At 73.2% G+C, this 57,671-nt stretch carries 47 protein-coding genes and 1 pseudogene (2 of these 48 only partly in view); 23 read left to right on the top strand and 25 right to left on the bottom strand.

Annotation, left to right across the window (positions count from 1 at the left end):
* Positions 1-810, bottom strand: partial view of a family 43 glycosylhydrolase gene (locus D7223_RS13640; RefSeq protein ID WP_120728745.1) — the beginning only. The gene continues 1,299 nt to the left of window position 1, outside the view; 810 of the gene's 2,109 nt are visible here — the first part of the coding sequence; it begins with the start codon at positions 808-810; the stop codon falls past the left edge of the window.
* A gap of 342 nt (positions 811-1,152) precedes the next feature.
* Between D7223_RS13640 and D7223_RS13635 the strand changes: the two are divergent.
* Together D7223_RS13635 and D7223_RS13630 are read left to right on the top strand one after the other, a co-directional pair.
* Positions 1,153-1,284: pseudogene (locus D7223_RS13635) on the top strand (DNA-binding protein); the annotation flags it as partial.
* Positions 1,271-1,462 carry a DUF397 domain-containing protein gene (locus D7223_RS13630; RefSeq protein ID WP_120728744.1) on the top strand — a complete coding sequence of 64 codons (192 nt, stop codon included), beginning with the start codon at positions 1,271-1,273 and terminating at the stop codon, positions 1,460-1,462. The pseudogene D7223_RS13635 and the gene D7223_RS13630, both read left to right, overlap by 14 nt.
* An 82-nt stretch (positions 1,463-1,544) precedes the next feature.
* Here D7223_RS13630 and araA read toward each other — a convergent pair whose 3' ends face one another.
* The 7 genes from araA to araB form a co-directional block, all read right to left on the bottom strand.
* Positions 1,545-3,047: an L-arabinose isomerase gene (araA, locus tag D7223_RS13625; RefSeq protein ID WP_120728743.1), complete on the bottom strand. Its 1,503-nt coding sequence runs from the start codon at positions 3,045-3,047 to the stop codon at positions 1,545-1,547.
* 28 nt (positions 3,048-3,075) lie between these two features.
* Positions 3,076-4,065, bottom strand: a complete 990-nt coding sequence (yjfF, locus tag D7223_RS13620) for a galactofuranose ABC transporter, permease protein YjfF (protein ID WP_120728742.1) — start codon at positions 4,063-4,065, stop codon at positions 3,076-3,078.
* Positions 4,062-5,141 carry an ABC transporter permease gene (locus D7223_RS13615; RefSeq protein WP_120728741.1) on the bottom strand — a complete coding sequence of 360 codons (1,080 nt, stop codon included), beginning with the start codon at positions 5,139-5,141 and terminating at the stop codon, positions 4,062-4,064. Before D7223_RS13615 ends, yjfF begins: the two co-directional genes overlap by 4 nt.
* A complete protein-coding gene (locus D7223_RS13610; protein ID WP_120728740.1) occupies positions 5,138-6,679 on the bottom strand; it encodes a sugar ABC transporter ATP-binding protein in 1,542 nt (513 codons plus the stop codon). The genes D7223_RS13615 and D7223_RS13610 overlap by 4 nt, the downstream gene beginning before the upstream one ends.
* Before the next feature lie 68 nt (positions 6,680-6,747).
* On the bottom strand, positions 6,748-7,755 hold the full coding sequence (locus D7223_RS13605; protein WP_186832209.1) for an ABC transporter substrate-binding protein: 1,008 nt from the start codon (positions 7,753-7,755) through the stop codon (positions 6,748-6,750).
* Between the two features lie 92 nt (positions 7,756-7,847).
* Positions 7,848-8,537, bottom strand: coding sequence for an L-ribulose-5-phosphate 4-epimerase (locus D7223_RS13600; protein WP_120728739.1), 690 nt, complete (start codon positions 8,535-8,537; stop codon positions 7,848-7,850).
* The gene (gene araB, locus D7223_RS13595; RefSeq protein WP_120728738.1) at positions 8,534-10,213 is read right to left on the bottom strand and encodes a ribulokinase; all 1,680 of its coding nucleotides are present in this window, start codon (positions 10,211-10,213) and stop codon (positions 8,534-8,536) included. Before araB ends, D7223_RS13600 begins: the two co-directional genes overlap by 4 nt.
* 477 nt (positions 10,214-10,690) lie before the next feature.
* Between araB and D7223_RS13590 the strand changes: the two genes are divergently transcribed.
* Both D7223_RS13590 and D7223_RS13585 read left to right on the top strand, forming a co-directional pair.
* Positions 10,691-13,066 carry a glycoside hydrolase family 99 protein gene (locus D7223_RS13590; RefSeq protein ID WP_120728737.1) on the top strand — a complete coding sequence of 792 codons (2,376 nt, stop codon included), beginning with the start codon at positions 10,691-10,693 and terminating at the stop codon, positions 13,064-13,066.
* A 39-nt stretch (positions 13,067-13,105) separates the two neighbouring features.
* Complete coding sequence (locus tag D7223_RS13585) at positions 13,106-15,151, top strand: glycosyl hydrolase family 28-related protein (protein WP_120728736.1); 2,046 nt, start codon at positions 13,106-13,108, stop codon at positions 15,149-15,151.
* A 70-nt stretch (positions 15,152-15,221) separates the two neighbouring features.
* Here D7223_RS13585 and D7223_RS13580 read toward each other — a convergent pair whose 3' ends face one another.
* Complete coding sequence (locus D7223_RS13580) at positions 15,222-16,274, bottom strand: S1 family peptidase (protein ID WP_120728735.1); 1,053 nt, start codon at positions 16,272-16,274, stop codon at positions 15,222-15,224.
* A 491-nt stretch (positions 16,275-16,765) separates the two neighbouring features.
* Between D7223_RS13580 and D7223_RS13575 the strand changes: the two genes are divergently transcribed.
* The 4 genes from D7223_RS13575 (at position 16,766) to D7223_RS13560 (ending at position 22,242) form a co-directional block, all read left to right on the top strand.
* The gene (locus tag D7223_RS13575) at positions 16,766-17,965 is read left to right on the top strand and encodes an ROK family protein (RefSeq protein ID WP_238161908.1); all 1,200 of its coding nucleotides are present in this window, start codon (positions 16,766-16,768) and stop codon (positions 17,963-17,965) included.
* Positions 17,966-18,132: 167 nt separating this feature from the next.
* A complete protein-coding gene (locus D7223_RS13570; RefSeq protein WP_120728733.1) occupies positions 18,133-20,178 on the top strand; it encodes a serine hydrolase domain-containing protein in 2,046 nt (681 codons plus the stop codon).
* A 43-nt stretch (positions 20,179-20,221) separates the two neighbouring features.
* Complete coding sequence (locus D7223_RS13565; RefSeq protein ID WP_147252506.1) at positions 20,222-21,589, top strand: sensor histidine kinase; 1,368 nt, start codon at positions 20,222-20,224, stop codon at positions 21,587-21,589.
* A complete protein-coding gene (locus D7223_RS13560; RefSeq protein WP_120728731.1) occupies positions 21,586-22,242 on the top strand; it encodes a response regulator in 657 nt (218 codons plus the stop codon). Before D7223_RS13565 ends, D7223_RS13560 begins: the two co-directional genes overlap by 4 nt.
* A 63-nt stretch (positions 22,243-22,305) precedes the next feature.
* Here D7223_RS13560 and D7223_RS33040 read toward each other — a convergent pair whose 3' ends face one another.
* Complete coding sequence (locus tag D7223_RS33040) at positions 22,306-22,452, bottom strand: hypothetical protein (RefSeq protein ID WP_186832208.1); 147 nt, start codon at positions 22,450-22,452, stop codon at positions 22,306-22,308.
* Between the two features lie 133 nt (positions 22,453-22,585).
* On the opposite strand from D7223_RS33040, the gene D7223_RS13555 reads away from it, so the two are divergent.
* The gene (locus D7223_RS13555; RefSeq protein WP_158610883.1) at positions 22,586-23,545 is read left to right on the top strand and encodes a cellulose binding domain-containing protein; all 960 of its coding nucleotides are present in this window, start codon (positions 22,586-22,588) and stop codon (positions 23,543-23,545) included.
* A gap of 144 nt (positions 23,546-23,689) precedes the next feature.
* Entirely contained in the window at positions 23,690-24,553 is an 864-nt protein-coding gene (locus tag D7223_RS13550; RefSeq protein ID WP_120728729.1) for an endonuclease/exonuclease/phosphatase family protein, read from the top strand.
* Positions 24,554-24,559: 6 nt separating this feature from the next.
* On the opposite strand, the gene D7223_RS13545 is transcribed toward D7223_RS13550, so the two are convergent.
* From D7223_RS13545 to D7223_RS13495, 11 genes are all read right to left on the bottom strand, one after another.
* Positions 24,560-25,705, bottom strand: coding sequence for an alanine racemase (locus tag D7223_RS13545; protein ID WP_120728728.1), 1,146 nt, complete (start codon positions 25,703-25,705; stop codon positions 24,560-24,562).
* Positions 25,702-27,300, bottom strand: a complete 1,599-nt coding sequence (locus tag D7223_RS13540; protein ID WP_120728727.1) for an IucA/IucC family protein — start codon at positions 27,298-27,300, stop codon at positions 25,702-25,704. The genes D7223_RS13545 and D7223_RS13540 overlap by 4 nt, the downstream gene beginning before the upstream one ends.
* Positions 27,297-28,934: an IucA/IucC family protein gene (locus tag D7223_RS13535; RefSeq protein WP_120728726.1), complete on the bottom strand. Its 1,638-nt coding sequence runs from the start codon at positions 28,932-28,934 to the stop codon at positions 27,297-27,299. Before D7223_RS13535 ends, D7223_RS13540 begins: the two co-directional genes overlap by 4 nt.
* Positions 28,931-30,109 carry an ATP-grasp domain-containing protein gene (locus D7223_RS13530; RefSeq protein ID WP_120728725.1) on the bottom strand — a complete coding sequence of 393 codons (1,179 nt, stop codon included), beginning with the start codon at positions 30,107-30,109 and terminating at the stop codon, positions 28,931-28,933. The genes D7223_RS13535 and D7223_RS13530 overlap by 4 nt, the downstream gene beginning before the upstream one ends.
* A gap of 85 nt (positions 30,110-30,194) precedes the next feature.
* Entirely contained in the window at positions 30,195-31,772 is a 1,578-nt protein-coding gene (locus D7223_RS13525; protein WP_238161941.1) for an MFS transporter, read from the bottom strand.
* 41 nt (positions 31,773-31,813) lie between these two features.
* Positions 31,814-33,598, bottom strand: coding sequence for an IucA/IucC family protein (locus tag D7223_RS13520; protein WP_120728723.1), 1,785 nt, complete (start codon positions 33,596-33,598; stop codon positions 31,814-31,816).
* Positions 33,595-34,164 (bottom strand): GNAT family N-acetyltransferase, encoded by a 570-nt coding sequence (locus D7223_RS13515; protein ID WP_120728722.1) that lies wholly within the window; start codon positions 34,162-34,164, stop codon positions 33,595-33,597. Before D7223_RS13515 ends, D7223_RS13520 begins: the two co-directional genes overlap by 4 nt.
* Positions 34,161-35,453, bottom strand: a complete 1,293-nt coding sequence (locus D7223_RS13510; protein ID WP_120728721.1) for a lysine N(6)-hydroxylase/L-ornithine N(5)-oxygenase family protein — start codon at positions 35,451-35,453, stop codon at positions 34,161-34,163. The genes D7223_RS13515 and D7223_RS13510 overlap by 4 nt, the downstream gene beginning before the upstream one ends.
* A 24-nt stretch (positions 35,454-35,477) precedes the next feature.
* Complete coding sequence (locus tag D7223_RS13505) at positions 35,478-37,034, bottom strand: pyridoxal phosphate-dependent decarboxylase family protein (RefSeq protein ID WP_120728720.1); 1,557 nt, start codon at positions 37,032-37,034, stop codon at positions 35,478-35,480.
* 113 nt (positions 37,035-37,147) lie between these two features.
* On the bottom strand, positions 37,148-38,404 hold the full coding sequence (locus D7223_RS13500) for an MFS transporter (RefSeq protein WP_120728719.1): 1,257 nt from the start codon (positions 38,402-38,404) through the stop codon (positions 37,148-37,150).
* Positions 38,401-39,114, bottom strand: coding sequence for a siderophore-interacting protein (locus D7223_RS13495; RefSeq protein ID WP_120728718.1), 714 nt, complete (start codon positions 39,112-39,114; stop codon positions 38,401-38,403). The genes D7223_RS13500 and D7223_RS13495 overlap by 4 nt, the downstream gene beginning before the upstream one ends.
* 59 nt (positions 39,115-39,173) lie before the next feature.
* On the opposite strand from D7223_RS13495, the gene D7223_RS13490 reads away from it, so the two are divergent.
* The 6 genes from D7223_RS13490 to D7223_RS13465 all read left to right on the top strand — a co-directional run bounded on the left by D7223_RS13490 (position 39,174) and on the right by D7223_RS13465 (position 46,656).
* The gene (locus D7223_RS13490; RefSeq protein WP_120728717.1) at positions 39,174-41,258 is read left to right on the top strand and encodes a penicillin acylase family protein; all 2,085 of its coding nucleotides are present in this window, start codon (positions 39,174-39,176) and stop codon (positions 41,256-41,258) included.
* Positions 41,255-41,818 carry a GNAT family N-acetyltransferase gene (locus D7223_RS13485; RefSeq protein ID WP_120728716.1) on the top strand — a complete coding sequence of 188 codons (564 nt, stop codon included), beginning with the start codon at positions 41,255-41,257 and terminating at the stop codon, positions 41,816-41,818. The genes D7223_RS13490 and D7223_RS13485 overlap by 4 nt, the downstream gene beginning before the upstream one ends.
* Before the next feature lie 393 nt (positions 41,819-42,211).
* The gene (locus tag D7223_RS13480; RefSeq protein ID WP_202864653.1) at positions 42,212-43,600 is read left to right on the top strand and encodes a glycoside hydrolase family 10 protein; all 1,389 of its coding nucleotides are present in this window, start codon (positions 42,212-42,214) and stop codon (positions 43,598-43,600) included.
* Positions 43,601-43,765: 165 nt separating this feature from the next.
* Positions 43,766-44,734 (top strand): hypothetical protein, encoded by a 969-nt coding sequence (locus tag D7223_RS13475; RefSeq protein ID WP_120728714.1) that lies wholly within the window; start codon positions 43,766-43,768, stop codon positions 44,732-44,734.
* Between the two features lie 9 nt (positions 44,735-44,743).
* The gene (locus tag D7223_RS13470; RefSeq protein ID WP_120728713.1) at positions 44,744-46,033 is read left to right on the top strand and encodes a sensor histidine kinase; all 1,290 of its coding nucleotides are present in this window, start codon (positions 44,744-44,746) and stop codon (positions 46,031-46,033) included.
* Positions 46,030-46,656, top strand: a complete 627-nt coding sequence (locus D7223_RS13465; RefSeq protein ID WP_120728712.1) for a response regulator transcription factor — start codon at positions 46,030-46,032, stop codon at positions 46,654-46,656. The genes D7223_RS13470 and D7223_RS13465 overlap by 4 nt, the downstream gene beginning before the upstream one ends.
* Positions 46,657-46,721: 65 nt before the next feature.
* Here the strand turns inward: D7223_RS13465 and D7223_RS13460 are convergent, their stop codons facing one another.
* From D7223_RS13460 to D7223_RS13450, 3 genes are all read right to left on the bottom strand, one after another.
* Positions 46,722-47,216, bottom strand: a complete 495-nt coding sequence (locus tag D7223_RS13460) for a PepSY domain-containing protein (protein ID WP_120728900.1) — start codon at positions 47,214-47,216, stop codon at positions 46,722-46,724.
* Between the two features lie 117 nt (positions 47,217-47,333).
* Positions 47,334-48,608 carry a sensor histidine kinase gene (locus tag D7223_RS13455; protein WP_120728711.1) on the bottom strand — a complete coding sequence of 425 codons (1,275 nt, stop codon included), beginning with the start codon at positions 48,606-48,608 and terminating at the stop codon, positions 47,334-47,336.
* A complete protein-coding gene (locus D7223_RS13450) occupies positions 48,605-49,297 on the bottom strand; it encodes a response regulator transcription factor (protein WP_120728710.1) in 693 nt (230 codons plus the stop codon). Before D7223_RS13450 ends, D7223_RS13455 begins: the two co-directional genes overlap by 4 nt.
* Before the next feature lie 102 nt (positions 49,298-49,399).
* Between D7223_RS13450 and D7223_RS13445 the strand changes: the two genes are divergently transcribed.
* Together D7223_RS13445 and D7223_RS13440 are read left to right on the top strand one after the other, a co-directional pair.
* Positions 49,400-49,900: a septum formation initiator gene (locus tag D7223_RS13445; RefSeq protein WP_120728709.1), complete on the top strand. Its 501-nt coding sequence runs from the start codon at positions 49,400-49,402 to the stop codon at positions 49,898-49,900.
* Positions 49,901-50,102: 202 nt separating this feature from the next.
* Positions 50,103-51,563, top strand: coding sequence for an SDR family oxidoreductase (locus tag D7223_RS13440; protein WP_120728708.1), 1,461 nt, complete (start codon positions 50,103-50,105; stop codon positions 51,561-51,563).
* 16 nt (positions 51,564-51,579) lie between these two features.
* Here the strand turns inward: D7223_RS13440 and D7223_RS13435 are convergent, their stop codons facing one another.
* Positions 51,580-53,100 carry a flavin-containing monooxygenase gene (locus D7223_RS13435; RefSeq protein WP_120728707.1) on the bottom strand — a complete coding sequence of 507 codons (1,521 nt, stop codon included), beginning with the start codon at positions 53,098-53,100 and terminating at the stop codon, positions 51,580-51,582.
* A 277-nt stretch (positions 53,101-53,377) separates the two neighbouring features.
* On the opposite strand from D7223_RS13435, the gene D7223_RS13430 reads away from it, so the two are divergent.
* From D7223_RS13430 to D7223_RS13410, 5 genes are all read left to right on the top strand, one after another.
* Positions 53,378-54,331: an AraC family transcriptional regulator gene (locus D7223_RS13430; protein ID WP_158610882.1), complete on the top strand. Its 954-nt coding sequence runs from the start codon at positions 53,378-53,380 to the stop codon at positions 54,329-54,331.
* A gap of 68 nt (positions 54,332-54,399) precedes the next feature.
* Complete coding sequence (locus tag D7223_RS13425) at positions 54,400-55,170, top strand: hypothetical protein (RefSeq protein WP_147252505.1); 771 nt, start codon at positions 54,400-54,402, stop codon at positions 55,168-55,170.
* A 103-nt stretch (positions 55,171-55,273) separates the two neighbouring features.
* Positions 55,274-56,677 carry a Si-specific NAD(P)(+) transhydrogenase gene (gene sthA / locus D7223_RS13420; protein ID WP_120728704.1) on the top strand — a complete coding sequence of 468 codons (1,404 nt, stop codon included), beginning with the start codon at positions 55,274-55,276 and terminating at the stop codon, positions 56,675-56,677.
* 97 nt (positions 56,678-56,774) lie between these two features.
* Positions 56,775-57,341: a sigma-70 family RNA polymerase sigma factor gene (locus D7223_RS13415; RefSeq protein WP_120728703.1), complete on the top strand. Its 567-nt coding sequence runs from the start codon at positions 56,775-56,777 to the stop codon at positions 57,339-57,341.
* Between the two features lie 75 nt (positions 57,342-57,416).
* A protein-coding gene (locus D7223_RS13410) for a zf-HC2 domain-containing protein (protein WP_120728702.1) crosses the window boundary here: on the top strand, positions 57,417-57,671 show its start. It continues 498 nt past the right edge of the window; the window shows 255 of its 753 coding nt (coding positions 1-255); it begins with the start codon at positions 57,417-57,419; its stop codon lies off the right edge, out of view.

Below are 57,671 nucleotides of genomic sequence, written 5' to 3'. Positions count from 1 at the left end.
GTTCATGTCGTACTTCGAGCCGAAGTCCAGCCGGGGCACCGAGTGGCCGGCGAACTCCCAGTTGACCAGGTCGTACGAGCGCAGCACCGGAGCGCCGGGCGAGTAGTGCATGGTCGAGGCCGACATGTAGTAGGTGTTGTCCACCCGGATGATGTCCACGTCGGCGAAGTCCTGCCAGACCACCGGGTTGTTGAACGAGCCACCCGGCGGCGGCGTGGTGGGGTTGCCCCCGCCGTCGACGCGGACGAGTTGCCACTGCTGGTTGGTGCCGTTCCAGTCGTCGTACTGCACGATGTTGCCGCCGTCGGCGGTGGAGGCGCCCTGTACCTCGACCACCTTGTTGCTGTTGCGGTTGATCAACCGGACGTAGCCGCCGGTGGAGTCGGCCAGTCGGAACTGCTGGTTGGTGCCGTTGCCGTCGGCCCACTGCACGATGGACGCGCCGTTGGCGGTGGAGAAGTTGTAGACGTCGAGCACCTTGCCCGAGTGGCGTGACTTCAGTCGGTAGTAGCCGCCGCCGGAGTCGACGAACTGCCACTGCTGGTTGGTGCCGTCGTTGCGTGACCACTGGCTGATCCGCGCGCCGTCGTTGGTGGCCCGGTTGAACAGGTCCAGCGCCTTGCCGCTGTTGCGGTTCACCAACACGTACCACGCGTTCGTGTCCACCGTCGCCGCCGACGCGGGGGTCGGCGCGATCGCCGCCAGTGCGCCGCCGAGCAGCACCGCGACCGCGGCGGCGAACACCCTCCACCGCCGCCCACGCCCCCGCGCCGATGGCGCTGTCCAGGGAACCCGACCGATGGCAACCATGATCCTCCTTCGCTGGCCTGATGAGCCGGACGCTCTCCGACCGGCATCCGCGTCACCGGTCGGCCACGTCGCGCCGAACCGCAAGTGTGATCGCTAACATCGATCGTCGCCGTGCCGCTGGGATCGATCGAACTGAGCGGACTGAACCCGCTCGACACAGCCATCGAGTTAGATTGATGTCTACTGTTATCGATAACATCCTTGTAGTCAAGACGAAACACTCCGGCGGCGACCGGGCCGCCCGCGCGGACGGTGCAGGACCCGGCGGGACGGCGTGCGCGTCCGGCGGAGCCGCCACCCGCAGGGCCCCTCAGGGCCGGGTCCGGACGGCCACCGATCCGTCAGGTCATCGACAAGGACGACGACGTGGCTACGCTTCAGCCGAGGTGGGAGAGCGTCCGCAACGCGGCGCTTCCGCGCCGGCAGTCCATCGACCTGTTGAAGGAGGTGGAGAGTCACCATGGACCTCAGTGACGCCCGGTGGCGCACGTCCACCCGCAGCGGCGCGAGCGGCGGCAACTGCGTCGAGGTGGCGGACAACCTGCCCGGCGTCGTCGCGGTCCGCGACTCCAAGGACCCGGCCGGCCCGGCGCTCACCTTCGCCCCGGCCCCGTGGCGCGCATTCGTCGCCCGGGTCGCCGCGCGGGGCTGAGCCGACCACCGACCGGACCAGCGCCCGCCCCCGGACCGGGGACGGGCGCTTCGCGCTGCCGGAAGCCAGGCCGCGGTGGGCCTCAGAAACCGCGGGCGAGCCGGTAGTAGGCCTGGTTCCAGCGGATCTCGTCGGCGAACCGACGAGGGTGGGTGTCACCGTCGATGACGACGAGTTCGGTGCGGCTCATCTCGGCGAGGTCGTGCAACTCCTCCACCCCCACCGCCTGGGACAGCACGGTGTGGTGCGGGGCGCCGGCGGTGATCCACGCCTCGGCCGAGACGGGCAGGCTCGGGCGCGGTCGCCAGACCGCCCGCGCCACCGGAAGCCGGCGCAGCGGGTGCGGCGGCGACACCACGTCGATCTCGTTGGCCACCAGGCGGAACCGCTCGCCCATGTCCGCCAGGCCCAGTACCACCGCCGGGCCGGGCGCGGCGTCGAACACCAGCCGGACCGGGTCCTCCCGCCCGCCGATGCTCAACGGGTGGATCTCCACGTTCGGCACGTCCCCGGCGATGCTCGGGCAGACCTCCAGCATGTGCGCGCCGAGCACCAGTTCCTCGCCCGGCGTGAGGTCGTAGGTGTAGTCCTCCATGAACGACGTGCCACCCGGCACCCCGACGGCCATCGCCTTCAGGGTGCGGACCAGGACCGAGGTCTTCCAGTCGCCCTCGCCGCCGAAGCCGTAGCCGTCGGCCATCAGCCGCTGCACGGCGATGCCGGGCAGTTGGCGCAGACCGCCCAGGTCCTCGAAGTTCGTGGTGAACGCCCGGAATCCACCCGCGTCCAGGAAGGTACGCAGACCGATCTCCAGGCGGGCGGCGTACCGCAACGAGTCGTGCCGGTCTCCGCCGGCGCGCAGTTCGAGGGGCACGCGGTAGGTGTCGTCGTACTCCTTCACCACGTCGTCGACCTGCGCCTCGGCCACGTCGTCGACCACCGCGACCAGATCGTTGACGCCGTAGGTGTTGACCGAGACGCCGAACCGCAGCTCCGCCTCGACCTTGTCGCCCTCGGTCACCGCGACGTCGCGCATGTTGTCGCCGAACCGGGCCAGCCGCAGCGACCGCATGGCCGACCAGCCGAGCGCCGCCCGGCTCCAGGCCCCGATCCGCTGCGCCACCCGCGGGTCGCTCACGTGTCCGGCGACGGTCTTGCGGGCCACGCCGAGACGGGTCTGCACGTACCCGAACTCCCGGTCGCCGTGGGCGGCCTGGTTCAGGTTCATGAAGTCCATGTCGATCTCGCCCCACGGCAGCAGGACGTTGGCCTGGGTGTGCAGGTGTAGCAGCGGAGTGCGCAGCGCGTCCAGGCCGCCGATCCACATCTTCGCCGGCGAGAAGGTGTGCATCCACGCGATGACCCCGACCGCACCCTGCACGGCGGCGTCGCGGCACACCTGGAGGATGTCCGCGCTGGTGGTCAGGACCGGCTTCCAGACCACCCGCACCGGGATCTGCGGGGAGTCGTCGAGCGCCGCCGCGATCTGGCGGGACTGCTCCGCCACCTGCCGGAGGGTCTCCTCGCCGTACATGCTCTGGCTGCCGGTGAGGAACCAGACCTCGGGTTGCGCGTGTGTTGCCATACGGTTTTGCCTTCCGCGAGAGGGGCGGTCACTTGAAGCGGATGCCGACGAGGCGCTGGAGCAGGATGAACGCGAACAGCAGACCACCGATCACGATCTTGGTCCACCAGGAGTTGAGGCTCCCGTCGAAGGTGATGAGGGTCTGGATCACGCCCAGCACCAGCACGCCGAGCATCGTGCCGAAGACGTACCCGGAGCCACCGGTGAGGACGGTGCCGCCGATCACCACCGCCGCGATGACGTCGAGTTCCATGCCGACGGCGATCAGTGGCGCGCCGGAGAGGGTGTAGAAGGAGAGCAGGATCCCGCCGATCGCGGAGCACAGGCCGCTGATCGTGTAGACCGCGATCCGGGTGCGGCCGACCGGCAGCCCCATCAGCAAAGCCGACTGGGGGTTGCCGCCGATGGCGTACACGTTTCGGCCGAGGCGGGTGTAGGCCAGCGTCCACGCGGCGATGGCGACCACGGCGAAGGCGATCAGCACGCTGATCGACACGAAGTTGCCCCGCGGGTCGCCGATCCGCTGCTGGGACATGGTGGTCCAGAAACCGTCGGTGATCGGGATCGAGGACCCGCTGATGAAGGTGCACATGCCGCGGGCGAAGAACATCCCGGCGAGGGTGACGATGAACGGCTGGATCTCGAAGAAGTGGATCGCACAACCCATCAGGAAGCCGAGGAACGGCCCGATGAGCAGCGCGATCACCAGCACCAGCAGCGCCGGCAGGCCCTGCTGGAGCAGGGACGCCGACACCATCGCCGTCATCGCGACGACCGCGCCGACCGACAGGTCGATCCCGCCGGTGAGGATCACGAAGGTCATCCCGACCGCGACGACCAGCAGGAACCCGTTGTCGATGAAGACGTTGAAGATCACCTGGACGTTGGAGAACGCCCGGTACTGGGACACCCCGATGCCGTACATGACCAGCAGCAGGGCGAGGGTCGCCAGGACCGGCACCTGCCGGCGGGGCACCCGCGACCGAATCCGGCCGAGGGTCAGCGCGGCGCTGCTCATGCCGGCACCTCCTCCTTCTGCCGCGCCTGGCTCGGCGGGCTGGTCGGGTTCGTCGGGGTGCCTCTGCGCCGGCGGGTGAGGCGGGCCCGGAAGGCCGGGGCCTGGATGAGGCAGACGGCGATCACGACGACCGCCTTGAACAGCAGCGACGTCTGGGGCGAGATGTTCATGGCGTACACCGAGGTGGTGAGGGTCTGGATGATCAGCGCGCCCAGGATGGTGCCGCTGAGATAGAACCGCCCGCCGGCGAGCGCGGTGCCGCCGATCACCACGGCGAGGATGGCGTCGAGTTCGATCCAGAGGCCGGCCGCGTTGCCGTCGGCGCTGGAGACGTTCGCGGTGATCATGAAGCCGGCGACCGCGGCGCAGGCGGCGCTGAGCACGTAGGCCAGGAACACCACCCGACCGGAGCGGATGCCGGCCAACCGGCTGGCCACGGAATTGCCGCCCACCGACTCGATGATCATGCCGAGCGCGGTCCGCCGGGTGAACGCGGCGACCAGCAACGCCGCGGCCAGCGCGATGAAGACGGCCAGCGGCAGGGTCAGCACGTGGCCCAACCCGATCGCCCGGTACGGCTCGGAGTTGATGGTGATGATCTGGCCCTCGGTGATCAGTTGCGCGAGCCCCCGGCCGGCCACCATCAGGATCAGGGTCGCGATGATCGGCTGGATGCCGATCACGGCGACCAGCACCCCGTTCCACGCGCCGAGCACCAGCGCGATCCCGAAGCCCAGCGCGAGCGCGGTGAACACCACGGCAAGGCTGTTCTGGTCCGGTTGCTGGCTGATGTACGAGCAGGCGAGCGCCCCGCTGATCGCGCAGACCGAACCGACCGACAGGTCGATGCCGCCGGTCGAGATGACCACCGTCATGCCCAACGCGACCAGGATCAGTGGTGCGCTCAACCGCAGGATGTCGATCGGGGTGCCGTACAGGTGCCCGTCGTTGACCTCGACGGAGAGGAAGCCGGGACGGTAGATCGTGTTCGCGGCCAGCATCACCACGAGCACCGCGACCGGCCAGAACAGCCGGTGCCCGGTCACCGCCCGCCAGCGGCTGCCGGTGTCGGTCATCGCTTCGCCTCCTCACGCGGGGATCCGCTGGCGATGGTCTGCATGACGCGGTCGGCGTCGAGGCTGTCGTCGTTGGCCAACTGCGCGACCATCCGCCGGTCCCGCATCACGGCCACCTTGTGGCTCAGGCGGAGCACCTCCTCCAACTCGGCGGAGATGAACAGCACCGCCATCCCGCCGTCGGACAACTGGGCCACCAGCTTCTGGATCTCGGTCTTCGCGCCGATGTCGATGCCCCGGGTGGGCTCGTCCAGGATCAGCAGCCGCGGCTCGGTGATCAGCCACCGGGCCAGCAGCACCTTCTGCTGGTTGCCCCCGGAGAGGTTGCGCACCGGCACCTCCGGGTCGGCGGGCCGGATCTGCAACGCCTTGACGTACCTCTCGACCAGCTCGTCCTGGCGGCGGCGCGGGATGGGCCGCAGCCAGCCGCGGGCGGCCTGCATGGCCAGGATCATGTTCTCCCGGACCGAGAGGTCCGCGACGATGCCCTCGGCCCGTCGGTTCTCCGAGCAGAAGCCGATGCCGTGCCCGATCGCCTGCGCCGGGGTGCGCAGCCCGCTCGGCCGGCCGTCGACGGCGACCTCACCCCGGTCCGGGCGGTCCGCGCCGAACAGCAGGCGGGCCACCTCGGTACGACCGGAGCCGAGCAGCCCGGCCAGGCCGACCACCTCTCCGGCGTGGATGGTGAGGCTGAACGGCTCGACCGCACCGGAGCGGCCCAGTTTGGAGACTCCCACCAGCGGGGTCCCCTCCTCCAGGGTGGCGATCTCCCGCCGGGGCTGCTCCTCGATGTCCTCCAGGACCTCCAGCTCCTTGCCGATCATCTTCTCGACCAGGGTGAGCTGGGGCAGGTCGGCGCTGGGGTACTCGCCCACCAGTTGGCCGTTGCGCAGCACGGTGATCCGGTCGGCGACGGCGTAGACCTGGTCCAGGAAGTGGGTGACGAACAGGATGGCGATGCCCTCGTCGCGCAACTGCCGCATGATGCGGAACAACTGCGCGACCTCACCGGCGTCCAGGCTGGAGGTCGGCTCGTCCAGGATCAGCACCCGGGCCCGGACGTCGATCGCCCGGGCGATGGCCACCATCTGCTGGACGGCCAGCGAGTACGACCCCAGTGGCGCGCTGACGTCGAGATCCAGCTCCAGGCGGGCCAGCAGCTCCCGGGCCCGGCGACGGACCTCGCCCCAGCGCACCGCGCCCAGTCGGCGGGGTTCCCGGCCGATGAAGATGTTCTCCGCCACCGACAGGTTGGTGCAGAGGTTGACCTCCTGGTAGACGGTGCTCACCCCGGCGGCGGTGGCCTGCATCGGACCGGCGAACGACACCGTCTCACCGGCGAGCGTGACGGTGCCCTCGTCGGTGTCGTACACGCCGGTCAACACCTTGATCAGGGTCGACTTGCCGGCGCCGTTCTCGCCCATCAGGGCGTGCACCTCACCGGGGAAGAGCCGGAAGTCGACGTGCTGGAGTGCGCGCACTCCGGGGAAGGACTTGCTGATCCCGGTCATCGTCAGGACCGGGCGGCTCTCCGTCATCCCATCAGACCTCTTCTGGTTCGGCGACGCGCCGGGGTCGCCACGTCGGCGGCGACCCCGGGCATCGATCAGTACTTGCGGTTGGGCAGGGCCTCCTTGGCCTGCTCCGGGGTAAAGGTGGTCTCCTCGGTCTCGATCCGGGGCGGCACCTCCTCGCCGGCGTGGACCTTCTTCGCGAGGTCCATCAGCTGCGGGCCGAGCAGCGGGCTGCACTCCGCGATGAAGTTGAACTTGCCGTCGGCCAGGGCCTGCATGCCGTCCTTGACCGCGTCGATCGTGATGATCGTGATGTCCTTGCCCGGCGTCTTGCCGGCGGCGGTGATCGCCTCCAGAGCGCCGAGACCCATGTCGTCGTTGTGCGCGAAGAGCACGTCGATCTTCGGGTTGGCCCGGAGGAACTGCTCCATGACCTGCTTGCCGCCGGCCCGGGTGAAGTCACCCGACTGGGAGGCGACGATCTTCAGGTTGGGGTTGGCGGCGATCGCCTCGGCGAAGCCCTTCTTGCGGTCGTTCGCCGGCGCCGAGCCGGTGGTGCCCTGGAGTTCGACGATGTTCACCGGCCCGGTGGCGGACTTCTTGTTCTCGACCAGCCACTCCCCCGACAGGCGGCCCTCCTTGACGAAGTCCGAGCCGAGGAAGGTCTTGTAGAGCGACTTGTCGGCCGAGTCGACGGCACGGTCGGTCAGGATGACCGGGATGCCGGCGTCCTTGGCCTCCTTGAGCACGGTGTCCCACCCGGACTCCACCACCGGCGAGAAGGCGATCACGTCGACCTTCTGCTGGATGTAGTTGCGGATGGCCTTGATCTGGTTCTCCTGCTTCTGCTGCGCGTCGTCGAACTTCAGCTCGATGCCCGCCTCCGCGGCCGCCTCCTTGATCGAGGTGGTGTTCGCGGTACGCCAGCCGCTCTCCGCGCCGACCTGGGAGAAGCCCAGGACGAGCTTGTCGCTGCCGCTGCCGGCGTCGCCACCGGTGTCGCTGTTGCCGCAGGCCGCCACGCTGCCGACGAGCAGCACGGTGGCCAGGGCCGTGGCGGCGGCGCGCCAGGGCCTCAAGGACGTTCGCATCTTTCGCATCGGATCTCCTCGGATGTGGGGTGTGGTGGGGGGCTGACGCCGACCGCCGGTCACGGTCCACGTCGGTGGTGCGTCCGGTGGGCCCGGGCCGGTCAGGAGTTCGCCGGCGCCGTTCGTTGGCCGTACACGTTCTGGTAGCGGTGGTAGAGGGCGTCGATGTCCGCCTGAGGTATCGGCACCGGTCGGCCGAGTACGCGGGCCAGGTGCGCGGTGCGGGCCACGTCCTCGCACATGACCGCGGCCTTGACCGCCGCGCGGGCGTCGCGGCCCACGGTGAACACCCCGTGGTTGCGCATCAGCACCGCCGGTGACCGGTGCCCGGTGAGGGTCGCGACGATGCCCTTGCCGATGTCGTCCCCGCCGATCAGCGCGAAGGGACCCACCGGGATCTCGCCGCCGAACTCGTCGGCCTGGGCGGTGAGGTGGCAGGGGATCGACTCGCCGCACGCGGCCCAGGCGGTGGCGTACGTGCTGTGTGTGTGGACCACCCCGCCGACCTGCGGCATCTCGCGGTAGACGTAGGCGTGGGCGGCGGTGTCGCTGGACGGCGCGTGGTCGCCCTGGACGAGTACGCCGTCGAGATCGCAGACCACCATCGTCCGCGCCGAGAGGTCGTCGTAGTCGACACCACTCGGTTTGATCACCATCAGGTCCTGGCCGGGGACCCGCGCGGAGATGTTGCCGGCGGTCCAGGCCACCAGGCCGTACCGGGTCAGTTCGCCGTGCAGCCGGGCCACCGTGGCCCGCACCTCGTCCACCTGCCGGGTCGCCTCGGCGTTCATCCGACCACCTCCAGCTCGGTCTGGTTCCGGGCGGCCGCGTCGACGGCCGCGTTGCGGATCGCCCGCAGGCGGAGCATGACGTCGTCGCCGCCGCGACCGAAGTGGTCGTGCAGCGCGCGGTACTCGGCGTAGAGGGCGTCGTACGCCCGCGCCCGGTCGGGGTCCGGCCGGTAGACGGCCTCGTGCACCCGCCCCATCGCCTCCGACGCCTCGTGGATCGTGGGATACGCGCCGGCGGCCACCGCCGCGTGGATCGCCGAGCCGAGGGCCGGCCCCTGCGCGGAGGCGATGATGTTCAACGGGCGGCGGGTGACGTCGGCGTAGATCTGCATCAGCAACTCGTTGGTGGTGAGGCCACCGGCGATCACCAGGTCGTCGACCGCCACCCCGGCGTCCGCGAACGCCTCGATGATCATGCGGGTGCCGTACGCGGTGGACTCCAGCAGCGCCCGGTAGACGTCCTGCGGACGGGTGGCCAGCGTCAGCCCGACGATCATCCCGCTGAGGTCGTGGTTGACCAGCAGCGAGCGGTTGCCGTTCCACCAGTCCAGGGCGACCAGGCCGTGTGCGCCGACCGGCTGGGCGGCGGCCAGCTCGGTGAGGCGCTCGTGCGAGTCGACCCCGGCCGGCGCGGCGTTCGCCACGAACCAGCCGAAGATGTCCCCGACCCCGCTCTGCCCCGCCTCGTAGCCCCACGCGCCGGGGCTGATGCCGCCGTCGACGACGCCGCACATGCCGGCCACCTCGGCCGGGTGCGTGCCGTTGACCACGTGGCAGGTGGAGGTGCCCATGATGGCGACCATTCGCCCCGGGCGTACCGCCTGCGCGGAGGCCGCGGTCACGTGCGCGTCGACGTTGCCGGCGGCCACCGCGATCCCCTCCGGCAGGCCGGTCCAGGCCGCGGCGCGGGCGGTGAGGGTGCCGGCCCGGGCGCCCAGCGGCAGCAGCGGACCGTCCAGCTTGGTCACGAAGTCGGCGAATCCGGGGTCGAGCGCGGCGAGGAAGTCGGCCGACGGGTAGTGCCCGTCCTGCCGGATCCCCTTGTAGCCGGCCGTGCAGACGTTACGGGTCTCGACGCCGCACAACTCCCAGACGATCCAGTCCGCGGCCTCGATGAAGCGGTCCGCCCGCCGGTAGACCTCGGGATCCTCGGCGAGGATCTGCAGACCCTTGGCGAACTGCCACTCGGCGGAGATCTTGCCGCCGTACCGGCCGATCCACGGCTCGCGCCGCTCGTGGGCCAGGGCGTTGACGCGGTCGGCGTGCGGCTGCGCGGCGTGGTGTTTCCACAGCTTCACCCAGGAGTGGGGACGGTCGCGCAGTTCGGGGACCTCGCACAACGGCGTGCCGTCGGCGAGTGTCGGCAGGACCGTGCACGCGGTGAAGTCGATGCCGATGCCGACGATCCGGGCCGGGTCAACCCCGGCGGCGGCCACCGCCGCGGGAACGGCGTGCCGCAGGACGTCCCGGTAGTCGTCCGGATTCTGCAGCGCCCAGTCCGGGGGCAGCGGCCGCCCTCCGGGCAGCGCGGCGCTGATCACCGCGTCGCGGTACTCGTGCACCGCGGTTCCCAGCTCGGCACCATCCCTGACGCGGACCACCAGGGCCCGGCCGGACAGGGTGCCGAAGTCGACACCGACGACGTAGCCGTCGCCCGCTCCGTCGACACGGCTCATGTTCACCTCCACCGTTGACCGGCCTAGTGTTAACGCTCACATCAAGCCTCGTCAAGACATCTGTTCGCAACAGCTGCGTAACGGAGCGAAGGCGAGGCCACGACCCTCCACGACGGACGTCCGGGACCGCCGGAACGGGGCCGGATCGGCAAATCACCCCGGGAACGGCGGGACAGATCCATGTTATCGATAACATTCGATCAGCGGACTCCGTGCGTGGCATCCATCCGGCACTGGCCAGACTCCCCGGGCGAGAGCCTGAGATCGCTCACAACCCGCGGCCGCCGACCGGCCGCGCTCGACGGTGCCTCGACCAGCGGGCGAGTCCCGCCCGAGCGACCGGCCACCCGGTCGAGCATTCATTTCTTACGGCCAAATTGCCGCGATCTTTCAGTTGTTCGTTCGACTATTGCGTGTCGATGACGGGCGCTGGCATGATGGCCGTCAATTCATCCCAGACCGGAAGGGGCGGTCGCCATGGCGCTCACCCGTCGCACACTGCTCGGGTCCGCGGCGGCGGGATCCGCGCTCGCCGTCCTGCCGGACCTGACGTCCCCCCGGGCCGCCGGCGCGGCCAGTCCACCCGGCGACGTGGTCGGCAAGATCTCCGTCGGTTACCAGGGCTGGTTCAGCGCACCCGGCGACGGCGCCCCGATCGGCGGCTGGTGGCACTGGAGCCGGGACCGGTTCCAGCCCCCCTCGCCGGCGAACACCACGATCGTGTCCTGGCCGGACGTGCGGGAGTACGACCGCACCTACCCCACCGCGTACCCGAACCTGGGCAACGGCCAGCCCGCCACCCTCTTCTCCTCCTACGACCAGCAGACCGTGGACACCCACTTCCGGTGGATGCAGCAGCACTGTTGCGACACCGCCGCCCTGCAACGGTTCAACCCGGTCGGCGACGAGGGCCCGACCCGCGACGCCATGGCGGTCAAGGTCCGCGGCGCGGCCGAGCGGTTCGGACGCAAGTTCTACATCATGTACGACGTCACCGGCTGGACCGCCATGCAGTCGCAGATCACACAGGACTGGACGACGAAGATGTCCGCGCACACCGCCTCACCGGCGTACGCGCGGCAGAACGGCAAGCCGGTCGTCTGCGTCTGGGGGTTCGGGTTCAACGACGACGGCCGCCCGTTCGCCCCGGCCCCCTGCCTCGACGTGGTGAACTGGTTCAAGGCGCAGGGCTGCTACGTCATCGGCGGCGTGCCGACCTACTGGCGGCAGGGCATCAACGACTCCCGGCCCGGCTTCGCCGAGGTCTACCACGCCTTCCACATGCTCTCGCCGTGGATGGTCGGGCGCACCGGCACCCTGGACGGGCTGGACTGGTTCTACGCCAACGTCAACGTGGCCGACCAGGCCGACTGCGCCGCGCACGGCATCGACTACCAGCCCTGCGTGATGCCCGGCGACCTGTCCGGCGGGCACCGCCGGCACGGCGACTTCTACTGGCGGCACCTCTACAACATGGTCCGGGTCGGCGCGCAGGGCCTCTACGTCTCGATGTTCGACGAGTACAACGAGGGCAACCAGATCGCCAAGACCACCGAGACGCAGGCGACCACCCCGGCCGGGACCGGCATCCGGGCGCTGGACGAGGACGGCACCTTCTGCTCCGCCGACTACTACCTGCGGATCACCGCCGACGGCGGACGGATGCTCAAGGGCCAACTCCCGCTCACGCCGGTGCGCCCCACCCCGCCGGTCGTCTCCGGTGGGCCGCCGCCGACCGGCAACCTGGCCGCCGGCCGGCCGGCCACCGCCAGCAGCCAGAACGGCCCGTTCACCGCCGGCAACGCCGTGGACGCTGACCGGGGCAGCTACTGGGAGGGCGCCACCAACGCGTTCCCCCAGTGGTGGCAGGTGGACCTGGGCACCAGCCACCCGGTGTCCCGGCTGGTGCTCGCCCTGCCGGCCGGCTGGGAGGCGCGCACCCAGACGCTCTCGGTGCAGGCCAGCACCGACGGCACGACCTTCACCACCCTCGCCGCGCCGGCCGGCATCCGATTCGACCCGGCCGCCGGCAACACCGTCACCGTCACCGTGCCGACCACCGCCGCCCGCCACGTCCGGGTGACGATCACCGGCAACACCGCCTGGCCGGCGGCCCAACTGGCCCACGTCGAGGTGTACGCGTCGACCACCGGAACCCCCACCGCGCCCACCGCGCCGGGCAACCTCGCGGTGACCGGCCGGACCGCCACCAGCGTGTCGCTGGCCTGGACCGCCGCCACCGACCCGGACGGCATCGCCGGCTACCGGGTACGGCGGGACGGCCAGCAGGTCGCCTCGGTCACCGGCACCTCGGCCACCGTCGCCGGGTTGAGCCCGGCCACCGCGTACACCTTCACGGTCGTCGCCCTGGACACCGCCGGGACGGTGTCGGCGCCGTCGAACGCGGTCACCGTCACCACCGACGCGGCGGCCCCGACCGACCTGGCCCGCGGGCGTCCGACCACGGCGAGCAGCCACACCCAGGCGTACGGCAGCGGGAACGTCGTCGACGGCAACCCGGACACCTACTGGGAGAGCGCCAACGACGCCTTCCCGCAGTGGGTACAGGTCGACCTCGGTGCGGCCACCACGGTCGGGCGCCTGGTGCTCCGGCTTCCCCCGGCGCCGGCCTGGCAGGCGCGCACCCAGACGCTCTCGGTGCAGGCCAGCACCGACGGCACGACCTGGAACACGGTGGTCGCCCCGGCCGGCCGGGTGTTCGACCCGGCCACCGGCAACCGGGTGACGCTGACCGCCACCGCGACCTCGGCCCGGTACGTCCGGGTGCGGATCACCGGCAACACCGGCTGGCCCGCCGGCCAACTGTCCCAGGTCGAGGTCCACTCCGCCTGACCACCGCCGCCTGACCACCTGAGCAGAGACGAGTCCCCGATGAACCGGAACATCCGTACGGCACCGCCGTACCCCCGTCGCCGGCCGACGACGGCGGTCGCTGCCCTGACCGTGCTGGCCACCACGCTGGGCGTGCTGGCCGGTGCGCCGAGCGGCACCGCGGCCGGGCGGCCCGCACCCGGCGCCGCCCCGGTGGTGACCCGGGCCGGGCTCGACCCGTCCCTGGTCACCGACCGGGGCGCCCGGGTCGCCTTCCTGGAGCAGGAGGCGGAGAACGCGGTCACCGACGGCACGGTGATCGGCCCCGACCGGACCGCGTACACGCTGCCGTCGGAGGCGTCCGGGCGGCGGGCGGTCCGGCTGGTTCCCGGCCAGCACGTGGAGTTCACGTTGCCGGCCAGGGCCAACGCGATCACCGTGCGCTACAGCATCCCGGACGCGCCCTCCGGCGGCGGCATCACCGCGCCGCTGGACGTCGCGGTCAACGGCGAGCGGATCCGGCGCATGACGCTGACCTCGCAGTACGCGTGGCTGTACAACCAGTACCCGTTCAGCAACGACCCCCACGCCGGCCTGCTGCACCCGGACTGGTGGATCACCGAGTGCGCCTGCGTCCCGGCCGACACGACCCCGTACCCGACCATCACCACACCGTTCCGGCCCAGCCACTTCTACGACGAGCAGCGGCTGTTGCTCGGCCGCACCTACCGGGCCGGTGACCGGGTCACGCTCACCGTCCCGGCCGGCAGCAACGCCGCGTGGACGGTCATCGACCTGCTCGACTCCGAGCTGGTCGGCCCGCCCCGGGTCCGGCTACGGGCCGCGAACGTGCTGGCCTTCGGCGCCGACCCGACCGGCCGCCGCGACTCCGCGCCGGCCATCGAGCGGGCGATCGCCTTCGCCACGCGGGCCCGACTGCCGGTCTACCTGCCGCCGGGCACGTTCCAGGTCAACCGGCACATCATCGTCGACGACGTGACGATCGCGGGGGCCGGCAACTGGTACACCCGGATCAAGGGCCGCCAGGTCGCCCTGCCCACCCCGGCACCGGACGGCTCGGTGCACACCGGCGTCGGCTTCTACGGTCGGGACGCCGCCGACGGCGGCAGCCGCAACGTCCACCTCTCCGGCTTCGCCATCGAGGGCGACGTCCGGGAGCGGATCGACACCGACCAGGTCAACGCCATCGGCGGCGCGATGAGCGACTCCACCATCGACGGGCTGCACCTGCGGCACACCAAGGTGGGCATCTGGTTCGACGGCCCGATGCGCAACGTGCGGATCACCAACACGATCATCGTCGACCAGATCGCCGACGCGGTGAACTTCCACACCGGCGTGACCGACTCGCTGGTCGCGCACACCTTCGTCCGCAACACCGGCGACGACGGGCTGGCCATGTGGTCGGAGACGACCGCGAACGCCCGCAACACCTTCGACCACAACACGGTCCAGTCACCGGTGCTGGCCAACGGCATCGCGATCTACGGAGGGACGGACAACACCGTCTCGCACAACCTGATCGCCGACCCGGTCCGTGAGGGCAGTGCCATCCAGGTGGGGTCCCGCTTCGGCGCGGAGCCGTTCACCGGGCACCTGCGGATCACCGGCAACACCACGGTCCGCGCCGGCACGTACGAGCTGAACTGGAAGATCGGGCTCGGCGCGATCTGGTTCTACGCGCTGGACCGCAGCATCGACGCCCGGATCGAGGTGGTCGGCGACGCGTACCTGGACAACACCTACAACGCGATCATGCTGGTCAGCGAGTGGGGGGTGAAGGACCTGTACCGGATCGACGGCGTGTCGTTCCGGGACATCCGGGTCGACGGCGCCGGCACCTCGGTGGTCAGCGCCCGCACCGCCGGGTCGGCGTCCTTCGGCAACGTCGACGCGCGCCACGTGGGTGCCGTCGGGGTCAACAACTGCGGGTCGTTCCACTTCACCCCGGCCGGTTCCGAGTTCGGCATCACCGACCTCGGCGGCAACGACGGGGGCTGGCTCGCCGACTGGCAGCTGCCCAACACCATCACCTGTGACGACCGTCCGCCGGTCGTACCGCCACCGCCGCCGGCCGGCTGGTGACCCACCCGACGCGACACCGACGAGGGGCCGCCGGGATCGACCCGGCGGCCCCTCATCGGTGTCGCGTCGGTCAGACGATCTCCACCCCGTAGACGCTGAGCGCCTCGGTGACCGGTTGGAAGTAGGTGGTCCCGCCGGCGGAGCAGTTGCCGTTGCCGCCGGAGGTGAGGCCCAGCGCGGTGCCGCCGCTGAACAGCGCGCCACCGCTGTCGCCGGGCTCGGCGCAGACGGTGGTGCGGATCAGGCCGGTGACCGTGCCCTCGGCGTAGTTCACCGTGGCGCCGAGGGCCTCGACCGTGCCGCCGTGCAGGCCCGTGGTGCTGCCGGAGCGCTGCACGGACTGGCCGACGAACGCGTCCGCGGCGCCGGTGATGTCCTGCGTGGTGCCGTTGTAGAGGGAGACGCTGCCGTCGGCGGCGGCGGCGTCGCTGTGCTGGACGATGCCGTAGTCGTCGCCGGGGAAGCTGCCGGTGCCGCCGGAGCCGAGCAGGCTGGTCTGGCCGGCGTCGGCGTACCAGTTGGCGGCGATGTCGGTGCAGTGTCCGGCGGTGAGGAAGTAGTGGGTGGAGCCGCTGCGGACGTTGAAGCCGAGTGAGCAGCGCCCGCCGCCCTGGGCGTAGATCGCGTCACCGCCGGCGGCGCGGGTGCTGAGCGTGCCCGCCTCCCGCTCGATCCGGACGGTGCCGTCGAGCCGCTGCGCGACGGCCTCGACCCGCTGGAGCTTGGCGCCGGTCACCGTGCTGTCGACCGAGACGACTACCTGGTTCGTCGCGGGATCGGTCCACCAGGCGGTGCCGGGGATCCGGGCGGATGCGTCGAGGGTGGCGGTGGCGCGGGCGAGGTCGTCCGCGCCCCGGGTGACGGTCCTGGGGGTCGCGCCGGCCGCGCGAACCTTCCTGGCGGCGGCGTCGTCGGTCACGGTGACGACCATGGTGCCGTCGGCCTGGGCGTACGCCCCGGCGGAGCGGTCGCCGAGTGCGGCGGCGAGCGCGGTGGCCTGGTCCGGGGAGGCGGTCGTCGCGGGGGCGGCCTGGGCGGGGGCACTGGTGAGCGTGCCGACGACCAGCGCGCCGGTCGCCGCGAGAGCGGCGGCGTGGCGCAGCGGGGACCCGGAGAGTCGCATATGGATACCTCCATGGAGCTGAGCGTGGGCTGCCGTTCGGGTAGCCCCGGGCGGCCGATCGGAGTGATGAGGCTCACCCGACCGGGCGCTTCGAAACTTTCACATGTTTGAGATTGATTTCAAGCGTCCCGGTTGGTCATACTCCGCCGCTTCTCACCCATTGGGTGCCGACGGCCCGACGAGTGGCAAGTCGGATGGTCTGTGCTGATTGGTGGAGACATCGCAGGTCGGCGTGGGGTCGGCCGGGCCACGCCGGCCGCCGCGCGGCCGGCCGCCGGTCCGCATCCCGGGACACCCGGGATTGGCGGAAAAATGCCGCGGGCGGAGCGCCGTCGGGAGATTTCCTACCTCCCGGCGGCACCCCGGGAACCCGTCCACCGGGGCCGGTCACCGTACTGTCGAGGTGAACCACCGATCGCGCGGAGAGCTGTTCTCCGCGCCTCGGTACCCGACAGTCGACGAGGTCCGCCGGGATGCTGAAGAGTGTGACTGTGGACGGCCGATCCCCCGAGGACAGCCGCCGCGCGAGCCTGGGGGCGCTGCTGCGCCGGGTGCACCTGGCCGGCGCGGTGTCGCGTGCCCGGCTGGCCGAGTCGATGGGCCTGAACCGCAGCACGATCATGGCGATGACCGCGGAACTCGCGGCGGCCGGGCTGGTCCGGGAGGACCTGCCGGAGCTGACCGGCCGGGCGGGGCGGCCGTCGTTGCTGGTCCGTCCGGCGTCCGACCGGGCGTACGTGCTCGCCTTCGACATCGCGGTGGACCGGCTGGTGGCCGCGCGGGTGGCCCTGGGCGGCGCGGTCCTGGAGCGGCGGGAGGCACCGCGGACCCGGGCCGGCGCGGACCTGGACACGGTGGTGCGGGTCCTGGCCGAGTTCGGACGGCAGTTGCACCGCGGCGCGTCGCCCGGCTCGGTGTGCGTGGGCGTCGGCGCGTCGTACTGCGGCATGATCCGTCCCGGCGACGGCATGGTGCGGTTCGGACCGGACATGGGATGGGTGGACCAGGCGTTCGGCGCGGAACTCGGCCGGCGGCTCGACCTCGACCTGCCGGTGCTGGTGGGCAACGAGGCCCACCTCGGCGCGCTGGCCGAACACCAGCGTGGCGCCGGCGTCGGCGTGCGGAACCTGGTCTACCTGCACGGTGACGTGGGCGTCGGCGGCGGCATCATCGTCGGCGGCGAGTTGCTCGGCGGCGACGGCGGGTACGGCTCCGAGGTCGGGCACATGCTGGTCAACCCGTACGACGGACGGCCGTGCGGGTGCGGCTCCCGGGGCTGCCTGGAGGCGGAGGTCGGCGAGCGGGCGCTGCTCGACGCGGCCGGCCGGCCGGCGGACCGGTTCGGGCGGGAGGCCGTCCGGGAGGTGGTGGACGCCGCCGACCGCGGCGAGGCCGCCGCCCGGGAGGCGCTGCGGATCATCGGCGACTGGTTGGGCATCGGCGTGGCGAACGTGATCAACCTGTTCAACCCGGGCATGGTCATCTTCGGTGGCATGCTGCGGGAGGTCTACCTCGGCTCGGCCACCCAGGTGCGCGAGCGGATCGCCGCCAACGTGCTGCCCGTCTCGCGGGAACGGGCACACCTGCGGATCTCCGCGCTCGGCGACGACAGCACCCTGGTCGGCGCGGCGGAACTCGGCTTCTCCCGCCTGTTCACCGACCCCCTGGGGACCCCGGTCGGCTCACGGTGAGCGTCCCGCCGCCCCGGCCGGAGTTCCTCCTCAGGTCGTAGGCCGATTGCCGTCCTGCGGCAGATGGCACGGCCGGGCCGCTCTTACAGGCTTGGCGGGAGCACTCCGAGTGACGCCGCCGGATCCCCTCCGGACACTCGGAAAGCCGCGAGAGGCTGTGACCGACCATGATCCGGAACCCCGCGTCCGCCCGATCCTCCCCGCCCCGGTCCGGCCGCCTGGCGCTCCGCCGGACGGCGCTGCTGGCGACCGCGATCGCCCTCGTGGCGGCGGTCCCCGCCTGTGGTGCCGGCACGCCGACGGCCGACCCGCCTCCGCCGGTCGCCGTTCCGGCCGCGGCACCGGCCGTCGCCGGCACCGCCGTCTTGGACCGCCGGGACGTCGACGCGTGGCTCGACGGCCTGCTGCCGGCCGCCCTGCAACGGACCGGCATCGCCGGGGCCACGGTCGCCGTGGTCCACGACGGCAGGATCGTCACCGCCCGGGGTTACGGGTACGCCGACACCGGCACCGCCGCGGACGCCGACCCCGTCGCCGTCGACCCGGACCGGCACCTGTTCCGGGTCGGCTCGGTGGCGAAGCTCGTCACCGCCACCGCCGTGCTGCAACTGGTGCAGAAGGGCGACCTGGACCTCGACGCCGACGTGCGCGAGCACCTCGACTTCGTCCTGCCCCGCCGCTTCGACCGGGCGGTCACGCTGCGGCACCTGCTGACCCACACCGCCGGCTTCGAGGAGCGGATCGACGGCCTGATCGGCCTGGACGGCGGCGGCACCGACCTACGCCGGGCCCTGGCCACCGACCCGCCCGAGCAGATCTACGAGCCGGGCACCGTGCCCGCCTACTCCAACTACAGCAACGCGCTCGCCGGGTACGTGGTCGAGCGGGTGAGCGGGATGCCCTACGAGGAGTACGTCGCGCGCAACGTCCTGGCTCGGGCCGGCATGGCGTCCTCGACCTTCGCGCAGCCGCTCCCGGCGCACCTGGCGGACCGGATGTCCCACGGCTACCCGGACGCCTCCGCCCCGGCCGCGCCGTTCGAGACGGTCGGTGTCCCGCCGGCCGGGGCGCTGACCGCCTCGGCCCCGGACATGGCCCGCTTCATGCTCGCCCACCTCGGCGAACCGACCGGCCGTGAACCCCTGCTCGACCGGCCGACCCTGGACCTCATGCAACGGCCGGCCCTGGACGCGACCTCACTCGGCACCCTCGCCGACGGCCCCCGGATGACCCTCGGGTTCTTCGACGAGAGCCGCAACGGCCACCGCATCCTCGGCCACGGCGGCGACACCACGTACTTCCACGCCCACCTCCAGATCTACCCCGACGACCGGACGGGCGTCTTCGTCGCGCTGAACAGCAACGGGCGCCAGGGAATGGACAGCATCGACCTGCGTGAGGCGGTCATGTCGGGCTTCACCGACCGCTACTTCCCGGCGGCGGGCATCCGGTCGGCCGCGACGGTGGACGCGGCGACCAGTGCCGCACACGCCGCCACGGCGGCCGGCACCTACGAGAGTTCGCGGACGGCGCGCAGCACCTTCCTGACCGTGATCGGCCTGGCCGGCCGTACGACGGTGAGCGTCGCCGACGGTGGCCGGCTGCGGTTCGACCCCGGCCCGTTGTCCGACTCCCCCGCGCTGTACGAGGAGGTCGCCCCCTGGGTGTGGCGGGAGGTCGGCGGGCAGGCCACGGTCACCGTGCGGGTCAGCGACGGCCGGGTGCGGGCGATCGGCATCGACCCCGCGATCACCCTGCTGCCGGTCGAGCCCGCCCGCGGACACGCCGTCGTCGTACCGGTGTTCGCCGCGTCGCTGCTGGTGCTCGTGGTGGCCGTCCTCTCCTGGCCGGTCGGCGCGGTGCTCCGTCGCCGTCTCGGCCGCGCTCCACGTCCTCCGGCCGGGCGCACCGCGCGGATCCTGACCCGCGTCGCGGTCGCCGCCACGGTGCTCGCGCTGGTCGGTTGGGCGGTGAGCATGACCGTGATCATGGGCCTGACGGACGTACCCGTCGGCGCGCTGCGGACCGTGCAGGCGCTGCAACTGATCGGCCTGCTCGGGGTGGCGCCGGCCGCCGTCCGGCTGGCCGACGACGTCCGGCGCTCCGCCGGCCGGCGGCGGACCACCGGCAGTGTCCTGGTGCTGCTGGCGCTCGCCGGCGTCGGCTGGTTCGCCGTCGAGTTCATGCTGCTCGCCCCGGACATCACCTACTGACCCGCCGCCACCGGACGAACGCGGACGAAGGATGCTGATCACCATGGCGGACCACCCCGACAGCGAACCGGCGCCGGCCGGCCTGCCCGGCCCACCCCGACCGGGCAGCCGGTGGCTCGACGAGCGACTCACCCGGCTCGGCGTGACCGGGTCCTTCGCCCGGGACTGCCTGTCCGCCGCTGTCGTCACCGCGGTGACGTTCGCGCTGCTGGCACCGATCGTCTGGCTGGCCGCCCCCGGTGCGGGTGTCGACCTCGACCCGGCACTGGCCCGGTTGGTCGTCGCCCTCGGCTGCGGGCAGGCGCTGGTGCTGTGCCTGCGCCGGGTCAGGCCGCTGGTCTGTCTCGGGCTCGTCGCCGGCGCCCAACTCGTCATCGCCGCGGTGGTGCCGCCCGAGTTGACGGTCCGTGGGCTCGCGCCGCTGATCGCGGCGTACACCGTCGGCGTCCTGTTCCCGGCGCGGACGGCGCTGTTGCTCGCCCTCGGGGCGGCGGCCGTGGAGGCGGCCGGGGTGGTCGCGGCCACCGCCGTGGCGGGCCCGGGCCGCCTCACCCCGGCGGCCGGCCAGCTCGCGTCGGCCGCCCTGACCTACCTCGGGGCGGCCTTCGTGGGCACCTACGTCGCCACCCGCCGGCGCTATCTGGACCTGGTGCGGTTACGGGCGGAGGAGGCGGTCCGGGCACAGCGGGCCACGGTGCGGGCGGCGATCGGGGCGGAGCGGGCCCGGATGGCTCGCGAGCTGCACGACGTCGCCGCCCACCACCTGTCCGCGATGGTGGTGCAGGCGGCGGCGGTCGAGCGGTTGGTGGACCGCGATCCCGCCGCGGCGAAGGCCGGGGTGGCCTGGATCCGCGGACAGGGCAAGGAGACGCTGGACAACCTCCGGCTGGTGGTGGGCGTCCTGCGTGGCCGGTCGGCCGGTCGGGACGGTACGCACCCCACCGACGCCGAGGAGGGCACCACCCCGGTGCCGGGCCTGGCCGTGCTCGACGACCTGGTCCGCACCGCGCGGGACCTCGGCACCCCGGTCGAGTTCGTCGCGCGGGGACCGCGCCGCGAGGTGCCCCCGATCGCGGACGTCGCGCTGTACCGGATGACGCAGGAGTGCCTGTCCAACGCCCGGCAACACGCCCCGGGGGCTCCGGTCCGGGTGGTCCTGCGATACCTTGCCCGCGCGGTCACCCTCCAGGTCACCAACGCTCCGGTGGCACGGCGCCCCGAGCCGGCGGCGCGGACCGGCGGCGGGGTCGGTCTGGTGGGCATCCGGGAACGCGCGCACCTGATCGGTGCGGAGTTCGACGCCGGCCCGACGCCGGCCGGCGGATGGTCGGTCACCGTGACGCTGCCGACGGCACGTGACGACGAGCCGGCCGAACCGATCCCGACGACGGAGGGCGAGCACCCGACATGATCTCCGTACTGCTGGTCGACGACCAGGCGGTCGTCCGGGCGGGTTTCCGGGTCGTCCTCGAACAGGCCGGGGGCATCAATGTCGTCGGGGAGGCGTCCGACGGCTCGTCGGCGGTCACCCTGGCCCGCCGGCTGCGGCCCGACGTGATCTGCATGGACGTCCGGATGCCCGGCCGGGACGGGCTCGCCGCGACCCGTCAGATCGTCGCCGACGCCACCGGACGTCCGCCGGCCGTACTGGTGGTGACGACCTTCGACCTGGACGAGTACGTCTTCGGCGCGCTGGAGGCCGGCGCCAGCGGGTTCATCCTCAAGGACTGCGAACCGGAGGACCTCATCGACGCGGTCCGCCGTCTCGCCGACGGCTACGGGTTGGTCGACCAGGCGGTCACCCGCCGGGTGATCTCGGAGTTCGCGCGCCGCCGCCCGCCGCCCCTTCCGGACGCCGCGGCGGCCCGGCAGCTCACCGCGCGGGAGCAGGAGATCGTGGTACTGCTCGCCCGTGGTCTGTCCAACGGCGAGATCGCCGACGAACTGTTCATCGAGACCAGCACGGTCAAGTCCCACCTCGGGCGGGCGATGGCGAAGATCGGCGTACGGGACCGGTTGCAGACCGTGGTGTGGGCGTACCGCAACGGGCTCGTGCCCCGTTGAGCGGGCGCCGTACGGATGGACGTCGAAGGCCCGGTCGCGCGGACCGGGCCTTCGCTGCGGACGTCAGTTGCCCGACTTGTCCTTGGCCGGCGTCTGCGAGAGCGCGCTGCCGGCCGCCTTCTTGTCCGCGCTGTTCGCGTCCTTGTCGCGCAGCACCTTGCTGGCCGCCGACGCCGCCTCGTCGCTGGTCTGCTTGGTGTTGTCCGCCATGAGGTGCTCCTTCGCTCGTCCGGTGTTCCGATCCTCTCGGGATCCGCCCACCGCCTTGATGCCCATCCGAACGCCGTCTCAACCAACGGTCGCCCGATTGCCCTTGACATCGACGTCAATTAATGTCTTGTCCATGAAGGCGTTGCTGCTCGGCCGGCTGCCGGTGACCGCCCTGGTGCTCGGCGTCGCGATGGCGGTGTCCCTGCCCGCTCCGGCCCACGCCGCGACCGCGGCCTTCGCCAAGGAGAGCGAGTGGTCGGCCGGCTACGTCGGGAAGCTCACCGTCCGCAACGACGGGTCGACCCCGCTGACCACCTGGCGGGTGGAGTTCGACCTGCCCACCGGCACCAGCGTCAGCCACCACTGGAACGCGGAGCTGACCCGGGTCGGGCAGCGCCACGTCTTCACCAGCCTGCCGTGGAACGGCAACCTCGCCGCCGGCGCCTCGACCAGTTTCGGCTGGCTCTCGGCCGGCACCGGCGCCCCGCTGAACTGCCTGGTCAACGGCGTGCCGTGCGGCGGGGACGGCGGCGGCCCGGACGTGCTGCCGCCCACCGTGCCGGCGAACCCCCGCACCAGCAGCGGGAGCCAGACCCTCACGCTGCACTGGGACGCCTCGACCGACGACCGGGGGGTCACCGGCTACGAGGTCTTCTCCAACGGCACCCGGACCGCCACCACCACCGGGACCAGCCACACCATGCCGATCCCACCCCCGGGGCTCTTCACCTTCGGCATCCGGGCGCTGGACGCCGCCGGCAACTCGTCCCCGTTCGCCATCATCAAGCTGGGCGCGCTGCCCGACGGCGAAGCGCCCAGCGCCCCGACCAACCTTCGGCTGGCCGGGCCACAGGACGGCCACTACCGGCTCACCTGGGACGCCTCCCGGGACAACGTGTTCGTCGCCGGATACACCGTGCAGCAGAGCGGCACCGTGTCCGGGAGCACCCAGGTCGGCGACACGTTCGCCTACGGTGTCTCGCGCGGGTACGGCACGTACCTGTTCCACGTCCGGGCCTTCGACAGCTCGGGCAACCTCTCCGCCCCGGCGTCCATCGGGATCGCCGTCGACCCGCCGCCGCCCGTTCCCTGACCACCTCGCCACCGGCTCGCCGCAGGCGCGGATGTCGCCTAGCGTGGGGTTCGTCGAAGGCGAACGGCGAGCAGACCGACGGAGGCGACGGATGGGCGACAGGGAGCCGCGGACCGCGGGCGGCCGGACCGCCGACCCGACCACGTGACGCGTCGCGCCGCCCGGCCGGCCCGCCGCCGACACCTCCGCTGGGTCCTGGCCGCCGGGTGTTTGCTCGTCGCCGCCGCGCTGCCGGCCGGATCCCCGGCGGTCGGCGACGGCCAGCCCGGGCCCCTGCGGATGCTCCAGATGAACCTGTGCAACAGCGGCCTCGCCGGCTGCTACACCGGCCGGGCCGTGGACCGGGCCGGCGAGGTGATCCGCGCCGAGGCCCCACACCTGGTGACCCTCAACGAGATCTGCCGGGAGGACATCGGCCCGCTGGAGCGGGACCTGGCGGACGTGCACCACGGCGGCGCCGTCGTGGCGAGCTTCCAGGCGGCCTCCGACCGGCGGACCGGCGGGCCGTCCCGGTGCCGAAACGGCCAGGAGTACGGCATCGGTCTGTTGGCGCACCTGCCGTCGGGCCAACGCGGGCACACGACGTACCGTGGGCTCTTTCCCGCGCAGGACCCGATCGACCCCGAGGAACGGGCATGGCTCTGCCTGCACGCGCCCGGCGCGTTCCACGCCTGCACCACCCACCTGGCCGCCTTCGACTCGGCGGCCGCGCTGGCCCAGTGCGTCCACCTGTTCGGCACCGCGATCCCGGCGCTGCACTCCGCCACCCGTCGCCAGCCCACCCTGGTCGGCGGCGACCTCAATCTCCGGTTCGGCGGCACGCCCGACCTGCGGGACTGCGTACCGCCGGACTACCAACGGCTGGACGGCACCGGCGTCCAGCAGATCCTCACCACCGCCGACGTGAGCGTCGGGCCGGTCCGCCGGATCGACATGGCCGGGACCACGGACCATCCGGGCGTCCTGGTCAGCCTGACCGTCAACCGACCACCCGACCGGTCCACCTGAGCCGGCTCACCGGCCGTACGGCCGGGACGCCCACCCGGCGGCCAGCACGTGCGGATCCCCGGTCCGGAACAACGGTGGGTCGTGCAGCAGGAAGTCGCGGTGGCTGATGTTCCAGGCGTACGCGCCGGCCATGGCGAAGGCCAGTACGTCGCCCACCCCCACCGGTCCGGCATCCGCCGACCAGGACAGCACGTCCTTCGGGGTGCACAGCTGCCCGACCACGGTGACCGGTCCGCCGTCGCTGCACGGATCGCCACCGCCGCGCCGCCGGTGCACGGTGAACGGCTGCGGGTGGCCCTTCGCGGCGGGCGTGCGCAGGTGGTGGGTGCCGCCGGCCACCACCACGAACCACTGGCCGTGGGACCGCTTCACGTCGATCACCTCGGTCAGGTACGCCCCGCAGTAGGCGGTCACCGAGCGGCCCGGCTCGATGCGCAGCCGCAGGCCGGGATGCCGGTCGAGGACCTCGGTTAGCGCCCGGCCGTAGCCCGTCCAGTCGAACCGCGCCGACGGGTCGGTGTAGTCGACGGCCATCCCACCGCCCACGTCGACCTCCGCCGCACCCAGTTCGGTGACCGCCCAGTCGACCACGGCGGCGGCGACCGTGGCGGCGGCCGGCGCGTCCAGCCCGCTGGCCAGGTGCGCGTGCACGCCCCGGACGTCCACCCCCGGCGGCGGCTGGCGGGCGCAGGCCACCGCGTCGGCCGGGTCCATCCCGAACGGGCTGGGCCGACCGCCCATGACCAGGCTCGCGCCGGGCGTCCGGACCGGCAGGTTCACCCGCAGCAGCACCCCCGCTGATGTGCCGGCGGCCACCGCCAGCGCACCGAGGCGGCGCAGTTCGGCCGGCGACTCGACGTGGATCCGCCGCACCCCGGCGCGAAGCGCGGCGGCGAGGTCCTCGTCGGTCTTGCCCGGACCCGCGTACGCCGCCGGCGCCCGGCCCGGCAGGACCTCGGCCAGCCGCCCCAGCTCGCCCCGGCTGGCGGCCTCGAACCCGCTGACCAGCGGGGCGAGGGTACGCAGGACACCCGGATCGGGGTTCGCCTTGACCGCGTACAGCAACTCCACCCGGGGCGGCAGCGCGGCCCGGATGGCGCGGGCGTGCCCGGCCAGACCGTCGAGGTCGTGCACGTAGACCGGCCGGGTCACCGGGGTCCTCCGAACGGGTTCGGCACCGGCACGAACACCGCCGCCCGGTCGGCGTCCCGACGCCAGCGGACCAGCAGGTTCGCCTTGGCCGTCAGGGGCCGCCCGCGCAGCAGCGCGCGCAACTCGGGCGGTTCGCCGAGATCCGCCGCCACCGCCGCGACGACCGCGCGCAGCTCCTGCCACAGAAGCGTCTCGATGCCCGGCCGCGCGTCGGCGAGGGCGCCGCAGACGCCGGCCAGGTGGTTGACGAACAGGCAGTACACGATCCGGTTGCGCGCGTCGGAGGGCCGGTAGCCGACCTCCGGCGGAACGCCCCGCGGCCACGGCGACCAGCGGCGGGTCTCCAGCTTCACCCCCTCCAGGTCGCGCAGCAGCATCCGCACCGGCCGGCGCTCCCGGTCGAGCACCACCACCACGTTCTGCAGGTGCGCCTCGTGCACCACGCCGTGGCGCAGCCAGCACCCCAGCACCGCCGGCACGAGCAGCCCGACGTACGCCCGCCACCAGGCCACCGGGTCGGCCACCGGCAGCGGACCGGCGGCCAACGCGGCGGCCAGCAGCGGGATCTGGCCGGGCCGCAGGTGCGGACGGACCCCGGTACGCAGGATCGTCCCGTACGCCTCGTCCGCGCCGGGCAGGTCGACCGTGCGGTAGGCCGGCTCGGTGAGCAGCGCGACGCCGGCCGGCAGCGGCACCCGGGACAGCAGGTCGCTGAGGGCGACCGCGCCGGTGAGTTCGTACCGGGCGTTCTTGCGCAGGCAGTTGGTGATCCGCACGTGCAGGCTGGCCTTGACGAACAGGTCCGCCTCCGGGGCGTACAGGGTCCGCACGCTCGCCGTCGGTCGCACCGGCACGCCGGCCGCACCGAGCCGGCGCAGGCGTAGGTGCGTCGGCGGCACCAGCGACAGCTGCCACGGATGCACCGGTAGCGCCCGGTGCCCGGCGGGAGGCCGGGGCGGGTCGAGGGCCGCCACCAACGGGTCGAAGGGCCCGGCGTCGGCCACCAGGTCGTCCGGCACCGCGAGCCAGTGCAGCCGGAAGGCGGTACGCAGTTCCGGGGCGTACGCCCGCCAGGTGTCCGGGTCGCCGCTGCGCCACTTCGGTGTCGGGTGGTACGGGTGGCCGAGGACCAGCGACTGTTCGGAGTCGACGTACGCGTCGACGGCCGGCTCGCCGGTGGGGGTGGGGTCCCGGGCCGGCCGGTCGGCCAGCAGGCGCCCGACGGCGTCCCGGCTGGCCCGCACCTGACCGGGGAACTCCTCGTTGTCCACGCCGGTGCGGACCCGCAGTTCGGCGGCGACCAGGCCGGCGAGCCCGGCGGAGTCCAGGTCCTCCCACCGGTCGCCGCCGGTGCGCCGCTGCACCGCGCCGCGGTAGCGGTGCGCGCCGATCGGCGAGACCCGGGCCACCGCGCAGCGCAGCGTCACGTCCAGGTGTCGCAGTCGCAGCCGCAGGGTGTCGCCGACCACCGCCGCGTCGCCGTCGGGCAGGGCGACCTCCCGCACCAGGCAGCCGAGGACGCCGTGGGCGGCGGCGAGGTCGGCCCGCCGGTCGGTGTCGCGCCGGCAGCCGGAGCGCAGGCCGGTACCCGTCATGGCGTCTCCCGCAGGTAGTTCGGGCCGGTACGCCGGTAGTACTTGTTCACGTCGGCGCAGCCGAGTCGCTGCTTGGGCAACAGGGTGCCGGCGGTGAGCATCGCCTTCACCGGCAGCCGGGCGGCGCGCAGCACCCGTTCGGTGAGCAGCCGCGCCGCCGGCCCGTCACCCCAGCGGTCCCGGGCGGCGGCCAGCCGGGGCGCCAGCGCGGCGGCCGGCGACGGCACGCGCACGCCCCGCGCGGCGAGGGCGAGCAACGGCGCCGCCGCGGCCAGGTGCAGGGTGATGGTGACGAACACGTCGGCCAGTTCCCGCGGGTCGGCCACCCACATCCGGTTGTCCCGCAGCGCGGGCCCGCCGGCTACCCGGTGCCGTCCGTCCAGTCGCGCGCCGTCGTTGTCCTTGTAGAGCAGGCCGACCGTCCCGTCCGGATCCACCAGCAGGTGGATGTTCTGCGGGTGCGCCTCCAGGGCGACCCCGTGCCGGAGCCAGAGAAAGACGTGCCAGTCGAGCAACAGGTCCAGATAGGACATCAGCAGCGCCTCCGGCGGGCCGGGGCTGAGCCGTTGCAGCACCGTCCCGGCGACCGGATCGGGCGCGGCCAGCGCGGCGACCGGCACCACCCGGACCCCGGCCAGGTCGCGCGGGAACCGGCGCAGCAGGAAACCCCGCCGCTCGTCGCCGTCGACGTGCCCGTAGGTGCCCTCGTCGGCGTGCCGGACCCGACCGGCGAAGGCCGGTTCCCCGGCGGCGATCCGGTCCAGCAGGCCGGCCACGGCCGCGCCGTCGGCGAGCGTGTCCGGGTGCAGGGTCCGCCGGTTGGCCGCGCCGAGGGTCGCCGTCGGCAGCGGCAACTTCAGATGGGTGTACGGGTCGTCGGCCAGCGCCACCGTACGCATGGACAGGGTGGGCCGCACCGGCACCACCGGCAGCTCGGTGACGTCGAGCGCGTACCGCCGCGCGGTGAGCGGATGCACCGGGATCAACACCTGGTCCGGCCCCGGTGCCGGCGGCCACCACGGTGGCAGGCAACCGGTCAGCCGCACCGATCCGGCCGGGGCCGGATACCAGCGCAGCGCGAAGCGCGGCAGGTGTTCGGGTGCGTAGCGCCGCAGGTCCTCGTCGTCCAGCCCGTGCCGGCAGCGGTCGGTGGGATAGACCGGGTGGCCGGCGTACGCGGCGAGCACGTCGTCGAGCAGCGCCGCCGGCAGGCCGGTGCCGGTGGCACCCGCGCCCGTCCGTTCGGCGACGACTCCGGCGAGGACCCGCGCCCGTGCCCCGGCGGCGAGCCGGCGGGCCCGCAGGTCGGCCCGGCACTCGGCGGTGAAGACCCGCCAGCCGGCCTCGGCCTCGGCGTCGCCGCGCGGACGCAGCAGTGCCAGCAACCCGTCCAGGGTGTCCGTCCGCCGGGTCGTGCCGCCCGGGTCGACCAAGTGCAGGGCGGGCGCGGCGCTGCGGATCGCCTGCTGGAAGCCGTCCGCGCGGACCGGGATGCGCAGCAGCCCCGCGGGGTGGGCGACCACCCACCAGCCGGGCCCGTCCGGGCCGCCCCGGCTGTGCAGGCCGAGGTGGTCCTCGCGCAGCAGGGCGTCGAGCACCCGGGTGAACACCTCCCGCTCGCTGTCGTCGGTCATCCGGCGATCGTCCAGCGCAGGTCCTGCCGGAACGCGGCCAGCGCGGCCCGGACCGTGTCCCGGTCGGGCCCGACGGCGTGCAGCACGGCGAGGTAGTCGCGGTTGGTGCCGGTCGGCTCGACCACACCGCCGGGCTCGCGCAGCGGCCGGCAGCCCAGCCGGACCCCGCCGGCGACGGTGTCCTGTCGCCCGGGGGCGGTGGTGAGCACGCCCGGCCGGTCCGCGCAGACGTACTCCACCCGGGCGAACCGGTCGACCGTCGACGGGTCGGGCAGGTCGAGCGCGGCCAGTGGTTCGCCGAGGTGCAGGCGGATGACGTGGGCGAACAGCGGCACGCCGAGCAGTTCGGCCAGGATCAGGTCCATCCGGTCGCCGATCAGCCGGTAGTTCACCTCGATCAGCCGGACCCGGTCGTCCTGGACGACGTACTCGGTGTGGCAGGCGCCGAGGCCGACACCGAGGGCGTCCAGCCGGGCGCGCAGCGCGGTGTCGACCCGCTCCGGCGGGGGCGCCCAGTCGAGGCTGGTCTCGACGAAGGTGGGTGGTGGGCCGAGGCCGGTCCGCCATCCGCCCACCACGGCCAGCGTGGTCCCGTCGCCGAGGGTGTCGTACGTGCGCAGCTCGCCGGCGAGGTGTTCCTCGACCACCAGCGCGACGTCCGGCCGGCGGGCGCGGATGGCGGCCACCCGGTCGGCCAGTTCCCGCCGGTCGGCCACCAGGTAGGCGTCCTCGCTGGCCACGCCGGCGCGGGGCTTGACGACCGCCGGGAAGATCCGGTCCGGCACCGTGGCCGCCGCCCCCGGGTCGAGGGCGACGGTGCGTACCGTGTCGAGGCCGGCCGCCGCGACCGCCCGGCGGGCCGCGGCCTTGTCCTTGCAGACCCGGGCGGCTTCCGGGTCCTTGCCGGGCAGGCCGAGCGTGCGGGCCGCGCACGCGGTCGCCTCCTGGAGGTGGTCGCTGTTGGACAGCAGCCCCACCGGCGGGCCGTTCGCGGTGGCCGCCGCGACCACGGCCGCCGGGTCACCGACGGCGCACCCGGCCACCGGAACGCCGTCCGGCCACCGGTCCGGGCGGTCGGTCAGGACGGTGACCGGCAGTCCGAGGGTGGCCGCCGCCGGAAGGAAGCCCTCCAGGACGGCGTCGGTGGCATTGAGCGCGGTGAGGTACAGCCGCAATCCCGCCTCCGTGGACTGGGACGATGACTCGCGATCCGCTGAGCCTACCGCCGTGGTCGGTTTCCGTCGGTCGCCCGCGTCGCGCCTAGCGGCCGCCGCCGGTGACCGCCGCGCCGCGCCCGGCGGGATCCGGCCGCGCCACGCGGTCCGGCCGTTCGGCGCGGTCCGGCCGCTCGGCGCGCTCCCGCCGTTCGGCGCGGTGCAGCAGCCCGGCGGCGACCAGACCGCCCAGCAGGACGGCCACCGCGCCGACGGTCTGGCCGTCCTTGAGCGCGGCGGCGAAGGCGGCGGTGACCGCGTCCCGTTCCGGCCCGGACCGGGCGGCGGCGAGGGCGGCCGGGAACGAGCCCGCCCCGGCCAGCGCGGCGGGGAGCAGGGCGGCGAACCGGGCGTTGAGCACCGCTCCCAGTACCGCGACGCCGAGGCTGCTGCCGACCTCGGTCATGGTGCCGTCGACGCCGGCGCCGGCGCCGGCCCGATGCCTCGGGATCGCGCTCATCACCGCCTCCACGATGGCCGGGTTGGCCAGCGCGCAACCGGTGCCCATGACGAGCAGGCCGGTCAGCAGCACGGCGTAGCCGTCCGACGGGACGTGGGTGATCAGGACCAGTCCGCCGGCGAGCATGGTCATGCCGGCCGCGATGGCCACCGCCAGCCCGAGCCGGCGGATCAGCGCCGCGGCCACCCCGGTGACGTTGAGCAGCACGATGGACAGCGCGAAGGGGACCATCCGCAGGCCCGCCTCCCAGGCCGGGTAGCCACGGACGAACTGGAGGTGCTGGGTGAGCAGGAACAGCGCGCCGGTGGCGCCGAACGTGATCAGGACCACCCCGGAGATGGCGCCGACGAAACGGCGGTCCCGGAAGAAGTGCATGTCCAGCATCGGCGCCTCGACCCGCCGCTCCCACCACACGAAGGCGGCGAGCAGCAGCACCCCGGCGGCGGCCGCGCCGAGCACCTCGGCCGACGCCCAGCCCCGGTCCGGCCCCGCGATGATCGACCAGACCACCGCGGTGAGGCCGGACGTGGACAGCGCCACCCCGCCGAGGTCCAGCCGCCCCCGGGCCGGCTCGCGGGACTCCGGCACCAGGGCCAGGCCGGCGACGAGGCAGACCAGCACGATCGGGATGTTCATCAGGAAGATCGCACCCCAGGGCAGGTGCGCCAGGATGGTGCCGCCGATCGGCGGGCCGGCGGCGAAGCCGAGCGCGCTGGTGGCCGCCCAGATGCCGATCGCGCGGGACCGCTCGGCCGCCTCGAAGATCTGCATCGCGACGGCGAGCGTGGTGGTGATCAGCAACGCGCCACCGACACCCATTCCGGCCCGGGCGGCGATCAGCTGCTCACTGCTGCGGGCGAGCCCGGCGGCCAGCGAGCCCAGTCCGAACAGGACCAGGCCGACGAGCAGCATCCGGCGGCGTCCGTACCGGTCGGCCGCGCTACCGGCGGTCAGCAGCAGCCCGGAGAGCACCAGGGCGTACGCGTTGATCATCCACTGCACGTCGGCGGTGCTGGCGCCCAGTTCGGTGGTGAGCACCGGCACCGCGACGGTCAGCACGGTGTTGTCCAGCACCACCACCAGTTGCGCGAGGCACAGCACCGCCAGGATGAGCCAGCGCGCCGGCACCAGGGCGGCCCCGGCGTCCGGCCGGTCGTCGCCCACCGGGCCGGGGGCGGCCGTGCCGGTGGCCGTCCGGTCGCCGCTCACCGGCGCGGGGCGAAGCGGGCCAGCGGGTTGTCCAGGGTGCCGGCGAACTGGAGGGCGGCCGACGGGTCGGCGAGGTCGACCATCTGCCGGTTGTCCCGCAGTTGCAGCCGGTTGAGGCAGGACAGCGGGAACCGCTCGGCGAACAGGTCGTGCCGGGCGAGCCGGTCGGCCAGGTGCGGGACGCTGTCGGCGTAGGCGGCGGCGCACTCGGCGACCGTCCGCCAGACGGTGTCCTCGTCGCAGACGCCCTCGGTGACCAGGACGGCCGCCAGGTGCCGCAGGAAGCAGTCGATCACGTCGGTGAAGATGGACAGGATCTTCTCGTCCTCCGGCACGGCCGCCCGGATCCGGCGTACCGCCTCGGGCAGGTCGGCCTCGGGATCCATCACCACGATCTCCTCGGCGATGTCCTTGAAGACCACTCGTTCCACCGTCGCGCCGTCCAGCACCAGGATGACGTTCTCACCGTGCGGCATGAAGGCCAGGTCGTAGGCGTACAGAGAGTGCAGCAGCGGCACCAGGTAGGCGTCCAGGTAGCGGCGCAGCCACTGCGCCGGCGGCTGCCCGGACGCGGCGATCAGCGCCGCCGCCAGCGACCGGCCGTCGCCGTCGACGTGCAGCAGGGACGCCATGGTGGCCACCCGACGGCCCGGTTCCAGGCCGGGCACCGGGCTCTCCCGCCACAGCGCCGCGAGCATCTTCCGGTACGGCGAGTACCGGTCGGTGGCCGCCTCGTACTGCGGGTGGCGGTAGCCGATCGCGGCCCGTTCCCGCAGGATCGACAGCCCGGTGCGCTTGAACACCGGGTCGTTGTCGACCAGCGCGGCGAGCCAGTCGTTGATCGCCGGGGTGGCCTCCATGTAGGCCGCCGACAGCCCGCGCATGAAGCCCATGTTCAGCACCGACAGGGCGGTCTTCACGTAGTGCCGGTCCGGGCGGGTGACGTTGAAGAAGGTCCGGATCGACTGCTGGGCCAGGTAGGTGTCGGGCCCCTCGCCCAGGCAGACCAGCCGCCGCCGGGCCACCTCGCCGGCGAAGGTCACCGACAGCTTGTTCCACCACTGCCAGGGGTGCACCGGCAGGAGCAGGTAGTCGTCCGGGTCCAGGCCAAGGCCGGTCAGGGTGGCCGCGAACCCGGCCAGGGTCTCCTCGCCCAGCTCGGCCCGGACCAGGGTGTCGTAGTCCAGGTCGGCGGCGCAGGTGAAGGTGGTCCGGTCCCGGTGCGCGGCCAGCCACACCAGCCGGACGCCGGAGCCGGCCTCCGGGGCGTACCGGTGGTGGTCGTGCACGCCGAAGCCGATCCGGCCGTTGTTGGCCACGAAGCACGGATGGCCCTCGGTCATCTGCGTCTCGATGGTCTGGAAGTCGGCCTCGGCCAGCTCGGCCGCGCTCACCGGCGGCTTGGCGAGCTTGTACGCCCCGCCGGCCAGGGTCGCGCTGATCTCCTCCAGATAGACCGGCAGGACCGTGTCGGTGAGGCCGAGCGCGCGGCGCAGGTCGAGCACCAGGTCGACGGCGTCCAGCGGCAGCTCGGCGCCGTCGCGGTGCCGGGTCACGCTCTCCGGGTCGATCAGCCAGTGGTCCAGCGCGAGCAGCCGGGCGGCGAACCGGTACTCCACCGCGTCGTCGTCGCCGCGTACCCGCCACCGGCCGTCGCCGGTGGGCTCCGGGGTGACGAGACGTTCGTGGGCGAACTCGGCGAGCGCCTTGCGGACCAGCAGCCGGTTGGCGCGGGCCCAGCGCTCGGGCGTCAGGTGGTCGACCGACGTGGTGGGGTTCACGGGCGTACGTCTCCTCGGGTGGCGGTGCGGAACTGGTCCCGGGTGCAGACGCTGAGCAACGCCTCCTTCTCGGGCTTGCGGATCGGGCCGACGACGGTGAAGCCGACCGCGGCGTTGAGCGCGTGCACGGCGGTGTTGCGCACGTCCGGCTCGACCACCACCCGGCGCACGGCCGGATCGGCGAAGAGCCACGCCATCACCGTGGTGATCACCGCGCGGGTGAAGCCGGGCACCGGGGTGTCGGTGGGGGCGCACAGGAAGTGCATGCCGACGTCGCCGGGAGCGGCGTCGTACAGCCCGACCAGCTCGACGTGCGCCGGGTCGTAGCGTTCGGCCAGGAAGGCCGGCGTGCCCCGCCACAGGCCCAGGTAGGCGTCGTGGTGCGGGTGGGCGGCGATCCGCCGGTACTCGTCGGTCACCCCGGCGACGTCGGCGTCCTGCATCATCCAGAACACCGCCTTCGGGTGGGTCACCCAGCCGTGCAGCAGCGCGGCGTCCGCCTCCGCGTCGAGGGTACGCAGGGCGAACGCGCCGAGCCGCTCGTCGACGCGGTGGAACACCGTCATCGGGTCGCTCCGGCGGGAACGCCGAACTCCTGGAAGGCGATGCTCTTCTCGATCGGGTAGTGCTCCCGGCCGGTCAACTCCCGGATGATCCACGAGTTGCGGTACGCGCCCATGCCCAGGTCCGGCGACGTGACGCTGTGCGCGTGGGTGGCCGCGTTCTGCAGGAAGATCTCCCGCCCGGCGTGGTCGACGCTGTAGTTGCGGGCCACGTCGAACCGCCCGTGGTCGTCCCAGCGGATCCGGTCCCGCACACCGTCGAGGAAGGCGGGCAGCCGGTAGTGGTAGCCGGTGGCCAGCACCAGACCCTCGGTGTCCAGGGTGGCGTCCCGTCCCTGCTCGACGTGGTGCAGGCCGAGCGTGTACGTCCCGCTCGCCGGATCGTGGCTGGCGGTGCGCAGAGCGGTGTTGGTCAGCAGCCGGGTGCGGACCGGTCCGGCGACGCTGCGCGCGTACAGCAGGTCGTAGATGTCGTTGATCAGGTCGGCGTTGATCCCCTTGAACAGGCCCTTCTGCTCGCCCTCCAGGCGGTAGCGGGTCGGCTCGGGCAGCGCGTGGAAGTAGTCCACGTAGTCCGGAGAGGTCATCTCCAGGGTCAACTTGGTGTACTCCAGCGGGAAGAACCGCGGCGACCGGGTGACCCAGTTCAGCTGGTAGCCGTAGGTGTCGAGGTCGGTCAGCAGGTCGTGGTAGATCTCGGCGGCGCTCTGGCCGCTGCCGACGATGGTGATGCTGCCCTTGGCCCGCAGCGCGTCGCGGTGCTCCAGGTAGCGGGAGTTGTGCACCAGGTCGCCGCCGAGGTCGCGGCAGGCCTCCGGCAGGTACGGCGGGGTGCCGGTGCCGAGCACCAGGTGCCGGGCGCGGTGGGTGACCTCGCCGTCGGCGGTGTCGGCGCGCACCACGTAGCAGCCGTCGGCCTCGTCGTACCCGACACCGGTGACGGTGTGCCCGAAGCGGAGGTTCGGCAGCTTCGCCGCGGCCCACCGGCAGTAGTCGTTGTACTCCACCCGCAGCGGGAAGAAGCTCTCCCGGATGTAGAACGGGTAGAGCCGGCCGTTCTCCTTCAGGTAGTTCAGGAAGGAGTAGGGCGAGGTCGGGTCGGCGAGGGTGACCAGGTCGGCGATGAACGGCGTCTGCAGGCGGGTCGAGTCCAGCAGCATGCCGGGGTGCCAGTCGAAGCCGTCCCGAGCCTCCAGGAACACCCCGTCGAGGTCGTCGATCGGTGCGGTCAGGCAGGCCAGGCCGAGGTTGTACGGGCCCAGCCCGACGGCGATGAAGTCGTGTGTCGACATCGGTTTCTCCAAGCGGGAACGGCGTCAGCCGACCGGGCAGGCCAGGGCGGCGGCGGACCGGGTGTCGGCATACCAGGAGGCGTGGCCGGCGATCAGGTCGAGGACCGCGGCGATGTCGTCCACGGTGGTCTCGGGGTTGAGCAGGGTGAACTTGAGGTAGTGGGCCCCGTCGACCTTGGTGCCGGCGACCAGGGCGGCGCCGGAGGCGGACAGGGCCTCGCGGGCGTGCAGGTTGGCCTCGTCGACCACGCTCGGGTCGGCGCCCGGCGGGACGTACCGGAAGACCACGGTGCTCAGCTGCGAGCGGGCGGCCACCTCGAAGCGGGGGTCGGCGTCGAGCATCCGCCACGCCTCGGCCGCGAGATCGACGACCTGGTCGAAGAGGGATCCGATCGCGTCCGGACCCATGATCCGCAGGGTGAGCCAGAGCTTGCAGGCGTCGAAGCGCCGGGTGGTCTGGATGCTCTTGTCGACCTGGTTGGGGATGCCCTTCTCGACCGCCCGGGCCGGGTTGAGGTAGTCCGCGTGCCAGGTGGCGTGCCGCAGCACGCGGGCGTCGCGGACCAGCAGGGCGCTGGAGCTGACCGGCTGGAAGAACGACTTGTGGTAGTCGACGGTGACCGAGTCGGCCCGCTCGATGCCGTCGAGCAGGTGCCGGCGGGTCGGCGAGACCAGCAGACCGCAGCCGTACGCGGCGTCGACGTGCAGCCAGACCCCGGCGGCGGCGCAGACGTCGGCGATCTGCGGCAGCGGGTCGATGGTGCCGAAGTCGGTCGTGCCGGCGGTGGCCACCACCGCCATCACCACCAAGCCCTCGTCCCGGCAGCGGGCGATGGTGCGGGCCAGCTCGTCGGTCCGCATCCGCCGGCCCGCGTCGGTCGGCACGGTCAGCACCGCCTCGGCGCCGAGACCCAGCAGTTTCGCGGCCTTCTGCACGCTGAAGTGGCCGGCGGCGGAGGTGATGATCCGCAGCCGGGACAGCACGTCGGCCCGGCTCGGCCGCTCGGCGGCACCGCCGACGACCCGGCGGTGGGTCTCCTCGCGGGCGAGCAGCATCGCCTGGAGGTTGGACTGGGTTCCGCCGCTGGTGAAGATGCCGTCGGCGCCGGGGCCGAGACCGATCCGCCCGACCGTCCACTCGACGAGACGGCGCTCCATCAGCGTGGCGCCGGCGCTCTGGTCCCAGGTGTCCACCGACGAGTTGACCGCGCTGAGCACCGCCTCGCCGAGCAGCGCGGGGATCACCACCGGGCAGTTCAGGTGGGCCAGGTAGCGGGGGTGGTGGAACCAGACCGCGTCCCGCAGCCACACGTCGTGCAGCTCGTCGAGGGCGGCGGCGGTGTCGCCCAGCGGCCGGTCCAGGTCGATGCCGGCCACCAGCGGGGCCAGCGCCTCCGGCGAGACGCCGGTGAACGGCCGGTCGGCGGTGGCCACCCGGGCGGCGACGCGGTCGACACCCTCGATCACGGTGCGGCGGTAGGTCCCGACCGAGTCGGCGTTGAGCAGGTGGGCCCGCGCGGCGATCGGGTCGGGACCGGCCCCGGCCGGCGGGGTGTCGAGGGCGCTTCCGTTCGGGCTCATGCAGGTCCTCATCGATCAGGAGTGACACGGGGATCGCGGCGGCGGCGAACCGCACTGCAACCGCAGTTAGGCTAGCCTTACCTAATCAGTAGTCAAGAGGGCGGTTGGGCGTTTCAGGCCACGGCCCGCACCTTGGCCGCCGTCGGAGCCGGGTCCACCGACCCGTCCCGGCGCGGTGGGCGCGGGAACCGCCGCTGGTGGGCGAGGCCGAGCGCCACTCCGGCGGCCACCAGCACGATCGCGGCGACCGCGACCCCCGGGTAGCCGATCCGCTCGGCGGCAGCCAGCCCGACCGAGGCGGCCACGAACGAGCAGACCAGCCCGAAGGACGACAGGACGGTGAAGTCCGTGCCACCGGTGTCCGGGCGCGAGTAGTCCATGTTGACCGTGTAGAGCACGACGTTGGCGACGGTGTACGCCGCCATGAAGAAGCAGAGCGCGGCCACCGTCGGGCCCAGCGGCGCGCGGCCGTTCATCAGGGGCAGCAGCAGCAGCGTCGACAGCGCGAGCGCCAGACCACCGACCACCAGCACGCCGGCCCGCCCGAACCGCCCGACCCCGAGCCCGGCGACCAGGCCGGCCACGATGGCCGGCACGCTGATCACCACACCGGTCACCACGCCGATCCGGCCCAGCGACCACCCCGCGTCGACCAGGGCGGGGGTGACCAGCGCGTACGCCATTCCCGCGCCGACGTAGACCAGCGGCACCACGCCGAAGGTCCACCACCGGCAGCCCGGCTGGCCGAAGACCGACAGCAACGCCCGGTAGGCCGTGCCGATCCGGGGCACCCGGTCGGTGCGGGCCGGCTCGCGGAACCGCCACACCACCACCAGGCCGACCGCCGTCATCGCGACCAGCAGGCCGATCGCGGGCTCCCAGCCGAACCGGTCGTAGACCAGCACGCAGGCCCCGCCGCCGAGCAGGTTGCCCAGGTAGCTCGCGGCCACCTGGATGCCGTTGCCGGTGCCCCGGGCCGACTCGCTGAGCAGCCGGACGGCGACCGCGTCCACGGCGATGTCCTGGGTGGCCGAGAAGAAGACGTACGCGGCGCAGATGGCGATCACCGCGCCGAGCCGGTCGGCCGGGCGGGAGAACGGCAGCAGCGCCAGCAGGGACACCACCAGGGCACCCTGGAGCACCAGCAACCAGGACCGGTAGTGGCCGCGGTGCCGGGAGCCGTACCGGTCGAGCAGCGGCGCCCAGAGGAACTTGATCGGCCAGATCAGGCCGACGACCTGCAACAGCGCCAGGGTGTCCAGCGAGGTGCCGCCGTCGCGCAGGATGGCGGTCAGCCCGACGGTGATGAAGCCGACGCCGAGGTACTGGGTGACGTAGAGCGAGGTCAGCGTGCCGAGCCGGCCGTTCACGCGGCGGCCCGCCAGTAGCCGAGCGAGGTGACCCGGTGCTTGTCCACGCCCAGGCCGCGGCGGATGTGCCGGGCCAGGTCGCGGGTGCTGGCCGCCTCACAGGCCACCCAGTAGTGCGCCGCGTCGCTGGCCGGCAGGGCGGCCTGGACCGTCTCGACCAGGTGCCGGCCGTCGTCCCGGCGGGGCACCCAGGTCACCTGGTGGTGGGCGCGCGCCCGCGGGGCGAGGGACTTCTCACCCTCGTGGGCGTACTCCAGCCAGACCGTGGCCGGGATGTCGGCACCGGCGTCGAGCAGGCTGTTGACCGCGGGCAGCGACGCCGCGTCGCCAACCAGGTAGAGGTGCTCGGGGGTGGGATCGGGCAGCTGGAACGCGGTGCCCTGCACGGTGGCGGGGATGGTGTCGCCGACCCGCGCGCCGGTGGCCCAGCGGGCGGCGCAACCGTCGTGCACGGCGAACTCCAGGCTGAACCGGCCGGTGGCCGGGTCGGGGTCCACCAGGGTGTACGCGCGCTGGTGCGCCCGCCCGTCGTTGTCGAACCACAGCCGGATCCACATCGTCGGGTGCACCCCGCACGCCTCCAGCAGTCCACCGCCGTCGACGAGCAGCCGCTGGTAGTGCCCGTCGATCGACTCGGTGCCCAGCACGGTCAACCGGAAGTCCCGGCCTCCCATGGCCTTGAGGACCAGGGCCTCCCAGTTCCGTTTCACGCACCCCTCCAGGTAAGGTCGAGCTTAGTTAGGGGAGGTTAGCCTAAGTTGCGCAGTCGATGGAACACCCCGGTCCCACCCGCGCACCGGAGGTGGCAGTGAGCCGCGTCGATCGGGACCCGTGGGGCGTGCCACTGCTCTGGGCGGACGACGTCGACGCCCTCGCCCGACTCCAGGGACGCGTCACCGCCCTCGACCGCGCCTGGCAGATCGAGGTCGAACGGTGGCGCTCGGAGGGACGGCTGGCCGCGCACCTCGGCCCGTCCGCACTGGACTGGGACCGCTTCGCGCGCCGGGCCCGCCTCGACGACACCGCGCGGCGCTGCTACGAGCGCCTCGACCCGGCCACCCGCAGGTGGATCGGCGCGTACGTCGACGGGGTGAACGACGGTCTGGCCGAGGGCGCCGCGGCGGCCCCGGAGTTCGCGGCCCTCGACCTCGCGCCCACCGCCTGGCACCCCTGGTCTCCGCTGGGCGTGTTCCTCGTCCAGCACGTGCTCTTCTCGACCTTCCCGAGCAAGCTCTGGCACGCCCACGTCGCGCGGACCCTCGGCCCGGAGGCGGTCGACCTGTTCGCCGTCGAGGGGCCGGGTGGCTCCGGCAGCAACGCCTGGGTGGTGCCCGCCGACCCGGCCACCGGCCGCGGCCCGGTCATCGCCGGCGACCCGCACCGGCTACTCGAACTGCCCGGCATCTACCAGCAGGTCCGGCTGGCCTGCCCCGAGTTCGACGTGCTCGGCTTCGCCTTCCCCGGCGTGCCCGGCCTGCCGCACTTCGGGCACGCCGGCGAGGTCGCCTGGGCGGTCACCAACGCGATGGCCGACTACCAGGACGTCTACCGCGAGCAGCTGCGCACCGACGGCGACCGGGTGCTGGTGCGGGACTCCGACGGCTGGGTGCCGGCGACCCGCCACGTCGAGGAGATCGAGATCCGGGGCGGCGCGCCGGAACCGGTCGAGGTCGTCGAGACCCCGCGCGGCCCGGTGATCGACCACGACCGGGTGACCGGCGAGGCGATCAGCCTGCGCACCCCCGTCCGGGTCGCCGAGCGGCTCGGCTTCGAGGCGCTGCTGCCGATGCTGCGGGCGCGTACCGCCGCCGACGTCGCGGACGCGCTGCGGCCCGCCTGGGTCGAGCCGGTGAACAGCGTGCTGGTCGCGGACCGGTCTGGTGCCGTCCGGCAGCTCGTGGTGGGGCTGGTGCCGGACCGGGACGAGCGGTGCCGCCGGGAGCCGGTGCCCGGCTGGGAGCCCCGGTACCGCTGGCGGGGTGGGTACCTGCCACCGGTCGACCGGGCGGTCGCGCGGATCACCGTCTGCGCCAACGACCGCCGCGACGACACCGCCCCGTTCGGGGTCGATTTCGCCCGGCCGCACCGGGCCCGGCGCATCCGCGACCTGCTCGCCGAGGGCACCGCGCCGGAACGGGTGCACACCGACACCCGGGCGGCGACCGGGACGCTGCGCGGGGTGCTGCACCGGCTGGACCCGGACGGCCTGGGCGCGCCGGAGCGGGCGTTACGGGCGCGGCTGCTCGACTGGGACGGCCGGATGCGCGCCGAGTCCGACGACGCGGGCGCCTTCGCCGCGTGGCGGGCCGCCCTGGTCCGCCGACTGCACGACCACCCGCTGCTGCGCCCACTGCGCGAGCCGTCGGCGTACGACGGTCTCTTCGCGCCGTGGAACGACCCCCTGGGTCGGATCGGCCTCGCCCTCGACGGGGTGCTCACCGGCCTGCCCGACCTCGACGTGACGCCGCTGGCCGGCGCGGCCCTCACCGACGTGGTCCGCGGCCCGGCGGTGTCGCCGTGGGGGCGGCGGCACCTGCTGCACCCGATCCACCTGGGCGTCGCCCCCGCGGTGGACGACGCGGTGACCGCGATGCGGGACCGGGTCGCGCTCTCCGGCGACACCGACTGCGTGCTGGCCACCGCCAGCGTCCCCGGGGTGTCCGACGCCTGCTGGCGCGGCCCGGTGGCCCGCTACGTGTGGGACCTGACCGACCGCGCCGCGAGCCGCTGGATCGTCCCGTTCGGCGCCTCCGGGCGTCCCGGCGATCCACACTTCGACGACCAACTGCCCCAGTGGGCCACCGGTGGCCTGAACCCGGTGCCCACCCATCCCCTGGCGAAGGACGACGCGTGACCATCCAGTTGGAGAAGATCCCCGACCTCGGCGACCTGGCGCTCGTCGTGGTGCAACCGGACCGGCACGCCGAACTGCTGCACGGCTGGGTCAGCCAACCCCGCAACGCCTTCTGGGGGATGGCCTCGCACACCCTCGACGAGGTACGCGAGATCTACGCGTTCGTGGACGGGCTGCCGACCCACCACGCGTACCTGATCACCCTGGACGCCGAGCCGGTGGGGCTGTTCCAGACCTACCAGCCGGAGGCGGACCCGGTCGGCGAGCGCTACCCGGTCCGGCCCGGCGACATCGGGATGCACCTGCTGCTGCACCCGCCCCGCCGCCTCGCCCGGGGCCTCACCACCGCGATCGGGCCCGCGCTGGCCCGCTTCCTGTTCCGCGATCCCGCCGCACGGCGGATCGTGGTCGAACCGGACGTGCGCAACGAGTTCGCGCTGCGCCGCCTCCGCAACGAGGGATTCACCTTCTCCGACGAGATCGACATGCCGGACAAGCGCGCCCAGCTCGCGTTCCTGACCCGCGACCGGTTCGAGGCCGACCACCCCGCGCCGGCCTGACCGCCGGCCGTCTCGACGCCGAGGGCGGGTCAGCCGAGCGCGGCGCACCCGGCCCGCACCGGGTTCCACCCCCGACAACCGGGCGGTGCGCGCCGCCCGACGTCCCGGCCTTGAAGCCCCGGTAACAGTCTGGCAATGTTATGGGTATCGATGTTAGCGCTCCCATGGAGGCTTGACCCCCGTCCCGGGGTCGAGCACGCACGATCCTTTAGCGCGCTCACACCGAGGTGCGTCCGCGAACCGCCATGTTCGCCCGACCCTGGAGGAGCCACCATGACACCACCACCGGATTCGAGTCCGACGATGAACAACCCACCACCCCCGACCCGGCTCTGGTCACTCCCGCGGCGGCTACTCCTCTCCCTGCTCGCCGTCGGGGCCCTGCTGGTCAGCATGGTCGCACTGGCCACTCCGGCCAGCGCCGGCACGACGCTCGGGGCCGCCGCCGCGGAGAAGGGCCGCTACTTCGGCGCCGCGATCCCCGCGTTCAAGCTCTCCGACAGCCAGTTCGTCACCATCCTCAACCGCGAGTTCAACAGCGTCACCGCCGAGAACGAGATGAAGTGGGACGCCACCGAACCCCAACAGGGCGTCTTCACCTACGCGGGCGGCGACCGCATCCTCAACCACGCCCGCTCCCAGGGCATGTCCGTGCGCGGTCACGCCCTGCTCTGGCACGCCCAACAACCCGGCTGGGCACAGAACATGTCCGGCACCGCCCTGCGCAACGCCGCCATCAACCACGTCACCCGGGTCGCCACCTACTATCGCGGAAAGATCCACTCCTGGGACGTGGTCAACGAAGCCTTCGCCGACGGCGGCAGCGGCGGCCGCCGCGACTCCAACCTCCAGCGCACCGGCAACGACTGGATCGAGGCCGCCTTCCGCGCCGCCCGCGCCGCCGACCCCGGCGCCAAACTCTGCTACAACGACTACAACACCGACGGCATCAACGCCAAGTCCACCGGCATCTACAACATGGTCCGCGACTTCAAGGCCCGTGGCGTGCCGATCGACTGCGTCGGCTTCCAGACCCACCTCGGCACCACCGTGCCCGGCGACTACCAGGCCAACCTCCAACGGTTCGCCGACCTCGGCGTCGACGTGCAGATCACCGAACTCGACATCGCCCAGGGCAGCAACCAGGCCAACGCCTACGCCCAGGTCACCCGCGCCTGCCTGGCCGTCGCCCGCTGCACCGGCATCACCGTCTGGGGCGTCCGCGACAGCGACTCCTGGCGGGGCAACGACAACCCGCTGCTCTTCGACCGCAGCGGGAACAAGAAACCCGCCTACACCGCCACCCTGGACGCGCTCAACGCCGGCGGCACCGGCACCCCGGGGCCGGTGGACACGAACGCGTGGTACGTGTTGGTGAACCGCAACAGTGGCAAGGCGCTGGACCTGTTCAACCGGGCCACCAACGACGGCGCGCGGATCAGCCAGTGGTCACGCAACGACGGCACCAACCAGCAGTGGCAGTTCGTCGACTCCGGCGGCGGCTACTACCGACTGAAGTCACGCCACTCGGGCAAGGTGCTCGACGTCTACAACTTCTCCACCGCCAACGGCGCGGCCATCGTGCAGTGGGCCGACGGCAACGGCACCAACCAGCAGTTCCGACTGGCCGACTCCACCGGCGGCCACGTCCGGTTGATCAACCGCAACAGCAACAAGGTGGTCGAGGTACAGGGCGCCTCCACCGCCGACGGCGGCAACATCGTGCAGTACGACGACTGGAACGGCACCAACCAGCAGTGGCAACTCGTCCGCGTCGGATAGCTCCGGGCGTCCCGGCCGGCACCCGACCGGCCGGGACGCCGTCCACCCCGGCCGGTCGGCCCGATCCTCTCCTCCCCCGGGTGGAGACGCCGCTCCGACCAGCGGCCGGAACCGGGGCTCCCGGTCCGACGCCGGCCGCCGGCCGGCCGGCAAGCATCTACAGGCATGACTACCACGCTGCACCGGGCGGCCGGCTGGCATCGCCCCCTGATGGTCCTCGTCGCGGCGATGGCGGTACTCGCCGTCGTCACCGCGGTCGGCGTCGTCGCCGACCCCCGCGTCCTCACCGGCGCGCCGATCTGGCTCAAGCCGTTCAAGTTCGCGGTGTCCTTCGTGCTCTACGGCCTGACCCTGGCCTGGATGCTCTCCCTCCTGCCCCGACGCAGCCGGGTCGCGGAGTGGGCGGGCACGGTCGTCGTCGCGATGGCGCTCGCCGAGATGGTGGTGATCGTCGGGCAGGTGCTGCGGGGCACGACCAGCCACTACAACGACACCACTCCGCTCAACGCCGCCCTGTGGGCGACGATGGGCATCGCGATCATGGTCTTGTTCGCCGCCCACCTGCTCATCGCGATCGTGCTGCTGCGTCGGCCGGCGGCGGACCGGGTCGCCCGTTACGCGGTCGGCCTGGGGCTCGGCCTGTCCCTGCTGGGCATGCTGGCGGCGGTGCCGATGGTGCTGCCCGCCCAGGAGCCGGGGATCGAGGGGATCGCCGGGGCGCACAGCGTGGGTGTACCGGACGGTGGTCCGGGACTGCCGCTGGTCGGCTGGAGCACCACCGGCGGTGACCTGCGGATCGGGCACTTCGTCGGGCTGCACGCCCTGCAGGCGCTGCCGATCCTGGCGATCCTGCTGAACCGGTTCCTGCGCAACCGACTGGACCAGCGGACCCGGGTCCGGCTGGTGGTCGTCGCCGGGGTCGCGTACGGCGTACTCACGGTGTTGTTGACCTGGCAGGCCCTGCGCGGGCAGCCGCTGCTGCGCCCGGACGCCGTCACGCTGGCCGCCGCGACGGCCCTGGCGGCCAGCACCGCGACCGCCGTCGGCGTGGTCCTGGCCCTGCGACGCGGCCCGGAACCGGCGCCGGCCGCGCAAGCGGGCCGGGGTGGGCCGGTCCCGGCCGTCAGCGCCTAGGCTGATCCCGTGGGGTGGGTGGGACGCCTGTTCGACGCGCGGGACACGCTCGCGCGGATGCTGCTGCTCAACCTCAGCGGCGTCGGCTACCTGTTCTTCGGCACCCAGAACGGACGCCCGCCGACGACGCCGCAGTGGATCCTCGCGGCCCTCGCGTTCGCCGTCGCGCTGGCCTGCCACCACCGGCCGCTGGCCAACCTGCTGGCGCAGGCCGCGCTGCTGGCGGTGGCGGTCCAGCTGGTCGACGACACGACGATCAACCAGGTGGGCGCCGGCTGGGCGCTGCTGGAGTTGACCATGCGGGCGCACCGGCCGCGGACCATCTGGCCGGCCGCCGGGCTGCTGGCGGTGGTCAACCTGACCGACTCGATCGGCGACCCGCCCCGACGGTTCGCCTCCGGTGTCTTCGGGCTGACCGTGGAGGTCGGCGTGCCGCTGCTGCTCGGTCTGGTCGTCCGGACCACCCAGGAACTCGGCCGGCAGGCCGAGGAGCGGGCGGCGGCGGAGGAGCGCCGGCGCGAGTCGGAGAGCCGCGCCGCACGCGCGGACGAGCGCAGCGCGATCGCCCGCGAGCTGCATGACGTGGTGGCGCACCACGTGGCATCGATGGTGCTGCGGGTGGGCGTGGCCCGGCACGTGCTCACCGACCTGGACCCGAGGGTGGGCGCGGTGTTCGACGACGTGCACGGCACCGGTGCCGCGGCCCTGACCGACCTGCGCCGGCTGGTGGCGGTCCTGCGCGACCCCGACGGGGTACCCGGCGACGCGGCGCTGACCGCGATCGAGCCGTCGGCGGTCCCGGCGGCGCTCGGCGCCGCGGTCGATCGGGCCCGCCAGGCCGGCGTCCGGGTGGAGGCCGACGTCGACCCGGCGGTCGGCGCGCTCGACGCGGTACGCGGCCTGGCGGTGTTGCGGCTGACCCAGGAGGCGCTGACCAACGTGGCCAAGCACGCGGGCGCGTCCGCGCGGGCCCGGCTGGCGGTGGTGGTGGTCGACGGGGCCGTCCACTGGGAGGTCACCGACGACGGACACGGCCGGGTGCCGGGGCCCGTGCCGCCCGGCGGGGGCCACGGCCTCACCGGGATGCGCGAACGCGTCGAGGTCCTCGGTGGTCGGCTCGACGCCGGCCCGGTCGAGGCGGGCTGGCGGGTCCGGACCGTCCTCCCGCCCCCGACCGTCGCCGGGGCGCCGGTGAACCCCCGCTCCCCCGCCGTGCCGCCGCCCCGCGACCGGACGGAACGCCCGGAGAACGCCATCCCCGGGATCCCGGCCCGGGCACCCGAACCGGAGGCGTCGTGATCCGTGTCCTGCTGGTCGACGACCAGCACCTCATCCGCGCCGGCCTGCGGATGCTCTGCGACGCGCAGTCCGACATCGAGGTGGTCGGCGAGGCCGACAACGGCCGCGAGGCCATCTCCCTCGCCGCGCGGCTCGTCCCCGACGTCGTGGTCATGGATCTCCGGATGCCGGGGGTGGACGGGATCACCGCGACCAGCCGCATCCTCGCCGACCGTCCCGCGACCCGCGTCCTGGTGCTGACCACCTTCGGCGACGACGACCACCTCTATCCCGCCCTGACCGCCGGGGCCTGCGGCTTCCTGCTCAAGGACGCGCCCCCCGCCGATCTGCTGGACGGTGTCCGCCGGGCGGCGGTGGGCGACAGCCCGTTCAGCCAGGAGGTGCTGCGGCGGCTGGTGCGCCGCGCGGTGCACGCCCGGTCCGAGGCGCCGCGCCGGGCGGCCGGCCTCACCGGCCGGGAGCAGGACGTGCTCGACCTGGTGGCGCAGGGACTGTCCAACACGGAGATCGCCGACCGGCTGCACATCGGCGTCACCACGGTCAAGACCCACATCACCAGCCTGATGGCCAAGACCGACAGCCCCAACCGGGTCCGGCTGGCCCTGTTCGCCCACGGCGCCTGAACGCCCCGGACGCGGTGCGTCCCTCGGACGCGCCGAGGGACGCACCGCGTGGGAACGGCGACGCGTCAGTCGTCGCTGTCGTCGTCGTCCTTGTCGTCGTCGTCGTCCACCGGCTCCTGCTCGGCCTTGACCACGGCGCCGTTCTCCCGGTCGACCTCGATCTCGTGCTCGGTCTGCCCGGCGACGATCTCCACGTCCCAGACCGACCGGCCGTCCTCGTCCTCGGCCTCGATCTCGACGATCCGGCCGCCGCCAGCCCTGGCCAACGCGATCTCGCCGGCCCGCTGCTCGCTCACCGCGCCGCCGCCGGTGGCCGGGGTGCTGCCGGTCGCGCTCGGGCCCGCGCTGGTCGGGGTGCCGGACGGCGTGCCGGCGGTGGCCGGGGTGCCGCTCGGACTGTCGTCCGGGGTCGCGGCGGTGGTCGGCGCGGTGGTGGCGGCGGTGAGTCTGGTCGCTCCGGCCGTCCCGCTGTCGGCGGCGGTGACACCGATGGCCACCCCGGCCACCGCGAGCACCGCCGCGCCGCCGACCGACGCCAGGAGCAGGGAGTTGCGCTTCATCTCGTTCACCTTTCCTCGTTCCTGACACCGAGGATCGTCTCGACCGGGATAGCGCCACGCTGCCCGAACGCTAAGCCGGGGTTAAGCCGGGAATCGACGTGATCCGCGGCGGGACGGTCAGGCGAGCGGCGGGCCGAGGTCCAGGCGTACCTCCGCGCCGCCCGCCGGGGCGGTCCGCGCCTCCAGCCCGCCGCCGGCGGCCCGCGCGGCACGGCCGGCGATGTCCAGGCCGAGGCCGGTCGAGCCGGCGGTGCTCGCGCCACGGCCGATCGCGCCGGGCGGCATCCCCGGCCCGCCGTCGGCCACGGTCAGCACCACGTGGCCCGCCTCCGGCGCCAGCCGGACGGCGAACGCGGTGCCGTCCGGCGTGTGCGCGAAGACGTTGCCGAGCAGCGCGTCCACCGCCGCCGCCAGTTCGTCGGAGGGCACCCCCACCGGCAGCGGTCCCGGGGCCAGGTCCAGGGTCACCGTCCGTCCGGTGTCCTCCGCCAGCACCGACCAGAAGGCCACCCGCTCGGCCACCACCGCCGCCGCGTCGGCGCGGGCCGCCCCGGCCGTCGGCGCCCGCCAGCGGGCCTGCCGGATCAGGCCGGTGACCGCCCGTTCCAGCGCGTCCACCGCGCTGGTCACCCGGGCCGCGTCGTCCGGGTCGCGCAGCGATTCCGCCTCCAGCCGCAGTGCGGTCAACGGCGTACGCAGCCGGTGCGACAGGTCGGCGACCTCCTCGCGCTCCTGCGCCAGCAGCACCTGGATGCGGCCGGCGAGGTGGTTGAGCGCGCCGGCCACCTCGCGCAGCTCGGGCGGGCCGGCGGGGGTGACCCGCGCGTCCAGTTCCGCGTTGGCCAGCCGGTGCGACACGGCGGAGAGCTGACCGATCGGCCGGACCAGATTCCGGGCCAGCCGGTCGGCGACGGCCAGCCCGATCAGCACGAGGATCACCCCGAGCAGGGCCAGCACGAGCCAGGACCGGGTCACCCCGGCGGTCAGCTCCGCCGGTGGCACCACCGTACGGATCACGCCGGTGCCGTCCGGGCGACCCTGCACCGCGATCACCACCTCGCGGCCCCGGGCGGACTCGGCGGTGAGGCTCTGTCCCCGGGCCGCGAGCGCCACGGCCGCGGTACGCGGAGCCGGCGCGCCGAGCGTCGTGCCGTCGGGCAGGAACACGGTGACCGGCCGTTCGGACTCCACGGCCACCTGCTCGACGGTCAGCCGGATCGTGGCGGCGTCGGCGGTGCCGACCACGGTGACCAGGCTCTGCGCGTCCGCGGTGGCCCGGACCGTGGCCCGGTCCGCGGCGACGGTACGCACCAGCAGCGCCAGCGGCACCAGGAAGGCGAGCAGGGTGAGGACGCTGACCGCGGCGACCAGCACCGCCAGGCGGGCCCTCATCCGACGCCCCCCGGCGCCTCCAGCCGGACCCCGACACCCCGCACGGTGTGCAGGTAGCGCGGCTCCTGGGCGTTCTCCCCGAGCTTGCGGCGCAGCCAGGACAGGTGCACGTCCACGGTCTTGTCGGCGCCCCCGTACGGGATCCGCCACACCTCGGCGAGCAACTCCCGCTTGGTCACCACCTGGCCCGGCCGGCCGGCGAGGTGGTGCAGCAGGTCGAACTCGCGCGGGGTCAGCTCGACCGGCGTGCCGTCCAGGGTGACCTGTCGCGACCGGGCGTCGATCCGCAACCCGCCGACCACCAGAGCCGGGTCGTCCTGGGCGGGCCCGGTGCCGCGCCGGAGTACCGCCCGGATCCGCGCGTCGAGCTGCGCGGCGGTGAAGGGTTTCACCAGGTAGTCGTCCGCGCCGGCGTCGAGCACCCGGACGATCTCGGTCTCGTCGTCGCGGGCGGTGGCCACGATGATCGGCACGGCGCTGACCGCGCGGAGCATCCGTAGCAGTTCCCGGCCGTCCAGGTCGGGCAGCCCGAGGTCGAGCACGACCAGGTCGGGCCGGTCGTCCAGCGCGTCCCGCAGGCCGGTCATCGCGGTCGAGGCGGCGGCCACCGCGTGTCCCCGTTCGCGCAGCGCCCGCAGCAGCGGCGTACGGATGGTCAGGTCGTCCTCGACGAGCAGCAGGCGGGCCACAGGTGGCAGGCTAACCGCCGGTGGCCGGAACGGCCGGGACGTTAACCCTCCCTTAGCCGGGTCCAGGGCTCGGCCCAACCTCGGATCGGGAAGACTCGCGGGATGCGCCGCCGTTCGTTTCTCGCCGTGGCCGGCTGGCTGGCCACCGCCGCCGTCGCCACCCTGATCGGGGTGGCCGCGATCCGCCTGGTGGGCGAGAGCATCACCGGTACGCCGGGCGGGGTGCTCAGCCAGTCGGAGGTCGAGCGCGCGCTGGCCTCGCCACCGCCGGCCACCCCCGGGGCCGGCGGGTCGCCGTCGCCGGGCGCGACCGGCCCCGCGACGTCGCCGACCGGCTCCGTGACCTCGCCGTCGCCGACCGGCTCCGTACCGGCCGGGCACCGTCGGGCCTTCGCCACCGCCGGCGGCAGCGCGGTGGCCGAGTGCGCGCCGGGCGGGGTACGGCTGGTCTCCTGGACCCCGGCGCCGGGCTACCGGGTCGCCGACGTCGACCGGGGGCCGGACGACGACGTGGAGGTCGCCTTCGTCGGGCCGGACGGCGAACTCGAACTCAAGGTGCGCTGCGTGGGCGGCGAACCGGTGGCGGTCGAGGACGACGACTGACCGCCCCAGCGGGTCGTCGACGCCGTCCTGCCGTGCCCGTAGCCCGGGTCGACGCCGTCCGGTCGCGCGTCGGGCGGCGTCGCCCGCGGGCCGGCGCGCGCCGGGAGGTGCGGCGGGTCCCCTACGGTGCGTACAGTGCCGGGTCGGACGTGGGGTTTGCCGGGAAGGGACCGGCGCCGGGAACGGGATGAGACGCGACAGTATGACGGCGGACATTGGTACGGAAAGCGGTCGGAACGGCATCGACCAGAGCCGGCTGGAGATCTGTCTCAGCGTGTTCGAGGCCCTGGAGGAGCTGCCACCCGATCACCCGGACGTGGTCCGGGTGCAGCGGGCCACCGCACGGCTCTACAAGGTGATCAAGCAGCGGCGGCGCGAGGAGCGGCGGGACGCCGTCGCGGCGGCCGACCGGGCGGTGACCGAGGCCACCGCCACCGGGGCGCCGGGCCGGATCGACGACGAGACCCAGGGCATCCCGCTGGCCTCCCCCACCGAGGGCACCACGGCCGGGTTCCTGCACCACCCGCGCGGCTGCTACGTGTGCAAGCAGCGCTACCGGGAGGTGGACGCCTTCTACCACCAGCTCTGCCCGCCGTGTGCCGCGCTCAACCGGGAGCGCCGGGACGCCCGTACCGACCTGACCGGCCGGCGGGCCCTGCTCACCGGCGGCCGGGCCAAGATCGGCATGTACATCGCGCTGCGGCTGCTGCGCGACGGCGCGCACACCACCGTCACCACCCGGTTTCCGCACGACGCGGTGCGCCGGTTCGCCGCGATGCCGGACAGCGGGGAGTGGCTGCACCGGCTACGCGTCGTCGGGATCGACCTGCGCGACCCCGCCCAGGTGATCGCCCTCGCCGACTCGGTGGCCGAGCAGGGACCGCTCGACATCCTGATCAACAACGCGGCGCAGACCGTCCGGCGCTCCCCCGGGGCGTACGCGCACCTGGTCGCCGCCGAGGCCGCGGCGCTGCCGGAGGGCCCGCTGCCGGAGATCGTCACGTTCGCCAAGCCGGACGGCCAGCGGGGCGCGGCCGGCGGCCTGACCGGCGGGCCGCAGTCGGCCGCGCTCAGCCCGCACGCGCTCACCGCGCTGGCGCTGACCAGCGGTTCCGCCTCGCCGGCGCGGATCGCGGCGTCGACCGCGATCGACGCCGGCGGGCTGGTGCCCGACCTCGACCCGGTCAACAGCTGGGTGCAGCGGGTGCAGGAGGTGGACCCGGTGGAGTTGCTCGAGGTGCAACTGTGCAACGTCACCGCGCCGTTCGTGCTGGTCAGTCGGCTGCGGTCGGCGATGGCCGCGGCGCCGGCGCGGCGCAAGTACGTGGTGAACGTGTCGGCGATGGAGGGGCAGTTCGGGCGCGGCTACAAGGGACCGGGGCACCCGCACACCAACATGGCCAAGGCCGCGCTGAACATGCTGACCCGCACCAGCGCGCAGGAGATGCTGACCGACGGCATCCTGATGACCAGCGTCGACACCGGCTGGATCACCGACGAGCGCCCGCACCCGACGAAGATGCGGTTGGCGGACGCCGGCTTCCACGCCCCGCTGGACCTGGTCGACGGTGCGGCCCGGGTCTACGACCCGATCGTCCGCGGCGAGCAGGGCGAGGATCTCTACGGCTGCTTCCTGAAGGACTACGCCCCCTGCGCGTGGTGAGATCGGCGCGGGGCCGTCAGACCGGGTCGCCGACCGCGGATCGCCGCACCGATCCGCCGGTACGCGCGAGCATGCGCGCGGTCACCCCCCGGTAGGAGCGCGGGTCGACCGGCAGCAGCCACTGCCGGGCCCGGGTCAGCCGGCCGACGTTGAGCCCGAGTTCGTCGAGCAGCTCGTCGATGTTGTGCATCGAGAACGGGATGATGTTCGTGCCCCTCGCGTGCCGCCCGTCGGTCCGCTCCACCATCCAGGCCAGCCGCCGGCGGACGTCCTCCCGCATCCGCTCGCGGGACGGCAGGGTCACCCCGCCGCGCAGGTGAGCGGCGGTCCAGACCGCCGCCATCTCCGCGCTCAACGGGCTGAAGAAGGACGAGTTGTAACCGGCGAAGGTCAGCCGGGGCACGTCGATCGGCAGGATGTGCCGGTAGAGCGCGAAGTTGCCCGCGCCGTCCTCCAGCCGGGCGTGCAGGGTCTCGTCGAAGAAGGGCACCCGCTGGCGGAAACCGGTGCCGCAGATCACCAGGTCCGCCGCGAGCACCGTGCCGTCGGTGAGACGGGCGGCCGGTCGCCCGGCGTCGACCAGGAGTTCGCCGATCACCTGGTCCCGGTGCACGGTGATCCGACCGTCGGCGACCCGCTCGAAGAAGCCCTCGGTCGCCAGGCTGACCGTGCTCCGGGCGATGTCCTCGAAGCTGCCGTCCGGCACCAGTCCCAGCTCGCGCAGCTTGAGCTGCCGGGTCGCGACCGCCCCGATGCTGTCCAGCATGCCGCGGCGCAGACCGTTTCCGGGACCGTGCAGGAACCGCTCGACGCCTTTCGGGTCGAGGTACCGGAACAGGCCCTCCCCCAGCCGGGTGAGCGTGAGGTACTTGTAGTTGAGCCGCCCGGCGAGCTTCTTCGGCATCTTCCAGAGCAGGCCCCGGGCGACCACGTCGGTGTGCGCGGCGACGTCGCTGACCGGGACCGCCACGTCGCAGGACGACTTGCCGTACCCGACCACGAGCACGTTCCTGCCCCGCGCCGCCTCGACGTCGTGGAACTCCCCGGCGGCCAGGACACGTCCACCGGCGGCGGTGAACTCCTGCCGACCCGGGAAGGCCGGGATGAACGGCTCGGAGAAGATGCCGTTGGCGACGACCAGGTGGTCGTACCGCTCCCAGGTCGCCGGCTCCCCGCCACCCGCCGGCCGGGACCCGATCGACCACTCGGTCTCGTCGGCCACGAGTTCCGCGGCGACCACTTCGGTGGACAGCCGTACGACGTCGCGCAGCCCGAACGTGTCCGCGTAGCTCTCCAGGTACTGCTGGACCTGCTCGCCGGTCGGCCACTCCGGCCAGTGCGAGGGCATCGGCAGGTCGGAGAAGTGGTAGGTGTCCCGGTTGTTCTGGGTGGACAGCCCCGGGTAGCGCCGGGTGCGGCTCCACACCCCGCCGACGTCCGGGGCCTTCTCGAACACGGTGACGTCGAATCCGCTCTGCCGCAGCACCTTGGCCGCGCCGAGTCCGGCGAATCCCGCGCCGACGATGGCGATTCTCATGGCAGCCTCCGAGAGGGTGATCCGCTGGCCGGAGCGGAACCGCGACGACGAATTCGTCGACGCCGATCCACAGGCTAGGAAGCCCGGCGGCGAGGCCGCTATCCGCTGAGCGCGGGAGTTGTCCGCGGCACGCGACCGGGCCGGCTGGTGCCGCCCACCGAGGCATCCGCTGTCGGGTCGGCGGCTCTTGCGCACCGTTGGTCACCGTCGCGCCCTAGGGTCGACACATCGGAACGCCCGGCCACCGTCGGTCCGTCGGGAGGTGCACGTGGACGCCGTGTCGATCAGGACGGACGACGTCGAGCAGGCCCGCGTGGCGGTCGCCCAGGTCTTCTGTCCGCACCGGCTCACCCCCCGGGCCGGGGTGCGCGACGTCCGGCTGCGGATGCGGGCCCACCGGGTGGGCGGCGTCGGCGTCGTCGACCTCGACTACGGACGGGCGGTACGGATCCGGCCCGGTCCCCTGGAGACCTTCTACCTGGTGCAGGTCCCCCGCACGGGTGGCACGGTGGTGCGGCACGGCGGCGGCACGGTGACCTCGACGCCGGGCGTCGCCTCCGTCCTCTCCCCCGACGACGCCTCGGACATGCGGTGGTCCGAGGCGTCGCCGCACCGCATCTTCTACGCCGACCGGCGTGCGGTGGAGCGGGAACTCGCCCGGCTGCTTGGTCGCCCGGTGACCGGGCCGGTCCGCTTCGACCTGGGGATGACCATGGGTACGCCCGGGGCGCAGGCGTGGACCCGGGCCCTGACCTTCCTCGCCGACGAGTTGTCCCAGCCCGCCGGCGCGTCCCTCCTGGACCACCCGCAGGTCGCCGCCCGCTTCGAGCAGGGGCTGATCGGGAAGCTGCTGCTGGCCCACCGGCACAACCACAGCGACCTGCTCGCCGAGCCGGCGCACCACCCGGGGAGCGGGCGCCTGGTCCGCCGGGCTCGCGGCCTGATCCGGGACCACCACGGCGAGGCGCTGACCGTCGGGGACGTCGCGGAGGCACTGGGCGTGAGCGTACGCACGCTGCAGGAGTGCTTCCGTCGCGAGTTGGGGACCACGCCGACGGCGTACCTGCGGGTCTGCCGCCTCGACGCGGTGCACCAGGCGCTGCGCGCGGCCGGTCCCGGCACCTCGGTGACCGCCGTCGCGGTGCGGCACGGCTTCGTCCACCTGGGCCGCTTCGCCGGGGACTACCGCGCCCGTTTCGGTGAGTCGCCGTCCGCCACCCTGCGCCGCTGACGGTCGCCCGTTTCGGCCGGCCCGGCACCGGGAACGTCTCCGGGCAGGACCGGAGACGAGGGGTGACCATGAGCCGCTGTACGCCACACTCGGCCGGCCGAGCGCGGAGGGGGATCGCGCTGGTGCTGCCGCTGCTCGGCACCGTCGCGCTCTCCGCCGCCTGCACCACCGGCGAGGAACCGGCCGCCCCGGCACCCCCGGCCACCACCGCACCGGCGACCGCGTCGGCGACCGCCGACCCCACCGGCACGCCGTCGGCCTCCGCGCCGACCACGGTGACCATCCCGACCTCGGCGTTCGTCGAGCTGCCGGAGGAACTATTGAGGATGCCGCGCCGCGCGACGCCGGTCGAGCAGGCCCTGCCGACGTTGTGTGCCGAAGAGTTCGGCACCGGCGGCCGGCAGGTGACCGCCGCCGCGGCGATGACCGTCACCTACAAGAAGCCCGGCGAGCCGGACAGCAACGTCCCGCAGGGCATCATCCACCAGACCCTCTTCACCTTCTCCGCCGACGGCGCCCCGGCCTACCTGCGGCGGCTCGACGCCGCCGTCAAGGCGTGCCCCTCCTACACCCGGGGCGACAGCACCATCAAGGTCAAGGTCGAGGCCCTGCCCGGCATCGGCGACGAGGCGGTGCTGGTGACCCGGACCTGGCCGCAGACGAGCCTGAACGGCGAGCCCACCGGCGGCACCGCGACCAGCCAGATCGCCGTCGTCCGCAGCGACGAGGTGGTCACCGTGCTCGGCGACCAGGGCTGGGAGGGCACCAGCGGTGATCCCGCCGTCCTGGACCGGGTGACCCGCGACGCCGTCCGCGCGATCGACGCCTGGCAGCGGTAGCCCGCGCCGCTGGCGCGCCGTGCCGTACACCCGGCCGCGCCGGGCGACATCGCCGGCCGGGCGGGTCTGGCGTCGGCGGCGATCAGTTGCGAGGCTGGTATCCGTGTATGACTACGACCTGGTGGTGCTGGGCTCCGGACCGAGCGGTCAGAAGGCGGCGATCGCGGCGGCCAAACTCGGCCGACGGGTCGCCGTGGTGGACCGCCGCGACATGATCGGCGGAGTGTGCATCAACACCGGCACGGTCCCCTCCAAGACCCTGCGCGAGGCGGTGCTCTACCTGACCGGGCTGAGCCAACGGGACCTCTACGGCAGCAGCTACCGCGTCAAGGAGGACATCACGGTCAGCGATCTGGCCGCCCGTACGCAGCACGTGATCAGCCGGCAGACCGATGTCATCCGCAACCAGTTGGCGCGCAACCACGTGGCGATGATCACCGGGACGGGCCGCTTCGCGGACGCCCACTCGGTCTGGGTCGACGGTGGTTCCGGGCGCGAGTCGAGGGTCACCTTCGACAAGATCATCATCGCCGCGGGCACCCGCCCGGCGCGACCGGACAGCGTCGACTTCGACGAACGGACCATCGTGGACTCCGACGGCGTCATCAACCTCGAGGCCGTGCCACGCAGCATGGTCGTGGTCGGGGCCGGCGTGATCGGGATGGAGTACGCGTCGATGTTCGCCGGGCTCGGCACGAAGGTGACCGTGGTGGAGCGGCGCGACCGGATGCTCGACTTCTGCGACGAGGAGATCGTCGAGTCGCTCAAGTACCACCTGCGCGACCTCTCGGTGACCTTCCGCTTCGGTGAGGAGGTGGCCGCCGTGGAGAAGCACCCCACGGCGGCGCTGTGCATCCTCAAGAGCGGCAAGAAGATCGTCGCGGACACCGTCATGTACTCGGCCGGCCGCCAGGGCCAGACCGACGACCTGGGACTGCCGGCGGCCGGACTGGAGGCGGACGCCCGGGGCCGGATCGCGGTCGACGCGAACTACCGGACCGCGGTGGACAACATCTACGCCGTCGGCGACGTGATCGGTTTCCCCGCACTGGCGTCCACGTCGATGGAACAGGGTCGGCTCGCCGCGCAGCACGCCTGCGGGGAGCCGGTCCGGGAGATGCACGAGTTGCAGCCGATCGGCATCTACACGATCCCGGAGATCAGCTTCGTCGGGCAGACCGAGGAGGCGCTGACCGAACGGTCGACGCCGTTCGAGGTGGGCGTGGCCCGCTACCGCGAGCTGGCCCGCGGCCAGATCGTCGGCGACTCGTACGGCATGTTGAAGTTGCTGGTGTCGCCGAGCGACGGCCGCCTGCTCGGCGTGCACGTGTTCGGCACCGGGGCCACCGAGATCGTCCACATCGGACAGGCGGTGATGGGCTGCGGCGGGACCGTCGACTACCTCGTCGACGCGGTGTTCAACTACCCCACCCTGGCCGAGGCGTACAAGGTGGCCGCCCTGGACGCCTCCAACAAGATCCGCAACATCACCCGCATCGAGGGTTGACCGAACCCGTGGGAGCGCCGCGCCGCATGCCGTACGCTACCGCCGAGCCACTACTACGGGCCGTCGTTACGACGATCCCCCACCTGGAGGTGCCGGCGTGACGGACGACGCGCAGATCACCGCGTGGGCCCTGGCAGCCGGTCGGGGTGACCGCGACGCGGCCTCCCGCTTCATCCGGGCCACCCAGCAGCAGGTGCGGCGGTTCCTGGCCGTGTTGATCTCCCCGGCGGAGGCGGACGACCTGACCCAGGAGACCTTCCTGCGCGCGGTGCGGGCGCTGCCCTCGTTCGCCGGGCGTTCCTCGGCCCGGACGTGGCTGCTGACGATCGCCCGCCGGACGGCCGTCGACCACGTGCGAGCCGGGACGTCCCGCCCACGCACGGTGCCGATGTCCGACCGGTACGACTCCCCGGACCTGGCCCGGGACGGATTCGACCGGCAGGTGGTGCTGGAGCGTCTGATCGCCGGTCTACCCGCCGAGCGGCGGGAGGCGTTCGTCGCCACCCAGGTCCTCGGCCTGTCCTACGCCGAGGCGGCGGAGGTGTGCGGTTGCCCGGTCGGCACGATCCGGTCCCGGGTGGCCCGCGCCCGGGAGGACCTCGTCGCCGCCGTGGACAGCCGGGACCGGCGGGCCGAGCGGCGGGGCGGATCCACCGCCGGCTGAGGCGTCCCGCGAGGTGGCCGGCGTCTCCGATCAACTCGCGGGAACCATCGGCACCCGAGGACCGACTACCGGTACATGGGGTGCGAACAGTGGCGTGAGGTGTTGTCGGCGCAGTTGGACGGGGAGGAGAGCCCCGAGGAGCGCGCCGGGGCGGACCGTCACCTGGCCGGCTGCGGCGACTGCCGGGAGTGGTTCGACCGGGCGGCCTCGGTGACCCGGCGGGCCCGGCTGTCGGTCAGCGCGCCGGGTCCGGACCTCACCGGGGTGATCCTGGACGCGCTGCCCACCCGGGCCCGCCGCTCCCGCCGGGCCCGGCTGCTGCTCACGCTG

The organism is Micromonospora endolithica, assembly GCF_003626595.1.
GTDB classification, from domain to species: domain Bacteria; phylum Actinomycetota; class Actinomycetes; order Mycobacteriales; family Micromonosporaceae; genus Micromonospora; species Micromonospora endolithica.
The sequence above is the reverse complement of the archived record's forward strand: the minus strand, read 5'-3'. Positions and strand labels throughout refer to the sequence as shown.

Bases quoted from the DNA above. Each gene is read 5' to 3' on its own strand.
- D7223_RS13630 (WP_120728744.1), top strand. From the start codon at position 1,271: ATGGACCTCAGTGACGCCCGGTGGCGCACGTCCACCCGCAGCGGCGCG.
- araA (WP_120728743.1), bottom strand. From the start codon at position 3,047: ATGGCAACACACGCGCAACCCGAGGTCTGGTTCCTCACCGGCAGCCAG.
- yjfF (WP_120728742.1), bottom strand. From the start codon at position 4,065: ATGAGCAGCGCCGCGCTGACCCTCGGCCGGATTCGGTCGCGGGTGCCC.
- D7223_RS13615 (WP_120728741.1), bottom strand. From the start codon at position 5,141: ATGACCGACACCGGCAGCCGCTGGCGGGCGGTGACCGGGCACCGGCTG.
- D7223_RS13610 (WP_120728740.1), bottom strand. From the start codon at position 6,679: ATGACGGAGAGCCGCCCGGTCCTGACGATGACCGGGATCAGCAAGTCC.
- D7223_RS13605 (WP_186832209.1), bottom strand. From the start codon at position 7,755: ATGCGAAAGATGCGAACGTCCTTGAGGCCCTGGCGCGCCGCCGCCACG.
- D7223_RS13600 (WP_120728739.1), bottom strand. From the start codon at position 8,537: ATGAACGCCGAGGCGACCCGGCAGGTGGACGAGGTGCGGGCCACGGTG.
- araB (WP_120728738.1), bottom strand. From the start codon at position 10,213: ATGAGCCGTGTCGACGGAGCGGGCGACGGCTACGTCGTCGGTGTCGAC.
- D7223_RS13590 (WP_120728737.1), top strand. From the start codon at position 10,691: ATGGCGCTCACCCGTCGCACACTGCTCGGGTCCGCGGCGGCGGGATCC.
- D7223_RS13585 (WP_120728736.1), top strand. From the start codon at position 13,106: ATGAACCGGAACATCCGTACGGCACCGCCGTACCCCCGTCGCCGGCCG.
- D7223_RS13580 (WP_120728735.1), bottom strand. From the start codon at position 16,274: ATGCGACTCTCCGGGTCCCCGCTGCGCCACGCCGCCGCTCTCGCGGCG.
- D7223_RS13570 (WP_120728733.1), top strand. From the start codon at position 18,133: ATGATCCGGAACCCCGCGTCCGCCCGATCCTCCCCGCCCCGGTCCGGC.
- D7223_RS13565 (WP_147252506.1), top strand. From the start codon at position 20,222: ATGGCGGACCACCCCGACAGCGAACCGGCGCCGGCCGGCCTGCCCGGC.
- D7223_RS13560 (WP_120728731.1), top strand. From the start codon at position 21,586: ATGATCTCCGTACTGCTGGTCGACGACCAGGCGGTCGTCCGGGCGGGT.
- D7223_RS33040 (WP_186832208.1), bottom strand. From the start codon at position 22,452: ATGGCGGACAACACCAAGCAGACCAGCGACGAGGCGGCGTCGGCGGCC.
- D7223_RS13555 (WP_158610883.1), top strand. From the start codon at position 22,586: ATGAAGGCGTTGCTGCTCGGCCGGCTGCCGGTGACCGCCCTGGTGCTC.
- D7223_RS13540 (WP_120728727.1), bottom strand. From the start codon at position 27,300: ATGACGGGTACCGGCCTGCGCTCCGGCTGCCGGCGCGACACCGACCGG.
- D7223_RS13535 (WP_120728726.1), bottom strand. From the start codon at position 28,934: ATGACCGACGACAGCGAGCGGGAGGTGTTCACCCGGGTGCTCGACGCC.
- D7223_RS13515 (WP_120728722.1), bottom strand. From the start codon at position 34,164: ATGACGGTGTTCCACCGCGTCGACGAGCGGCTCGGCGCGTTCGCCCTG.
- D7223_RS13510 (WP_120728721.1), bottom strand. From the start codon at position 35,453: ATGTCGACACACGACTTCATCGCCGTCGGGCTGGGCCCGTACAACCTC.
- D7223_RS13505 (WP_120728720.1), bottom strand. From the start codon at position 37,034: ATGAGCCCGAACGGAAGCGCCCTCGACACCCCGCCGGCCGGGGCCGGT.
- D7223_RS13490 (WP_120728717.1), top strand. From the start codon at position 39,174: ATGGAACACCCCGGTCCCACCCGCGCACCGGAGGTGGCAGTGAGCCGC.
- D7223_RS13480 (WP_202864653.1), top strand. From the start codon at position 42,212: ATGGTCGCACTGGCCACTCCGGCCAGCGCCGGCACGACGCTCGGGGCC.
- D7223_RS13475 (WP_120728714.1), top strand. From the start codon at position 43,766: ATGACTACCACGCTGCACCGGGCGGCCGGCTGGCATCGCCCCCTGATG.
- D7223_RS13460 (WP_120728900.1), bottom strand. From the start codon at position 47,216: ATGAAGCGCAACTCCCTGCTCCTGGCGTCGGTCGGCGGCGCGGCGGTG.
- D7223_RS13455 (WP_120728711.1), bottom strand. From the start codon at position 48,608: ATGAGGGCCCGCCTGGCGGTGCTGGTCGCCGCGGTCAGCGTCCTCACC.
- D7223_RS13445 (WP_120728709.1), top strand. From the start codon at position 49,400: ATGCGCCGCCGTTCGTTTCTCGCCGTGGCCGGCTGGCTGGCCACCGCC.
- D7223_RS13440 (WP_120728708.1), top strand. From the start codon at position 50,103: ATGACGGCGGACATTGGTACGGAAAGCGGTCGGAACGGCATCGACCAG.
- D7223_RS13435 (WP_120728707.1), bottom strand. From the start codon at position 53,100: ATGAGAATCGCCATCGTCGGCGCGGGATTCGCCGGACTCGGCGCGGCC.
- D7223_RS13425 (WP_147252505.1), top strand. From the start codon at position 54,400: ATGAGCCGCTGTACGCCACACTCGGCCGGCCGAGCGCGGAGGGGGATC.